This window comes from Streptomyces sp. WZ.A104 (assembly GCF_002382885.1).
GTDB lineage: Bacteria > Actinomycetota > Actinomycetes > Streptomycetales > Streptomycetaceae > Streptomyces.
Map to the genome: position 1 here is coordinate 57,672 of NZ_NWVL01000019.1, position 54,223 is coordinate 111,894.

Annotated in this window: 50 protein-coding genes and 1 pseudogene (1 of these 51 running past the window's edge); 35 read left to right on the forward strand and 16 right to left on the reverse strand. The window is 71.6% G+C overall.

Features of this window, described 5'->3' with window-relative positions; all coding sequences use genetic code 11:
* The 3 genes in view from CIB93_RS12985 to CIB93_RS12995 are tightly spaced (at most 11 nt apart) and all read left to right on the forward strand, a layout consistent with a single transcriptional unit that may run on beyond the window.
* Positions 1-709 carry the 3' portion of an ABC transporter permease gene (locus tag CIB93_RS12985; RefSeq protein WP_096626947.1) on the forward strand. Its footprint begins 248 nt before the window's first position, so 709 of the gene's 957 nt are visible here — the last part of the coding sequence; its start codon lies off the left edge, out of view; its stop codon occupies positions 707-709.
* 11 nt (positions 710-720) lie between these two features.
* Positions 721-1,779: an ABC transporter ATP-binding protein gene (locus tag CIB93_RS12990; protein ID WP_096626948.1), complete on the forward strand. Its 1,059-nt coding sequence runs from the start codon at positions 721-723 to the stop codon at positions 1,777-1,779.
* Positions 1,772-2,914, forward strand: coding sequence for an ABC transporter ATP-binding protein (locus CIB93_RS12995; RefSeq protein ID WP_096626949.1), 1,143 nt, complete (start codon positions 1,772-1,774; stop codon positions 2,912-2,914). Before CIB93_RS12990 ends, CIB93_RS12995 begins: the two co-directional genes overlap by 8 nt.
* 120 nt (positions 2,915-3,034) lie before the next feature.
* Here CIB93_RS12995 and CIB93_RS37445 read toward each other — a convergent pair whose 3' ends face one another.
* Positions 3,035-3,718, reverse strand: a complete 684-nt coding sequence (locus CIB93_RS37445; protein WP_143660032.1) for a hypothetical protein — start codon at positions 3,716-3,718, stop codon at positions 3,035-3,037.
* Positions 3,719-3,872: 154 nt separating this feature from the next.
* Positions 3,873-4,319, reverse strand: coding sequence for a hypothetical protein (locus CIB93_RS37450; protein ID WP_143660033.1), 447 nt, complete (start codon positions 4,317-4,319; stop codon positions 3,873-3,875).
* 1,268 nt (positions 4,320-5,587) lie between these two features.
* On the opposite strand from CIB93_RS37450, the gene CIB93_RS13005 reads away from it, so the two are divergent.
* The 6 genes from CIB93_RS13005 to CIB93_RS13030 all read left to right on the forward strand — a co-directional run bounded on the left by CIB93_RS13005 (position 5,588) and on the right by CIB93_RS13030 (position 12,704).
* Positions 5,588-7,219 carry an ABC transporter substrate-binding protein gene (locus CIB93_RS13005; RefSeq protein ID WP_096626951.1) on the forward strand — a complete coding sequence of 544 codons (1,632 nt, stop codon included), beginning with the start codon at positions 5,588-5,590 and terminating at the stop codon, positions 7,217-7,219.
* 92 nt (positions 7,220-7,311) lie between these two features.
* A complete protein-coding gene (locus tag CIB93_RS13010; RefSeq protein ID WP_096626952.1) occupies positions 7,312-8,235 on the forward strand; it encodes an ABC transporter permease in 924 nt (307 codons plus the stop codon).
* Positions 8,228-9,205 (forward strand): ABC transporter permease, encoded by a 978-nt coding sequence (locus CIB93_RS13015; protein WP_096626953.1) that lies wholly within the window; start codon positions 8,228-8,230, stop codon positions 9,203-9,205. The genes CIB93_RS13010 and CIB93_RS13015 overlap by 8 nt, the downstream gene beginning before the upstream one ends.
* A gap of 13 nt (positions 9,206-9,218) precedes the next feature.
* Positions 9,219-10,196, forward strand: coding sequence for an ABC transporter ATP-binding protein (locus tag CIB93_RS13020; protein WP_096626954.1), 978 nt, complete (start codon positions 9,219-9,221; stop codon positions 10,194-10,196).
* Positions 10,186-11,406 carry an ABC transporter ATP-binding protein gene (locus tag CIB93_RS13025; RefSeq protein ID WP_096626955.1) on the forward strand — a complete coding sequence of 407 codons (1,221 nt, stop codon included), beginning with the start codon at positions 10,186-10,188 and terminating at the stop codon, positions 11,404-11,406. Before CIB93_RS13020 ends, CIB93_RS13025 begins: the two co-directional genes overlap by 11 nt.
* A 209-nt stretch (positions 11,407-11,615) precedes the next feature.
* Complete coding sequence (locus CIB93_RS13030; RefSeq protein ID WP_257002163.1) at positions 11,616-12,704, forward strand: hypothetical protein; 1,089 nt, start codon at positions 11,616-11,618, stop codon at positions 12,702-12,704.
* A gap of 43 nt (positions 12,705-12,747) precedes the next feature.
* Here CIB93_RS13030 and CIB93_RS13035 read toward each other — a convergent pair whose 3' ends face one another.
* Positions 12,748-14,874 (reverse strand): prolyl oligopeptidase family serine peptidase, encoded by a 2,127-nt coding sequence (locus tag CIB93_RS13035; RefSeq protein ID WP_096626957.1) that lies wholly within the window; start codon positions 14,872-14,874, stop codon positions 12,748-12,750.
* Positions 14,875-15,051: 177 nt separating this feature from the next.
* Between CIB93_RS13035 and CIB93_RS13040 the strand changes: the two genes are divergently transcribed.
* The 10 genes and pseudogenes from CIB93_RS13040 to CIB93_RS13090 all read left to right on the forward strand — a co-directional run bounded on the left by CIB93_RS13040 (position 15,052) and on the right by CIB93_RS13090 (position 27,610).
* Positions 15,052-15,246 (forward strand): hypothetical protein, encoded by a 195-nt coding sequence (locus tag CIB93_RS13040; protein WP_010063247.1) that lies wholly within the window; start codon positions 15,052-15,054, stop codon positions 15,244-15,246.
* Between the two features lie 66 nt (positions 15,247-15,312).
* Positions 15,313-16,215 carry an N-acetyl-1-D-myo-inositol-2-amino-2-deoxy-alpha-D-glucopyranoside deacetylase gene (mshB, locus tag CIB93_RS13045; protein ID WP_096626958.1) on the forward strand — a complete coding sequence of 301 codons (903 nt, stop codon included), beginning with the start codon at positions 15,313-15,315 and terminating at the stop codon, positions 16,213-16,215.
* Positions 16,212-16,745: a DUF6113 family protein gene (locus CIB93_RS13050; RefSeq protein WP_257002164.1), complete on the forward strand. Its 534-nt coding sequence runs from the start codon at positions 16,212-16,214 to the stop codon at positions 16,743-16,745. Before mshB ends, CIB93_RS13050 begins: the two co-directional genes overlap by 4 nt.
* A gap of 175 nt (positions 16,746-16,920) precedes the next feature.
* A complete protein-coding gene (locus CIB93_RS13060; protein ID WP_179500084.1) occupies positions 16,921-19,131 on the forward strand; it encodes a hypothetical protein in 2,211 nt (736 codons plus the stop codon).
* A 301-nt stretch (positions 19,132-19,432) separates the two neighbouring features.
* Positions 19,433-19,936, forward strand: a complete 504-nt coding sequence (locus CIB93_RS13065; RefSeq protein WP_096626961.1) for a DUF4265 domain-containing protein — start codon at positions 19,433-19,435, stop codon at positions 19,934-19,936.
* A 191-nt stretch (positions 19,937-20,127) separates the two neighbouring features.
* Positions 20,128-20,788 (forward strand): annotated as a pseudogene (locus tag CIB93_RS13070) (ArsR/SmtB family transcription factor); the annotation flags it as partial.
* A gap of 210 nt (positions 20,789-20,998) precedes the next feature.
* Positions 20,999-23,623: a class III lanthionine synthetase LanKC gene (gene lanKC, locus CIB93_RS13075; protein ID WP_096626962.1), complete on the forward strand. Its 2,625-nt coding sequence runs from the start codon at positions 20,999-21,001 to the stop codon at positions 23,621-23,623.
* A 69-nt stretch (positions 23,624-23,692) separates the two neighbouring features.
* Positions 23,693-23,824: a SapB/AmfS family lanthipeptide gene (locus tag CIB93_RS13080; protein ID WP_096626963.1), complete on the forward strand. Its 132-nt coding sequence runs from the start codon at positions 23,693-23,695 to the stop codon at positions 23,822-23,824.
* Positions 23,825-24,002: 178 nt separating this feature from the next.
* On the forward strand, positions 24,003-25,763 hold the full coding sequence (locus CIB93_RS13085; RefSeq protein ID WP_096626964.1) for an ABC transporter ATP-binding protein: 1,761 nt from the start codon (positions 24,003-24,005) through the stop codon (positions 25,761-25,763).
* Positions 25,760-27,610 (forward strand): ABC transporter ATP-binding protein, encoded by a 1,851-nt coding sequence (locus CIB93_RS13090; protein WP_096626965.1) that lies wholly within the window; start codon positions 25,760-25,762, stop codon positions 27,608-27,610. The genes CIB93_RS13085 and CIB93_RS13090 overlap by 4 nt, the downstream gene beginning before the upstream one ends.
* Here the strand turns inward: CIB93_RS13090 and CIB93_RS13095 are convergent.
* The 3 genes from CIB93_RS13095 to CIB93_RS13105 form a co-directional block, all read right to left on the reverse strand.
* On the reverse strand, positions 27,579-28,196 hold the full coding sequence (locus CIB93_RS13095) for a response regulator transcription factor (RefSeq protein WP_096626966.1): 618 nt from the start codon (positions 28,194-28,196) through the stop codon (positions 27,579-27,581). The genes CIB93_RS13090 and CIB93_RS13095 overlap by 32 nt on opposite strands.
* A gap of 212 nt (positions 28,197-28,408) precedes the next feature.
* Entirely contained in the window at positions 28,409-29,290 is an 882-nt protein-coding gene (locus tag CIB93_RS13100) for a transglutaminase-like domain-containing protein (RefSeq protein WP_096626967.1), read from the reverse strand.
* 68 nt (positions 29,291-29,358) lie between these two features.
* Positions 29,359-30,354 (reverse strand): GNAT family N-acetyltransferase, encoded by a 996-nt coding sequence (locus CIB93_RS13105; protein WP_096626968.1) that lies wholly within the window; start codon positions 30,352-30,354, stop codon positions 29,359-29,361.
* 117 nt (positions 30,355-30,471) lie between these two features.
* Between CIB93_RS13105 and fdxA the strand changes: the two genes are divergently transcribed.
* Positions 30,472-30,792: a ferredoxin gene (fdxA, locus tag CIB93_RS13110; RefSeq protein WP_003966501.1), complete on the forward strand. Its 321-nt coding sequence runs from the start codon at positions 30,472-30,474 to the stop codon at positions 30,790-30,792.
* Between the two features lie 130 nt (positions 30,793-30,922).
* The gene (gene dapC / locus CIB93_RS13115; RefSeq protein ID WP_096626969.1) at positions 30,923-32,017 is read left to right on the forward strand and encodes a succinyldiaminopimelate transaminase; all 1,095 of its coding nucleotides are present in this window, start codon (positions 30,923-30,925) and stop codon (positions 32,015-32,017) included.
* 86 nt (positions 32,018-32,103) lie between these two features.
* Here the strand turns inward: dapC and CIB93_RS13120 are convergent, their stop codons facing one another.
* Together CIB93_RS13120 and CIB93_RS13125 are read right to left on the reverse strand one after the other, a co-directional pair.
* Entirely contained in the window at positions 32,104-32,565 is a 462-nt protein-coding gene (locus tag CIB93_RS13120; protein ID WP_096626970.1) for an ATP-binding protein, read from the reverse strand.
* 290 nt (positions 32,566-32,855) lie between these two features.
* Positions 32,856-33,785, reverse strand: coding sequence for a hypothetical protein (locus CIB93_RS13125; RefSeq protein WP_179500086.1), 930 nt, complete (start codon positions 33,783-33,785; stop codon positions 32,856-32,858).
* Between the two features lie 61 nt (positions 33,786-33,846).
* On the opposite strand from CIB93_RS13125, the gene dapE reads away from it, so the two are divergent.
* Positions 33,847-34,926, forward strand: a complete 1,080-nt coding sequence (dapE, locus tag CIB93_RS13130) for a succinyl-diaminopimelate desuccinylase (RefSeq protein WP_096626972.1) — start codon at positions 33,847-33,849, stop codon at positions 34,924-34,926.
* 111 nt (positions 34,927-35,037) lie between these two features.
* Positions 35,038-35,823 (forward strand): TIGR00730 family Rossman fold protein, encoded by a 786-nt coding sequence (locus CIB93_RS13135; RefSeq protein ID WP_096626973.1) that lies wholly within the window; start codon positions 35,038-35,040, stop codon positions 35,821-35,823.
* A 232-nt stretch (positions 35,824-36,055) separates the two neighbouring features.
* Here the strand turns inward: CIB93_RS13135 and folP are convergent, their stop codons facing one another.
* A complete protein-coding gene (gene folP, locus CIB93_RS13140; RefSeq protein ID WP_096626974.1) occupies positions 36,056-36,928 on the reverse strand; it encodes a dihydropteroate synthase in 873 nt (290 codons plus the stop codon).
* A 127-nt stretch (positions 36,929-37,055) separates the two neighbouring features.
* On the opposite strand from folP, the gene CIB93_RS13145 reads away from it, so the two are divergent.
* Both CIB93_RS13145 and CIB93_RS13150 read left to right on the forward strand, forming a co-directional pair.
* On the forward strand, positions 37,056-37,463 hold the full coding sequence (locus tag CIB93_RS13145; protein ID WP_096626975.1) for a cell division protein DivIVA: 408 nt from the start codon (positions 37,056-37,058) through the stop codon (positions 37,461-37,463).
* Positions 37,460-38,056, forward strand: a complete 597-nt coding sequence (locus CIB93_RS13150) for a DNA-3-methyladenine glycosylase I (RefSeq protein ID WP_096626976.1) — start codon at positions 37,460-37,462, stop codon at positions 38,054-38,056. Before CIB93_RS13145 ends, CIB93_RS13150 begins: the two co-directional genes overlap by 4 nt.
* Before the next feature lie 29 nt (positions 38,057-38,085).
* Here the strand turns inward: CIB93_RS13150 and CIB93_RS13155 are convergent, their stop codons facing one another.
* Positions 38,086-38,898, reverse strand: a complete 813-nt coding sequence (locus tag CIB93_RS13155) for an enoyl-CoA hydratase/isomerase family protein (protein ID WP_096626977.1) — start codon at positions 38,896-38,898, stop codon at positions 38,086-38,088.
* Between the two features lie 315 nt (positions 38,899-39,213).
* On the opposite strand from CIB93_RS13155, the gene CIB93_RS13160 reads away from it, so the two are divergent.
* Complete coding sequence (locus CIB93_RS13160) at positions 39,214-39,381, forward strand: DUF3117 domain-containing protein (protein ID WP_003966491.1); 168 nt, start codon at positions 39,214-39,216, stop codon at positions 39,379-39,381.
* 128 nt (positions 39,382-39,509) lie between these two features.
* Here the strand turns inward: CIB93_RS13160 and CIB93_RS13165 are convergent, their stop codons facing one another.
* On the reverse strand, positions 39,510-40,175 hold the full coding sequence (locus tag CIB93_RS13165; RefSeq protein WP_096626978.1) for an O-methyltransferase: 666 nt from the start codon (positions 40,173-40,175) through the stop codon (positions 39,510-39,512).
* A gap of 177 nt (positions 40,176-40,352) precedes the next feature.
* On the opposite strand from CIB93_RS13165, the gene sigE reads away from it, so the two are divergent.
* The 5 genes from sigE to CIB93_RS13190 all read left to right on the forward strand — a co-directional run bounded on the left by sigE (position 40,353) and on the right by CIB93_RS13190 (position 45,600).
* Positions 40,353-41,114, forward strand: coding sequence for an RNA polymerase sigma factor SigE (gene sigE / locus CIB93_RS13170; protein ID WP_179500089.1), 762 nt, complete (start codon positions 40,353-40,355; stop codon positions 41,112-41,114).
* The gene (locus CIB93_RS13175; RefSeq protein WP_096626979.1) at positions 41,111-42,175 is read left to right on the forward strand and encodes an anti-sigma factor; all 1,065 of its coding nucleotides are present in this window, start codon (positions 41,111-41,113) and stop codon (positions 42,173-42,175) included. The genes sigE and CIB93_RS13175 overlap by 4 nt, the downstream gene beginning before the upstream one ends.
* An 89-nt stretch (positions 42,176-42,264) precedes the next feature.
* A complete protein-coding gene (locus tag CIB93_RS13180) occupies positions 42,265-44,193 on the forward strand; it encodes a S1C family serine protease (protein ID WP_096626980.1) in 1,929 nt (642 codons plus the stop codon).
* Between the two features lie 118 nt (positions 44,194-44,311).
* Positions 44,312-44,812, forward strand: coding sequence for a sec-independent translocase (locus tag CIB93_RS13185; protein ID WP_096626981.1), 501 nt, complete (start codon positions 44,312-44,314; stop codon positions 44,810-44,812).
* A 125-nt stretch (positions 44,813-44,937) separates the two neighbouring features.
* The gene (locus CIB93_RS13190; protein WP_096626982.1) at positions 44,938-45,600 is read left to right on the forward strand and encodes a hypothetical protein; all 663 of its coding nucleotides are present in this window, start codon (positions 44,938-44,940) and stop codon (positions 45,598-45,600) included.
* Positions 45,601-45,687: 87 nt separating this feature from the next.
* On the opposite strand, the gene CIB93_RS13195 is transcribed toward CIB93_RS13190, so the two are convergent.
* Genes CIB93_RS13195 through CIB93_RS13205 form a run of 3 tightly spaced genes read right to left on the reverse strand, consistent with a single transcriptional unit; the run spans position 45,688 to position 48,689 of the window.
* On the reverse strand, positions 45,688-46,821 hold the full coding sequence (locus tag CIB93_RS13195; protein WP_096626983.1) for an Mrp/NBP35 family ATP-binding protein: 1,134 nt from the start codon (positions 46,819-46,821) through the stop codon (positions 45,688-45,690).
* A gap of 43 nt (positions 46,822-46,864) precedes the next feature.
* Positions 46,865-47,425 (reverse strand): DUF1003 domain-containing protein, encoded by a 561-nt coding sequence (locus CIB93_RS13200; protein ID WP_096626984.1) that lies wholly within the window; start codon positions 47,423-47,425, stop codon positions 46,865-46,867.
* Positions 47,412-48,689 carry a magnesium transporter MgtE N-terminal domain-containing protein gene (locus CIB93_RS13205; protein WP_096626985.1) on the reverse strand — a complete coding sequence of 426 codons (1,278 nt, stop codon included), beginning with the start codon at positions 48,687-48,689 and terminating at the stop codon, positions 47,412-47,414. The genes CIB93_RS13200 and CIB93_RS13205 overlap by 14 nt, the downstream gene beginning before the upstream one ends.
* 256 nt (positions 48,690-48,945) lie before the next feature.
* On the opposite strand from CIB93_RS13205, the gene CIB93_RS13210 reads away from it, so the two are divergent.
* Entirely contained in the window at positions 48,946-49,713 is a 768-nt protein-coding gene (locus CIB93_RS13210) for a hypothetical protein (RefSeq protein ID WP_096626986.1), read from the forward strand.
* A 19-nt stretch (positions 49,714-49,732) separates the two neighbouring features.
* Here CIB93_RS13210 and CIB93_RS13215 read toward each other — a convergent pair whose 3' ends face one another.
* Together CIB93_RS13215 and CIB93_RS13220 are read right to left on the reverse strand one after the other, a co-directional pair.
* Positions 49,733-50,269, reverse strand: coding sequence for a hypothetical protein (locus CIB93_RS13215; protein WP_096626987.1), 537 nt, complete (start codon positions 50,267-50,269; stop codon positions 49,733-49,735).
* A gap of 58 nt (positions 50,270-50,327) precedes the next feature.
* On the reverse strand, positions 50,328-51,455 hold the full coding sequence (locus tag CIB93_RS13220) for a magnesium and cobalt transport protein CorA (RefSeq protein ID WP_096626988.1): 1,128 nt from the start codon (positions 51,453-51,455) through the stop codon (positions 50,328-50,330).
* Between the two features lie 485 nt (positions 51,456-51,940).
* Between CIB93_RS13220 and CIB93_RS13225 the strand changes: the two genes are divergently transcribed.
* The 3 genes from CIB93_RS13225 to CIB93_RS13235 form a co-directional block, all read left to right on the forward strand.
* Positions 51,941-52,525 (forward strand): suppressor of fused domain protein, encoded by a 585-nt coding sequence (locus CIB93_RS13225; protein ID WP_096626989.1) that lies wholly within the window; start codon positions 51,941-51,943, stop codon positions 52,523-52,525.
* Positions 52,526-52,633: 108 nt separating this feature from the next.
* On the forward strand, positions 52,634-53,308 hold the full coding sequence (locus CIB93_RS13230; RefSeq protein WP_096626990.1) for a DUF6758 family protein: 675 nt from the start codon (positions 52,634-52,636) through the stop codon (positions 53,306-53,308).
* Between the two features lie 131 nt (positions 53,309-53,439).
* A partial coding sequence (locus CIB93_RS13235) for a PHP domain-containing protein (protein ID WP_096626991.1) occupies positions 53,440-54,223 on the forward strand: 784 nt, incomplete at its 3' end.

Consider the following 54,223-nt stretch of genomic DNA (forward strand, 5'->3'; position numbering starts at 1 on the left):
CTACCTGCAGAGGCCTAACTGGGGACACTTCTTCGCTCCCGACTGGCTCGGGTACGACGTCCAGGGCCGTTCCATCTACGCGCGTCTTATCTACGGAGCCCGTGCGTCCATCATGGTCGGGGTGATCGTGACCATCGCGGTCACGATTACCGGTCTGGTGATCGGGATGCTCGCCGGATACTTCGGAGGCTGGATCGACACGGTCCTCTCCCGTATCACCGACGTTTTCTTCGGCGTCCCCTTCATCGTGGGCGCCATGGTCATCCTGACCACCTTTGAGGAGCGCTCCGTCTGGGTCGTCATCCTCTCCCTGGCCTTCCTCGGCTGGACGTCTATCGCCCGCGTCGCCCGTGGCTCGGTCATCACGATCAAGCAGTCCGACTACGTGGTCGCCGCCAAGGCGCTCGGCGCCTCCACCACTCGGATCCTGACGCGCCACATCCTGCCGAACGCCATCGCTCCGGTGATCGTGGTCGCCACCATCGCGCTCGGCGGATACATCGCCGCAGAGGCCACCCTGTCGTTCCTCGGCATCGGCCTCGCCGAGCCGACGGTCTCGTGGGGCATCGATGTGTCCGCTGCGAAGGACCAGCTCCGCAACGTTCCGTCGGTCCTGATCATCCCCTCGGTGATGGTCTCGATCACGGTGCTGTCCTTCCTGATGTTCGGCGATGCGGTCCGCAACGCCCTCGACCCCAAGATGCGCTGAGGGAGGCGTTCGTGACCACCATCGACAAGACGGCTCACGTCCCCGCACCGCGGGAGTCCGTGAGTGGCGACGGTCCACTGCTCGACGTCCGTGACCTGCACGTGGAGTTCCACACCCGCGACGGTGTGGCCAAGGCGGTCAACGGTGTGAACTACACCGTCAGCGCCGGCGAGACTCTCGCGGTGCTGGGTGAGTCCGGCTCCGGCAAGTCCGTGACCGCGCAGACCATCATGGGCATCCTCGACATGCCGCCGGGGAAGATCACGCAGGGCGAGATCCTCTTCCGCGGCCAGGACATGCTGAAGATGTCCAACGAGGAGCGTCGGCAGATCCGCGGCCAGAAGATCGCGATGATCTTCCAGGACGCGCTGTCCTCGCTGAACCCGGTCCTCAGCGTCGGCTACCAGCTTGGTGAGATGTTCCGGGTGCACCAGGGCCTGTCCCGCAAGGAGGCCAAGGCCAGGTCCATTGAGCTGATGGACCAGGTCAAGATCCCGGCGGCGGCGGCCCGTATCTCGGACTACCCGCACCAGTTCTCCGGCGGTATGCGCCAGCGCATCATGATCGCCATGGCGCTGGCCCTGGAGCCGGACCTGATCATCGCGGACGAGCCGACCACCGCGCTCGACGTGACGGTGCAGGCCCAGGTCATGGACCTGCTGGCCGAGCTCCAGCGCGAGTACAACATGGGCCTGATCCTGATCACCCACGACCTCGGCGTGGTCGCCGACGTCGCGGACAAGATCGCCGTGATGTACGCGGGCCGGATCGTGGAGACGGCCCCGGTGGGCGAGCTGTACAGCCGCCCGGCGCACCCGTACACCCGTGGTCTGCTGGACTCGATCCCGCGCCTGGACCAGAAGGGCCAGGAGCTCTACGCCATCAAGGGTCTGCCGCCCAACCTCACGCGCATCCCCGCCGGTTGTGCCTTCAGTCCGCGTTGCCCCAAGGCGCAGGACATCTGCCGTACGGACGTTCCGCCGCTCGCTCCGGTGACCGAGCAGGACGGCCTTGAGCTGGTCGGCCGCGGCAGCGCGTGCCACTTCTGGAAGGAGACGATCCATGGCTGAGCTCAAGAAGGAGCCCGTGGACGCCACCCCGAACGTCTCCGACGTGGAGACCGCGGACGCCGCGACCGAGGCGGAGGCCGTAGCCGCCGTCGACGCGCCCGCCGGCCAGGGGGAGCCGATTCTCCAGGTGCGCAACCTGGTCAAGCACTTCCCGCTGACCCAGGGCATTCTCTTCAAGAAGCAGATCGGCGCGGTCAAGGCCGTCGACGGGATCTCCTTCGACCTGTACGCCGGTGAGACCCTGGGCATCGTCGGGGAGTCCGGCTGCGGCAAGTCCACGGTCGCCAAGCTCCTGATGACGCTGGAGCGGGCCACCGCCGGTGAGGTCTTCTACAAGGGCCAGGACATCACCAAGCTGTCCGGCCGGGCGCTGAAGGCCGTGCGCCGCAACATCCAGATGGTGTTCCAGGACCCGTACACCTCGCTGAATCCGCGGATGACGGTCGGCGACATCATCGGAGAACCCTTCGACATCCACCCCGAGGTGGCCCCGAAGGGCGACCGCCGCCGCCGGGTCCAGGAGCTCCTGGACGTCGTCGGGCTGAACCCTGAGTACATCAACCGGTACCCGCACCAGTTCTCCGGCGGCCAGCGCCAGCGCATCGGCATCGCCCGGGGCCTGGCGCTCAACCCGGAGATCATCATCTGCGACGAGCCGGTCTCCGCGCTCGACGTGTCGGTGCAGGCACAGGTCATCAACCTGATGGCGCAGCTCCAGGACGAGTTCAACCTGTCCTACCTGTTCATCGCGCACGACCTGTCCATCGTCCGGCACATCTCTGACCGGGTCGGTGTCATGTATCTCGGCAAGATGGCCGAGATCGGTACGGACACGCAGATCTACGACCACCCGACGCACCCCTACACCCAGGCACTGCTGTCGGCGGTCCCGGTGCCGGACCCGGCGGTCCGTGAGGAACGCGAGCGGATCATCCTGACCGGTGACGTTCCGTCCCCGGCGAACCCGCCGTCCGGCTGCCGCTTCCGTACCCGGTGCTGGAAGGCCGAGGAGCGCTGCGCGACGGAGGAGCCGCTGCTGGCGATCCCCGAGCGCTTCGTGTCGGGGGCCACCCCGGCCGCGCACGAGTCGGCGTGCCACTTCGCCGAGGAGCGGGACGCCGTGTACTCAGCGTAGCGCTTAGGCCCCGAGCCTGCTGCAGGAGCACAGTAGAGGGCGGCACCACAGGCTTAGCCTGTGGTGCCGCCCTCTACTGTGCTCCTGCAGCACTGTGCCAGCCAGCGTTGGCGAGTGATTCTATTGGTCTGCCTGCTCTGAGTCATTGAGGACGGCTCTGGCCGGAGTGCCCTTAGGACACCGACTGGTGATCGCCATCTTGGAGAGTTCCGACTTGGAGTTCCCGTCCGGGCCGAGTAGGCAGTCGGCAAGCCCGGTAGTGGATGACTTGGTTTCCCAAGTGAAAACAGTCCCCTTGTTTTCTTTTGCCTTGTGAGGGCAGGTGAAGGTGTAGGTGCCTGAGATCTGTTTAACGCCGCGGAAGTAGACTCCTTGGCCTCTCTCGGGGAAATGTGCGCCCATGACGCGCTTCTCGCTCGCGGTGCTGGTTCCTGGCTCTGCCACCTTTTTCTTCAAGTGTTTCTCAAGCTCTTCGAATACGATCTCGGAACTCAACGTCCCTTGTGTGGAACGGGCTTCGGATTTCCTGGTTTTAAATGGAATGGAATCGGCCACCATTTCCGAGCCGGCTTCTACAATTTTCGCCTCATCCAGCACAGTGAGTCGCCAACTGGTGGAGATGTCCCACTCGAATTCTCCGCCCCTGCAGGTGGCGGTTGTTGTGTGTTTATTTTGCGGTTCACTGCTTGTTATGCAGCCGCTCATTGCCATAATGGTGGCGAATATGGCGACTGGGTAGGTTCTTGCGATTCTGCGGTGATGCGTTTGCTCTGCGCGCTGAGGCTTCCGCTGTGGATCGAACAAAGGGTGCTCCTTGACGTCACTGAAGGTGCGGCGCCTCCCCTACTCTTGAGGCCCGACGCGCTGGTGGAGGCGCTGGCCTACGGGCACGGCCAAGAAGCGCGCCAGCCGCGCTTCTTGGCCGCCGTTTTGACTGGCTTGCCGTTCTAGCTGAAACTCAGGTGCGACCACCATTGGTTCCGCAGTTGAAGCCGGGGACCGAGGGGTTTGCGTTGATGGCTACATTGTGCCCCTCGGGAAGGTCGAGGTTGTCGGTCTTGGTTTCTCCTGGTGACAGGTGCCAGTACCACTTCTTACCGGTCCCTTGAAAATAGGCCGTATAGTCGATTGAGTTGAACACTGACACGTTGACGACGCGCATGATCTCGCCGTCGGCTACGAACTCGATGCGGAAGAATCGAGTGCTGTTGTTCTTGTTGCGGGACGTCGCGATTGCGTCCCGGCCGCCGGAGTCGGTGGGGCTGGCCGAGCTGGACGCCTTGCAGACATAATCGCGCGCGTCTTCTGCATGAGCAGTTCCGGCTGTGGTGGCGACAGATATGGCTGCCATCGCGAGCGTCAGGGCGGCTCCGCGTACCATGGTGGCCTTTCTCGCGGTGTGCATCTTTTTCCTCCTCGGCGCATTGCCGCATCGCTTGTGTGATTGGTCGGAACATTCAAACACTCGAGCTTCCTTCGCACCAGAGTTGTCAGGTCGACCGGTCGATTTTGGCTGGAATCTAATCCAGGAGACCCAATGTTGGTTCGGGCTTTACGCGTCATGAGATCGTGTGACTGCTAAAAGTTGATCTTTGTGTTAATGTTACGTTTTGATCTGATTGAATTTTTATGCCTGGCTGCGTTTTGCGCTGTATGCCGATGGTGCTGTGTGCGTGGCGGCCAGGTGCGGGTGAGTAGGAGGTTTTCTCACGTGGTGCGTTTTGCGAGCTGCCTGTAGCAGATCAGGGCAGCTGTGAGGCCTAAGGAAGGCAAGGAAGTGGGAGTCCTTTCACTCGAATCGCACGATGAGGCGGCGGTAGCCGAACAGTCAGGCGATCGACCGTTCGATCTTCCAGCGGTGCCGCCCGAGCTGCTCGGCGGACTCGATTGGGTCCACTGCGAACGGCAGAGAGTCTGCGGCGAGGCTCCCCCCGGGTATCACCGAGCAGATTCATCAGGTCGTGCTCAAGGTCCCGGCCGCGGCTTGGACTGCGGCCGTCGACCCGACGGTGCCTGGGTCGCCGGACTTGCCGGAGGCTGCCTGTCCGGTGGCTGGAGGAGGTGCGGCTGATCGTCCGCGAAGAGCGGCCGCCCCCCGGTGCTCAGTTGCGGATCATCGACTCTGGCTGAAGGTCGACCCGATCGCACTCGACCTGCTGGCCTGGGTGCCCATGCGCGCCCTGGCTGGACCGGCTTGTTACTGAGGGGCACATGCCTGCGCCTTTCTCCGCCTCTGCCCCGTACGTGACCGCCGGCCGCCGCATCCTCCGCTGCGCCCCTCGCTGGCCATGGACCGACGTGATCGTTAACGCGTTCGAACGGCTGAGGACCCTGATGAACCCTGGCTGACCAGCCGCCCTCGCCTGTCTATACGAGAGAACATGCCAGTCCGGAGCATTGGGACCCGGCGTCCACCCGAGACGACACCCGGGCCCTCGGCCTGCCCGCGCCAATCACTCACAACGAAGCGGGACGCCGACTTCGTCGGCGACCAATCACGAAAGCTGGAGGCTAACCCCACCCCACCGAAACTCGCGTCCCCGCCGCCGCGTCCTTGACGGAGGGCGACAGAGGCACCCTCTGGTGCCCGTACGGGGTAAGCCCGCATGCGATGAGTGGCGTTATGGGGTGATATGAGGCATTGAGCTACTCGATGACTCTAGGAGGCACTCCATGCGCGGAGCCAGACACGTCAGGTGGGCCGCATGTGCGGTGGCCGTCGCCCTGGCCGCGACAGCCTGCGGTGGCGGGGACGACAGCGGCGGCGGCAGCGGCGCCGACGGGATCGTCAGCTCCTCCTGGGGCGACCCGCAGAACCCGCTGGAACCGGCCAACACCAACGAGGTGCAGGGCGGCAAGGTCCTCGACATGGTCTTCCGCGGGCTGATCCGCTACGACCCGAGGACCGGCGAGGCCCAGAACATGATCGCCGAGTCCATCGACACGACGGACTCCCAGACCTTCACGATCAAGCTGAAGGACGGCTGGACGTTCTCCAACGGCGAGAAGGTCACCGCCAACTCCTTCGTCGACGCCTGGAACTACGGCGCCGCGCTGAAGAACAACCAGAAGAACGCCTACTTCTTCCAGTACATCGAGGGCTACGACAAGGTCCACCCGGAGTCCGGCACCGCCTCCGCCGAGACCATGTCCGGACTGAAGGTCGTCGACGACCTGACCTTCACCGCCAAGCTCACCCAGAAGTTCTCCCTGTGGCCCGACACTCTCGGCTACTCCGCCTTCGTCCCGCTGCCCAAGGCGTTCTACGACGACCACGACGCCTGGCTCGCCAAGCCCATCGGCAACGGCCCGTACACCATCGAGTCCTACGCCAAGGGCTCCTCGATGAACCTGCGCCGCTGGGACGACTACCCGGGCGACGACAAGGCGCAGAACGGCGGCGTGGACCTCAAGGTCTTCACCGACAACAACACCGCCTACACCTCGCTGACCTCCGGCAACCTCGACCTCGTCGACGACGTGCCCGCCTCCCAGCTCCGGAACGTCGAGCAGGACCTGGGCGACCGGTACATCAACACCCCCGCCGGCATCATCCAGACCCTCTCCTTCCCGTTCTACGACGACGAATGGAACACCGACGACGCCCGCAAGGTCCGCCAGGGCCTGTCGATGGCGATCAACCGGCCGCAGATCACCGACCAGATCTTCCAGAAGACCCGCACCCCGGCCTCCGACTGGACCTCCCCGGTCCTCGGCGAGGAGGGCGGCTACAAGGAAGGCCTCTGCGGCAAGGAGTGCACCTACGACAAGGACGAGGCCAAGAGGCTGATCGACGAGGGCGGCGGCATCCCCGGCGGCCAGCTGAAGATCTCGTACAACGCGGACACCGGCTCCCACAAGGAGTGGGTCGACGCCGTCTGCAACAGCATCAACAACGTCATGGGCAACAACCAGGCCTGCGTCGGCGGCCCGGTCGGTACCTTCGCCGACTTCCGCAACCAGGTCTCCACCCAGAAGATGACGGGGCCCTGGCGCGCGGGCTGGCAGATGGACTACCCGCTCATCCAGAACTTCCTCCAGCCGCTCTACTACACCAACGCCCCCTCCAACGACGGCAAGTGGACCAACGAGGAGTTCGACGACCTGGTCGACCGGGCCAACGCCGAGAGCGACAAGGCGGCGGCCGTCACCACCTTCCAGGAGGCGGAGCAGGTGCTCGTCGAGCAGATGCCCTCCATCCCGCTCTGGTACCAGAACGGCAGCGCCGGCTACTCGGACCGGATCGACAACGTCGCACTGAACCCCTTCAGCGTCCCGGTCTACGAAGAGATCACCGTCAAGTGACCTGCTGATACCGGACGGCCGGGACGCCCGACGCGCGTCCCGGCCGTCCGCGCACCCCTCCGCCGAGCCCGCCCCGACCCCCGGAGCCCCTCATGGGACGTTATGTGATCCGGCGGCTGCTGCAGATGATCCCCGTCTTCTTCGGCACCACGCTGCTGATCTTCCTCATGGTGAACGTGATGGGTGACCCCATCGCGGGTCTCTGCGGCGACCGCCAGTGCGATCCGGCCACCGCCGCCCAGCTGCGCGCCGAGTTCGGCCTCGACAAGCCGGTCTGGCAGCAATACCTGACGTACATGGGCAACGTCTTCACCGGCGACTTCGGCACCGCGTTCAACGGGCAGAAGGTCACCGAGCTGATGGCCACGGCCTTCCCGATCACGATCCGGCTCACCGTCGTCGCGATCGCCTTCGAGATCGTCATCGGCATCAGCCTCGGCGTCGTCACCGGCCTGCGGCGCGGCCGCCCCGTCGACACCGCCGTCCTCATCCTCACGCTGGTCGTCATCGCCGTCCCGACCTTCGTCACCGGCCTGCTGCTCCAGCTCCTCCTCGGCGTCAAGTGGGGCATCATCAAACCCTCGGTCTCCCCGGACCCCACCATCGACGAACTGCTCGTCCCCGGCCTCGTCCTCGCCTCGGTCTCGCTCGCCTACGTCACCCGGCTCACCCGGACCTCGATCGCCGAGAACGCCCGCGCCGACTACGTACGCACCGCCGTCGCCAAGGGGCTGCCCCGCCGCCGGGTCGTCGTCCGGCACCTGCTGCGCAACTCGCTGATCCCCGTCGTCACCTTCATCGGTACGGACGTGGGAGCCCTGATGGGCGGGGCCATCGTCACCGAGCGGATCTTCAACATCCACGGGGTCGGTTACCAGCTCTACCAGGGAATCCTGCGCCAGAACTCCCAGACCGTCGTCGGGTTCGTCACGATCCTCGTCCTCGTCTTCCTGGCCGCCAACCTGATCGTCGACCTCCTGTACGCCGTACTCGACCCGAGGATCCGCTATGCCTGAGCCGCAGTCATCGGACGGAGCGATCTCCCCGGCAGGAGCCGGCGGCGCGATGGACCTCGCCCTGGAGGAGGGCGCCAGCCTGGAGAAGACCCCGGGCGGACCCGAGGGCACCGGCCCGGCCGGAAAGCCCCGCAGCCTGTGGTCCGACGCCTGGCGCGACCTGCGGCGCAACCCGGTCTTCATCATCTCCGCGCTGGTCATCCTCTTCCTGGTGATCATCTCGATCTGGCCCTCGCTCATCGCGAGCGGCGACCCCCTCCAGGCCGATCTGGACGACGCCCAGAAGGGCTCGGAGCCCGGCCACCCCTTCGGCTTCGACCCGCAGGGCCGCGACGTCTACACCCGCGTCGTCTACGGCACCCGGACCTCGGTCACCGTCGGCGTCTGCGCCACCCTCGGCGTCGCGATCCTCGGCAGCGTGCTGGGCGGGCTCGCGGGCTTCTTCGGCGGCTGGTGGGACTCGGTCCTCTCCCGCCTCACCGACGTCTTCTTCGGCATCCCCGTCGTCCTCGGCGGCCTGGTCTTCCTCTCCGTCGTCACCAGCTCCACCGTCTGGCCCGTCGTCGGCTTCATCGTCCTGCTCGGCTGGCCCCAGATCGCCCGTATCGCCCGCGGCTCGGTGATCACCGCCAAGCAGAACGACTACGTCCAGGCGGCCCGCGCACTCGGCGCCTCCAACTCGCGGATGCTGCTGCGCCACATCACCCCGAACGCCATCGCCCCCGTCATCGTCGTGGCGACCATCGCGCTCGGCACCTACATCTCCCTGGAGGCGACCCTGTCCTTCCTCGGCGTCGGCCTGAAGGACCCGGCGGTCTCGTGGGGCATCGACATCTCCGCGGCCGCCAACTACGTCCGCAACGCCCCGCACATGCTGCTCTGGCCCGCCGGGGCGCTGGCGATCACCGTGCTCGCCTTCATCATGCTCGGCGACGCGGTGCGCGACGCCCTCGACCCCAAGCTGCGCTGAGGAGCCGGTTGCCATGTTGCTCGAAGTGCGCGATCTGCATGTGGAGTTCCACACCCGCGACGGGATCGCCAAGGCCGTCAACGGGGTCAACTACTCGGTGGCCGAGGGCGAGACGCTCGCCGTCCTCGGCGAGTCCGGCTCCGGCAAGTCCGTCACCGCGCAGGCGATCATGGGCATCCTCGACATGCCCCCCGGGAAGATCGCGGGCGGCGAGATCCTCTTCAAGGACCAGGACCTGCTGAAGCTCAAGCCGGAGGAGCGGCGCAGGATCCGGGGCCAGGAGATGGCCATGATCTTCCAGGACGCCCTGTCGTCCCTCAACCCGGTCCTCACCGTCGGCCAGCAGCTCGGCGAGATGTTCGTCGTCCACCGCGGGATGTCCCGCAAGGACGCGAAGGCCAAGTCGGTCGAGCTGATGGACCGGGTCCGCATCCCGGCCGCCAAGGAACGGGTCGGCAACTACCCGCACCAGTTCTCCGGCGGGATGCGCCAGCGCATCATGATCGCCATGGCGATGGCCCTCGAACCGTCCCTGATCATCGCGGACGAGCCGACCACCGCCCTCGACGTCACCGTCCAGGCCCAGGTCATGGACCTGCTCGCCGAGCTCCAGCGCGAGCTGAACATGGGCCTGATCCTGATCACCCACGACCTCGGTGTGGTCGCCGACGTCGCGGACAAGATCGCCGTGATGTACGCGGGCCGGATCGTGGAGACCGCCCCCGTCCACGAGATCTACAAGGCGCCCGCCCACCCGTACACCAAGGGCCTCCTACGGTCGATCCCGCGACTGGACCAGAAGGGCCAGGAGCTCTACGCGATCAAGGGCCTGCCGCCCAACCTGCTCCGCATCCCGCCGGGCTGCGCGTTCAACCCACGCTGCCCGATGGCCCAGGACGTGTGCCGCACCGATGTGCCACCCCTCTACGAGGTGGACGAACAGCGCAGGAGCGCCTGCCACTTCTGGAAGGAGACGCTCGATGCACGCTGACGGCGACCGGAACGAGGGGAGCGGGGGCGGCGCGGCGGGATCCACCCTGCTGTCCAAGGCGGGGGAGGGCGGCAAGCCGTACGCCGACGGTGACCCGATCCTCGAAGTGCGCGGCCTCGCCAAGCACTACCCGCTCACCCAGGGCATCCTCTTCAAGCGGCAGATCGGCGCGGTCCGGGCCGTCGACGGCGTCGACTTCGACCTCCACGCGGGCGAGACGCTGGGCATCGTGGGGGAGTCCGGCTGCGGCAAGTCGACCGTCGCCAAGATGCTCGTGCATCTGGAACGCCCCACCGCGGGCGCGATCCGATACAAGGGCGAGGACGTCTCGCGGCTCTCCGGCCGGGCGCTGAAGGCCGTGCGCCGCAACATCCAGATGGTGTTCCAGGACCCGTACACCTCGCTGAACCCGCGCATGACGGTCGGCGACATCATCGGGGAGCCGTACGAGATCCACCCCGAGGTCGCCCCCAAGGGCAGCCGCCGCCAGAAGGTCCAGGACCTGCTGGACGTCGTCGGGCTCAACCCGGAGTACATCAACCGCTATCCGCACCAGTTCTCCGGCGGCCAGCGCCAGCGCATCGGCATCGCCCGGGGACTCGCCCTCAACCCGGAGATCATCGTCGCCGACGAACCGGTCTCCGCGCTCGACGTCTCCGTACAGGCCCAGGTCGTCAACCTGCTGGACCGGCTCCAGGCCGAATTCAGCCTGAGCTTCATCTTCATCGCGCACGACCTCTCCATCGTCCGGCACATCTCCGACCGGGTCGGCGTGATGTACCTCGGCCGGATCGTGGAGATCGGCACGGACGCGGAGATCTACGACCACCCCACCCACCCGTACACGCAGGCGCTGCTCTCCGCCGTGCCCGTACCGGACCCGGAGGCCCGCGCCCACCGGGAGCGGATCATCCTGCACGGCGATGTCCCCTCGCCCGCCAACATCCCCTCCGGCTGCCGCTTCCGCACCCGGTGCTGGAAGGCGCAGGAGCGGTGCGAACTGGAGGTGCCGCTGCTGGCGGTCCCCGCGGAGTTCCGGTTCTCCGACACCCCTGCCCGGCACGACTCGGCCTGCCACTTCGCGGAGGAGAAGCATGTGGTGCCGCAGGAGGGGGAGTTGGGGATCCCGGGGCGGCGACCGGTCGAGGACGTGCCCGAGCCGGGGGACGACGGGTCCCAGCCGGGGCCCACGAAGGACGAAGCACCGTAAAACGGCATCAGATTCGTTAACAAGTCAGCAACTCGCCCGTCGCCACACCGATATACGAACGCTCCATGCTGTACAGCGTACGGCCGTGCGGGTGCCGTGAACCGGCCGGAGCGTCGTCCTGTCGCCCCGGCCGGTTTCCCGTCGCCCCCGTCGCCCTGCTGATTCGTTGTCACCTTGTTCATTCGTTCGGGGCGGTGGAGTATCGCCGGGTGACACTTACACGGGGAGCGAGAATCACCGGCGCCGTTCTGTGCGCGGTGCTGGCACTGATGGCCCTGGCCTGGATCGTGCGGGACGTGCGGGCCGCCGACGGGCCCGTGGCCGTGTGGGAGTACTGGTCGGGCACCGCCAACCTGCGGACAGGTCTGCGGCCCGCCACCACGTCGACCACCTTCGTCCTGCTGGTGGCCTACATCGCGGCCGCCGTGGCGGCGCTGCGTTCCACCGCCGCCGCTTCGGTCCTGGTCGTCACCGGGATCGTCACCTTCGCGCTGCGGCTGCCAGGTGTCTGGACGGTCGGCGACGCCCTGGCCCCGGAGGACCTGCGCGACCGGGCTCTGCTCACCACGTACGCGGCGCTCGCCGCCTCCGTCGGCCTGATCGTCGCCGGGGCCGCCGGCCGCCGCCCCGCCCCCGGGGGCGGGGCGCGTCCCCTGGGCCCCGGGCGCGGGGCGGGGGTGGCCGCTCTCCTGCTCCTCGGTTTCCAGGCCGTGGTCTTCGCCGGCTGGGAGATCCGGCAGCCGTTCGTCTATCCGTCCAACCTCTATCCCGCGTGGTTCATCGGCGGGAGGCCCCTGCACACCCCGCTGACCGAGGGGCCGCCCGGGTGGGTCAACGCGGTGCTCGTCCTGATGTTCCTGGTGGCGGCCGTCGGCGCGGTCGCGGGAGCGGTCAACGCGCGACCGCTCGGCCTGATCGCGGGCGGGTTCGTGCTCTGCTCCGGCGTGCTGGGCGTGGCGCGCGCGATCCACTTCGACATGTTCGACGGGTTCGCCGGCATGGACATCGAGGGGCAGCTGAACCTGCTGAGCTTCGTCACCTCGCTCCTCGTCGGCGTCGCCGTGATCATCGTCCTCGCCCGCAAGGGTGTCGAGCGGTCCCCCGGCGGAGCCACGGGCCCGTGGGGCGGCCCGAACTCCTGGGGCGGTGACTGGGGCCCGCCGGGGCCCTGGGGCGCTCAGGCCCCCGGCGGGCCGGGAGCGCAGGGCTACCCGCCCGCCCCCGGGCACCCGCCCGTCTCCGGACCTCCGCAGGGCGGTGGCTTCGGACCCCCGCCCTCCTCGCCGCCCCGCTGGTGAGCCGACGAGCCGGTGAGGGAGAGGCGGGCGGGGTGCCGAGGCCTCAGCTTCCGGTCAGCCCCAGCGAGCGCTTGAGGAAGTCCACCTGAAGCAGGAGCAGGTTCTCCGCGACCTGCTCCTGCGGCGTCATGTGCGTCACCCCGCTCAGCGGCAGCACCTCGTGCGGCCGCCCGGCCGACAGCAGCGCCGAGGACAGCCGCAGGGCGTGCGCGACGACCACGTTGTCGTCGGCGAGCCCGTGGACGATCATCATCGGGCGGAGCTGCTCGGCGGGCTCGGACAGCCCCTCGTCGGTGACCAGCGCATTGGACGCGTACACCTCGGGCTGCTTCGACGGGTCTCCGAGATAGCGCTCGGTGTAGTGGGTGTCGTACAGCCGCCAGTCCGTCACCGGAGCGCCCACCACGGCCGCGTGGAAGACGTCGGGGCGGCGCAGCACCGCGAGGCCGGAGAGGTAGCCCCCGTACGACCAGCCCCGGATGGCGACCCGGGACAGATCGAGCGGGAACCGCTCGGCGAGCGCCCGGAGCGCCTCGATCTGGTCGTCCAGGGTGAGGGTGAAGTCGTCCCGCACCGCTTTCTCCCAGGCGGGCGAGCGGCCCGGCGCGCCCCGCCCGTCCGCGACGACCACCGCGAAGCCCTGGTCCGCGAACCACTGCGAGGTCAGGTGCGCGTTGTGGGCGGCGACCACCCGGCGGCCGTGCGGACCGCCGTACGGATCCATCAGGACCGGAAGCGGACCATCCGATTCCCGGTAGCCCGTGGGAAGTAGCACGGCGCACGGAATCCGCCGTGCGCCCCCCTCGGTGAGCGTCACGACGGCGGAGAGAACCGGCTCCTGGGCGAAGCTCGCGATCCGGGCCAGCCGCTTGCCGTCCCGCAGCACCCACGCGGCGGCTCCTGGCTCCTCGGGGACGGCCGAGACCATCACGGTCAGACCGCCCGAGCGGACGGCGGAGTGCACACCCACCCCTTCGGAAATCCGCTCGATTCCCAGCTCGTTGACCCGGTACACATGGATCTGCCCGACCTCCGGCTCGACCGCGTCCTCACCGGCCACCGCCGAGACCAGGATGTCGGACTCCCCGATGTCCAGCACCGACTGGACATGCAGCTGGGAGCCGGTCAGCGGCCGGTCGCCCACCGCGAGCACCCGCGCACCGCCCTCGTCCGCGATCCGTACCAGCCGCCCGTCCGGTGCCCACGCGGGTACCCCGGGGAAGAGATCCAGCCACACCGGGTCCTCGTCCACATGCACGATCCGGGTCGCGCCGGTCTCCGGGTCCACCGCCAGATATCGCTGAGCGCGCTGGTCGCGGGTCTGCACCAGCAGCAGCGGAGCACCCGCGGAGGACCAGTGCACCTGGGCCAGGTACGGGAACGCGGCCCGGTCCCAGACCACTTCCCTGCGGGCCCCCTCCAGGTCCATGACGAAGAGCCGCACCTCGGCATTGGGCGTCCCCGCCGCCGGATAGGCGACCTCCGCGGGCTTGCGCTCCGGGTGCGCCGGATCGGCGATCCACCACCGCTGTACGGGGCTGTCGTCGGCCCGCGCCACCAGCAGCCGGTCCGACTCCGGCGACCACCAGAAGCCCCGGTAGCGGTGCATCTCCTCGGCTGCGACGAACTCCGCCAGACCGTAGGTGACGTGGGAGTCCTCCGGATCGGCCAGTGCCCGGTCGCCTTCGCCCTGCGCCCCGACGACCCGCAGCGCGCCCTTCGCCACGTACGCGATGTGCCGCCCGTCGGGCGAGGGGCGCGGGTCGATCACCGGCCCCGGCACCGGCAGCGCCCGCGCGGTCCCGGCCCGCAGCTCGGCCACGTACACCTTTCCGGACAGGGCGAAGGCCGCCAACTCCGCAGCCCGGTCGACCGCGTAGGAGACGATGCCCGCCGAACCCTCCCGGGTCCGCTCGCGCCGGGCCCGCTCCTGCGGCGACAGCTTCTCCGTCGAACCGCCCAGCAGGACTTCGGGATCGGCGGCGATCCGCTCCTCACCGGTCGCCGGGTCGAGCACCCAGAGGCGGGTGGTCCGGTCGGTGCCGGAGGCGGACCGCAGGAAGATCACGCGTGTCTCGTCCGGTGAGACGGTGAAGGCGCGAGGTGCGCCGAGAGTGAACCGCTGGGTCCGTGCGTGCTGGCGGGGAAAGGACAGCTTCTGCGAGGTCATGGCTCCGAACTTAGCTCCGAACTCGGCCGCGTGGCGCGGTTCGTGCGCCCCTCGTGCTGCAATGCCCCGATCAATGCGTTGGCACGGATAGTTATGATCCGTAGCGCTCGGTGGGTATGAACCCGCTGGCTCCGCGTGTGCCGCCCGTCCCGACCGTACTGATGGAGGTGAACCGCCGTGGCGCTCTCGATTTCGGCGGTAGTGCTGCTGGCGATCATCGTCTTCCTGCTGATCCGGAAATCCGGGCTCAAGGGGGGGCACGCGGTGGTCTGCATGCTGCTCGGGTTCTACATCGCGAGCTCGTCCATCGCGCCGACCATCTCCGACCTGACGACCAACGTGGCGGGGATGATCAGCAGCATCAAGTTCTGACCCGGGCAGTGCACGGAGTACGGGCGCGGGGGCACGGGGGGTCTCCGGGCTCGTAGGGTGGTCCCCATGAAGGACCTTCCCGCCCGCCGTCTGCTGCTGGTGCACGCGCACCCGGACGACGAGTCGATCAACAACGGCGCCACCATGGCCAGGTATGCGGCCGAGGGTGCCCACGTCACCCTGGTCACGTGCACGCTCGGCGAGGAGGGCGAGGTCATCCCGCCCGCCCTCGCCCGCCTCGCCGCCGACCGGGACGACGTCCTCGGCCCCCACCGGGTCGGCGAGCTGGCCGCGGCGATGAAGGAGCTCGGCGTCACCGACCACCGCTTCCTCGGCGGCGCGGGCCGCTACCGGGACTCCGGAATGATGGGCGCCGAGCAGAACGGCCGCCCCGGCTCCTTCTGGTCCACCCCCGTGGACGAGGCGGCCGCCCACCTCGTCGAGGTGATCCGCGAGATCCGCCCCCAGGTCCTGGTCACCTACGACCCCGACGGCGGCTACGGCCACCCCGACCACATCCAGGCCCACCGGGTCGCGATGCGCGCCGCCGACCTGGCCGCCGACCCGGCGCACGGCACCGGCGCCCCGCACACCGTCGCGAAGATCTACTGGAACCGGGTGGAGCGCCCCGTGGTCGAGGCCGCCTTCGACCGGCTGCGCACCACGGCGCCGGACGCCTTCCCGGGCATCGCGGCCGTGGACGACGTCCCGGGAGTGGTCGCGGGCGACGAGATCACCGCGGAGATCGACGGATCGGCGTACGCCGGGGCGAAGTCGGCGGCGATGCGCGCCCATGCCACCCAGATCGTGGTGGACGGCCTCTTCTTCGCCCTCTCCAACGACCTGGGTCAGCCCCTGCTGACGACCGAGTGGTACCAGCTGGTGCGGGGAGTCCCGGGGGCGCCCCCGGGCGCCCGCGAGAGCGACCTGTTCGCGGGCCTGCCGGACGCCGCGGGGGGCACGGCATGAGCGGCAACCCGGGTAACGGCGGCGGCAAGGGCGCGAACCCCGGCAAGGGTGGCGGAACGGGCGGCAACCCGGGCAAGGGACGCGATCGGGCAGGCGCCTCCCGTGCCCCGCGGACCAGCGCGGCGCCGAGGGCCCCCGAGCCTTCCGCGTTCACCGCCCGGCCGAACCCGGCCCGGATCGCGGGCTACTTCGGCCTGGCCGTGCTCGGCGTCCTCGTCGCGCTCGCCGGAACGCTCGTCCAAGCCGCCTGGTTCCCGGCCGGGTTGATCATCGCGCTGGCGGGCTCCGGGGGCCTCTTCTACGGCGGCCGTATCCTGACCGGCACCCAGATCGGCGCACTCGCGCCCGCGGTCGGCTGGTTCATCACGGTGTTCCTTCTGCTGAGCGGGCGGCCGGAGGGCGACTACGTCTTCGGCGACGAACTCGGCCTGGTGCTCTTCATGCTCGGCGGCACCGCCGTCGCTGTGATGTGCGCCACCACGTCAAAAGTGCCGCAATCAGCCACCCGCAACGCCCGGTCCGGCATCTGAAGTGCCAAGTCCGGGACCGGGGCAACCCCCACAGGTGTGATGCACGGGTGGAGGTTTCCCCCGGTCGCGGAGTGTCCGACGGCGGCGGCCAGTATGGTGGTGCGCGCGCCGAGCCGTCCCCTGGCCTGCGGCATGGGGGAAGTACGGGCGGCGGAGCCAATCGGGAGAACCTGCTTTGAGTCGTGAAACTGACAGTTCGTCGTCCGGGCCCCAGGGGCGCGGTGGGGCCGCGTACCCATCGGGTACGCCGCCGTACGGATCCCGCCAGTATCCGTCGCTGCACCCGTCGCAGGACGGCTCGGACGACACCCCGGAATCCGTGGATCCGCCCCGGCCCGAGGAACCGAAGACCGAGACGACGCTGACGACGCGCATCCGGATCAACATCCCCGGGTCGCGCCCCATCCCACCGGTCGTGATGCGTACGCCGATGGCCGAGAGCGACATCGCCACGGGCGGCCCCGACGCGGAGCGCACCGGCAGCACACCGCGCCCCGGCACGTCGTCGGCGGCACCCGCACCGGCGGACCGCGCGGGCGGTGCGGACCGTTCGTACGGCCCGTCCACTCCGGGCGGCGGCGCGACGGCCGACCGGTCCCGGGACGGCGGCGCGACGGCCGACCCGGCGCCCGCGGAGAAGCCGGCCCGGGAGAAGGGCGGCAGCGACTGGTTCGCCCCGCGCAAGGCCCCGACCCCGCCGCAGGGCGTGGCCACGCAGGGCCCCGGCACTGGCGGTGACGCCTCTTCCGCCACGGGGGGCGCTTCGGGCGGTCAGGGCGGTTCCGGCCCGGGTGGCCCGGGAGCGGGTGGCCTCGGCTCCGGTCCGGATGCGGGCGGTCCTGGCGGGCCCGGCACGTCCGGTCCCGGCGGCGGCCCGGGCCCCTCGCGCCCCGACCTGCCGTATTTCTCGGACGCCCCGCAGCCCGGCGGCGGCCCGGGTGCCCCCGGCGCACCCCACCGCAGCGCGCTCGACGGGTACGGCGCGGAGCCCCCCGGCGGCGGTCCGCTGTCCACCCCCGACCTCGGTGTGCGGACGCCCGGCCCGTCCGGCCCCACCACGGGCCCGGTCACCGGCACCTCATCGCTGACCCCGAACCTCAGCGGCATCCCGGGCCTCGGCGGCCCAGGCCCGATGGTCCCGGGCCATTCCGGCGGCGTACCGCCCCGGATGTCCGACGACACCGCGATCCTCACGCCGCAGGCCCCGGCGCCCGAGCCCGGCCCCGGCGGCCATGTCTCGGGCGACACGCTGACCAGCGGCATCCCGGTCGTACCCAGCGAGCCCCGCTCGCCGTTCCCGGACCGGCCGGACGGCCTCGGCGGCCCGGCGGCGGGCGGGCCCGGCGGGCCGGGGGGACCCGGTGTCCCCGCACCCGGGCCCGCCGCACCCCGTCCGGCGACGCAGTCCGCCCCCGCCCCCGCTCCCGCCCCCGCGAAGAAGGGCCGCTCGAAGCTGGTCCTTCTCGGTGTGGCCGCGGTCGTGCTGCTCGGGATCGCCTACGGGGCGGGCCTCCTGCTGAACCACTCCGAGGTCCCCAAGGGCACCACGGTGCTCGGAGTCGACATCGGCGGCGGCACCAAGGAGGAGGCGGTCACCAAGCTCGAAGCCGCACTCGGCGAGCGGGCCCGGACGCCGCTCCAGCTGTCGGTGGACGGCAAGGAGGAGAAGCTCGACCCCGCAAAGGCCGGTCTCACCCTGGACAGCCAGGAGACCGTGCGCGGCGCGGCGGGCAGCGACTACAACCCGGTCTCGGTGATCGGTTCGCTGTTCGGCGGGGAGCGCCCCGCCGCCCCGGTGATCCCGGTCGACGAGGAGAAGCTGGGCGTGGCCCTGTCCGACCTGGCGGGCGCCTCCGGGTCCGGCGCCGACGCCACGATCCGCTTCGAGCCGAACAGGGCCGTGGCGGTGCCGGGCAAGCCGGGCAAGACGCTGGACGTCGGCCAGTCGCTGATCTCGGTCCGTGACGCCTTCCGCGCCCAGGTGCAGACCGGGCAGGCCAAGCTGGTCGAACTGCCCGTCACCACCAGCGAACCCACCATCACCCAGGCCGAACTGAACCGGGCGATGAAGGAGTTCGCGGAGCCCGCGATGTCCGGCCTGATCACGATCAAGGCCGGACCCAAGCAGATCCAGTTCGGCCCGGCCAGGAGCCTGCCGCAGATCCTCTCGATGAAGCCCGTCGAGGGGCGGCTGGTCGACGTCTACGACAAGAAGGCGATCGACACCCTCCTGGAGGGCGTCTTCGACGGCATCATGGCGGTCAAGGCCGACGGCAAGGAGCGCCAGGTCGGCGCGGACGACGTGGCCCAGGCCATGAAGACGGCCCTGACCGGGAAGACCCCGGCCGAGCGCACGGTCACCATCGACCTGACGGGCCAGGGCTGACGTCCTACGGGTACGCCGCCGAGGGCACCATCGGCCGCCCCCGCCCGGACCGCTCCGGGCGGGGGCGGCGTGCGCTTGTCCAGATCGGCTGTACACGTCAAGAGGTGTGCGCGAGGAGCCTCATGGGGCGCTGGTGAATCTGACAACTGGTTTCGTGTGCCGGGGAATTGACGGTTCTGGTGAGGCCGGGGCGCCCCCGGCCTCAGAACCTGATGTCCTGCCTGCTCGCGGGTGCGGTTCCGGCCGGTCGCCGGGCGGGCCCGGACAGGCGGGGGCGGGGCGTACGGGGGACGATGGGGCCATGAGTTCCCCTGCCGGACCGGAACGCCCGCCCCGTGAAACCGACCAGATCAAGATCTGGTTCCGCTTCGCGCCTCGCGAGGGCTGGTTGCCGTACGACACGGAGGGGTTGTGGGCGACACGGCTGGGTCCGGACACCGCACGGGTGGACAATGTGCCCTTCCTCCAGGACGGGGTCGCCGAGGGCGAGACCGTACGGTTCCGGACGGACGAGCACGGCGTGCACTGGGCCATGGGCCGGGTGGTGGACTCGGGCAACTGCACCGTACGGGTGCTCCCCGTGCCGGAGGGTCCGCTCGGGCGGGACGCACGCGCTGTGCACGAGCGGCTCGCGGGGTTCGGGCTGCGGGGTGAGGTGTTCAGCGCCGAGTTCCCGCTGGTCGCGCTGACCGTGCCGGGCGGGGCGGACCTGCGGGGGGTCAAGGCGCTGCTCGCCCGGGGCCGGGACGAGGGCTGGTGGCACTTCGAGGTCTCGTGCGTCACGGACGCGTGGCGGGCGGCGTGACACCTCCGGCCGCGTGATCCTTTCGTACGGGTGGCGGGGAAGGGACGTGCCCGTACGGTGATCTTTCCCCCCCCCGCGACGGGTGTGGCGGCGGTCGCGGCGCTCTCGGTGGCGGTGACCCTGGCGCTGGCGCCGGGGCTGCGCACCGCGGCGGGTGAGGACGGGGGCGGACCGCTCGGCGGCGACGGCCGCCGGGCACCTTCGCCCAGGAGCTGGAGCGGGTCCGGGCGACACCGCCGGAGAAGGCCCGCGCCGATCTCGCCGCGACCCTGCGCGGACCGCTGCCCGCCCCACTGGACCGGGACGGCCTGGCCCCCCCGCAGCGCCGACGTCCTGGAGTGGGTGTGGACACACGCGGTGCTGCCGGAGTGGCCCGCCCGGCGCCGGGTTCTGGAGGCCGACGTGATCGCCAGGGCCGCCCAGTTGAGCCGGGGCGGCTGGGCGCGGGCGATCGACGGGATGCGGCCCGGGATGCGCTGGCTGGGGAAGAGCCGGCTCCAGACCAACGCGTACGACAACCCGCCGCGTGAACTGGACGGGGCGCAAATGGTGTTCACGCCCGTCACCGCCGACGTGGGCTGGGTCTGCTGGGACATCCCGCACCGCTACGGCGTCGTCTACCCGTGCGAGGGCGCCCTCGCCGACACCGGGCGTACCCCCGTCCCGCAGGCGCTCGGAGCGCTGATCGGCCCCGCGCGGGCGGGAGTTCTCGTCCTGCTGGCCTCGCCGCTGTCCACGACCCAGCTCACCGCGCTGACCGGGCAGGGGCTGGGGTCCGTCGGGCGCCACCTGCGGGTCCTGCTGGACGCCGGGCTGGTGCGCCGCCGCCGGGCAGGACGGTCCGTGCTCTAGTTCCGTACGTCGGCGGGGGACGGGCTGGTGCGTGCGGGCGGCTGAACGCGCCCCGCGCGCGCCCCCGTCCGCAGCTGGGAAGTCACCGGAAGACGATGCGGTCCGCATGAATCGTGCGCATGTATGAGTCGTGACATCGGTGACTATTGGCGATGCTCATCGTTGTGACAATTTCTCTCTCGTCAGCAACGACCGAGCGAGGGGAATGTCGTGAATCCGGAGTACGCCGCGTACTGCCAGGCGGACCGCCGCTTCTACGACGCCCCCCACCGTTCCCTCGAATCCCTCGGAGAGGGGGACGAGGACCGCTCGTTCTACGCTCCGGTCCGGGGCGCGGCACCCCAGGGGTGGACCCGTTCCCGGCGCGGCGACTGGCTCTCCTTCAGCCCGGACGGGCTCCGGCTGCCGGCCCAGGGCTGGAAGATCCACGTATCGGCCGCCGCCGACAACGCCGCATCCGTGCTGGAGCGGGTCGCCGGACACTGTCTGGCCCACCGGCTGCCCTTCAAGTGCGTACCGTCGCCCGGCCTGTTGAACCTGCGGAACGCCAAGTACGCGGACCGGGCGGGGAGCGGCAAGTTCATCACCGTCTACCCGCACTCCGAGGACACGTTCCCCGAGGTGTGCGCCGCGCTGATGAAGCTGCTGGAGGGTGAGCACGGCCCGTACATCCTCAGCGATCTGCGGTGCGGGAACGGTCCGGTGCACACCCGGTACGGGTCGTTCGCCGCCCGCTTCTGTACGGGCCCCGACGGGCGGCCCGTGCCCGCCGTCGCCGACCCGCAGGGCCGCCTGGTCCCCGACGACCGGGGCCCTGCCTTCCGGGTACCCGCCTGGGTGACGCCGCCCGACTTCCTGCGCCCGCACCTCGAAGCCCGCGCCGCCGTCGGCCTCGGCGATGTGCCGTACACCGTCGAGAAGGCGCTCCACTTCTCCAACGGCGGCGGCGTCTACCTCGGCCGCGACACCCGCACCGGCGAGCAGGTCGTCCTGAAGGAGGCCCGCCCCTACGCCGGGCTCGCCGCCGACGGGGCGGACGCCGTCGCCCGGCTGGAGCGGGAGCGGACCGCGCTGGAGCAACTGGCCGGACTGGACTGCGCACCGGCCGTGCACGACGCGTTCGAGGTCGGTGGCCACCACTTCCTCGTCCTCCAGTACCTGCCGGGCACCACCCTCAACACCGTCTTCGCCCGCCGCTTCCCGCTCGCCCGGCAGAACCCGGGCCCGGAGCTGCTCGCCGAACACGCGGCGTGGGCCGAGGAGGTGTACGGGAAGGTCGAGCGCGCCGTCGAGGCCGTGCACGCCCGAGGCATCGTCATCAGCGACCTGCACATGAGCAACGTCATGGTCGACGAGGAGACCTCCAGGATCTTCCTCCTGGACTTCGAGGCCGCCTCCCCGGCCGGTGACCGGCGCCGCCAGATCGTGGCCAACCCGGCTTTCGTGGCCCCGCCCGACCGGCGTGGCACCGAGATCGACCGGTACGCGCTGGCCTGTCTGCGGCTCGCCCTGTATCTGCCGCTCACCACGCTCTTCGGCGTCGACCGCACGAAGGCCGCCGGTCTCGCCCGCGAGATCGCATGTGTATTCCCGGTGGCGGAGGAGAGCCTGCGGCCGGCGGTGGAGGAGATCCAGCGGGGTACGGAACCGGCTGCCGCGCTGCCCCCGGCCCCCGGTGACTGGCCCGAGAGCCGCGCCGCGATGGCCCGCGCCATCGCGGCCTCCTGTACGCCCGACCGCGAGGACCGGTGTTTCCCGGGCGACATCGCCCAGTTCGCCACGGCGACCGGCGGCCAGTCCTTCGCGTACGGGGCGGCCGGAGTGCTCTACGCCCTGCACGAGACCGGCGCCCCGCGCGTCGAGCCGGCCGAGGAATGGCTGCTGCGGCAGGCCAAGGACCCGGCCTCCGGCTCCCCCCTCGGCTTCTACGACGGTCTCACCGGCATCGCCTGGACCCTGAACCGGATCGGCCGCACCGCCGAGGCGTCCGACCTCATCCGGATCGTCCTGGATCAGCCCCTGGAAGGCCTGACGCCGGGCCTGCACAGCGGGTACGCCGGTATCGGCCTCGCCCTCGACGACCTGGCCCGTACCGCCTCCGCCGCCGAAGGCCCGGCGCTCGCGGCCGCTGCCGGCCGCTGCACCGCCCTCGCCGTACGCGCCCTGGCCGACGGTCCGCCTTCACCCCGGACCGGACTCCTGCACGGTGCGAGCGGGGTCGCCCTGCTGCTGGTCCGCCGGTACGGGACCACCGGGGACACCGCCCTCCTCGACCTGGCGGCCGCCGCGCTGCGGCGCGACCTGGACCGGTGCCGGGCTGGCGACGACGGCGAACTCCTCGTCGTCGAGGGCAAGCGGCTGATGCCCTACCTCGGAGCGGGCAGCGCCGGCATCGCGGCCGTCATCGACGCCTACCTGGCCCACCGCCCCGACCCGGAGCTGGAGGCCGCGGGCCGAGCCTTGGTCCCGGCCGCCCTCTCCGCCTTCTACATCCAGCCCGGACTGCTGCGCGGCTCGGCCGGACTCCTCCTGCACCTGGCGGCCACGCCCCTGTGCGACGAGGAGACCCGGCAGCGGGCGATCCGCCTCCACACCCGCCTCCTGGCCGGTCAGGCGCTCGCGTACGAGGGCGGAATCGCCTTCGCCGGCGAACAGTTGATGAGGATGTCGATGGACCTGGCCACCGGGACCGCCGGCTGCCTGCTCGCCCTGGGCAGTGCGCTGGACACCGCACCGGGCCCGCCCGCCACGCTTCCCTTCCTCGCCGCCGCTCCACAGGCGGCCCACCCCGGCCGCGCGAGCGGCCCCACGGACCGGCTCCTTCAGGGGTCGTAGCAACACCACCGCTCAACACCCAGCCGGAGCAACGGATTCCGGTTGCCGTCCCAGAAAGGAAACACCATCATGGCGCTTCTTGACCTTCAGGCGATGGAGACCCCGGCCGAGGACTCCTTCGGTGAGCTCGCGACGGGCAGCCAGGTCTCGCTCCTGGTCTGCGAGTACAGCTCGCTGAGCGTGACCCTCTGCACCCCGTGACGCCTCGCCGCCCGCTCCGCCGGTGAACGTAGCGGCGGACCGGGCGGCCCGTCCGCCGGTCCCGTGCGGTTCGTCCGCCCGGGACCGGCGGCGTCCTCACGTCCGTACGCGACCGACGCGGGTCCGGAAAGAGAGACCACGCGCCGACCGACCGCCGCGAGCCGGAAGGCAGGAATACGTGCGGCTGATACCCCGCCCCGCGACCGCGTCCGGCCCCCGGCTGCTCGCCCGCCGCCACCCCGCCGCCCTGCTGGCCCTGTTCCTCTGCTCCACCGGCGGCGCGCTCGCCGCCCTCGCCCTGCCCGCCGCCCTCGGCCACACGGTCGACGGGCTCATCGACGGCGGGCCCGTGCCCTGGTCCGGGCTGCTGCTCTGTGCCGCACTGACCCTCGCCGAGACCGGGTTCGACGCGGGCGCGGCCGTGCTCGGCACCAGCACCACGGCCCGGCTCACCGCCCACCTGCGCACCCGCACCACCGCCCGGGTCCTGGCCGCCGAACCGCGCGACGCCCTCGCCGTACCGACCGGCGACCTCACCGCCCGGCTCACCGCCCGCACCGCCGACGCGGCGGCCGCGCCCGTCACCGCCGCCGGAGCCGTCGCGGGCGTCCTGCTGCCCCTCGGCGCGGTCACCGGCCTCTTCCTCATCGACCCCTGGACGGCGGCCGCCTTCCTCCTCGGCGCACCCCTCCTCGTCGCCCTCCTGCACACCTTCACCCGCCGCACCGCCGACGCCGGGGCCGACTACCAGCGTGCTCAGTCCGTCATCGCCCACCGCCTCACCGAGGCCCTCGACGGCGCCGACACCATCCGCGCCGCCCGCACCGGGGCCCGCGAGTACCGCCGCATCCTCGAACCGCTCGGCGCCCTGGCCGACCACGGCCGCCGCACCTGGACCGTGTACGGGCGGGCCGCCGGCCAGAGCGCCCTCCTGCTGCCCCTCCTCATGCTGCTGGTCCTCGCGGTCGGCGGACTCCGCCTGGGCGCGGGCGCGATCGGCGTCGGCGACCTGGTCGCCGCCTCCCGGTACGCGGCTCTCGCCGTCGGCATCGGCGCCCTCACCGGAGCCCTCGGCGCTCTCGCCCGCAGCCGGGCCGCCGCCCGCACCCTGGACCCGCTCCTCACTCTGGACCCGCTGCCGCACGAGGGGCTGGGCCCGCTCCCCGGCGGCCCGGGCCACCTCGAACTCCGGGACGTCGGTGTCGTCCAGGACGGGCAGCCGCTGCTCACCGGCGTACACCTGAGCGTCCCCGGCGGCACGTCGCTGGCCGTCGTCGGCCGCTCGGGCTCGGGCAAGTCGGTGTTCGCGGCGGTCGCCGGACGGCTCCTGGACCCGGACACCGGGACCGTGCTCCTCGACGGCGTCCCGCTCACCGCCATGGACCCCGCCCTCCTGCGCCCCGAGGTCGCCTACGCCTTCGCGCGCCCCGCCCTGCCCGGCACCACGGTCGAGGACACGATCGCCCTCGGGCCGTGGACCGCGGACCCCGAGGCGGTACGGGCCGCCGCCCGGGCCGCCCGCGCCGACGGGTTCGTCGGGCTCCTCCCGTACGGCTACGCCACCCCGCTCTCCGACGCCCCGCTCTCCGGCGGCGAACGCCAACGGCTCGGCCTGGCACGCGCGTTCGCCCACCCCGGCCGGCTGCTGATCCTGGACGACGCTCTCTCCGGCCTCGACACCGTCACCGAGCACCACGTCCGCCGCGCCCTCGACGAGCGGGCCGGGCGCTGCACCCGCGTGATCGTGGCCCACCGGCTCTCCTCGGCCGCCCGCGCGGACCGGGTCCTCTGGCTGGAGGACGGCCGCGTCCGGGCGACGGGCCCGCACGAGGAGCTGTGGGCGGATCCGGGGTACCGGGCGGTCTTCCGTACGGAGCCGGCGGAGGTGCTGGCGAGCCCGCCGCGCTCCGAAGCGATGCAGGCAGCGGAGACCCGGTGAAGGCACCTCGGCCCCCCCGACGACCCCGACCGGCCCAGGGCAACGCTCGCCGCGACGGCGCCCTCACCCGCGTCACGCACGACGCCCGCCCCTTCCTCCGCGCCCGCACCGGAGTCGCCCTGCGACTGGCTGGCTGGTCCCTGCTGGAGTTCGTCCAGACCTTCCTCGGCGGGTACGGCGTCGCCAGGGCCCTCGACCACGGCTTCCTCGCCGGACGCGCGCTCACCGGCCTTCTCTGGCTGGCCGTCGCCGCCGCGGCCGTGCTCCCCGCCCAGCTGGCCACCCGCGGGGTCTTCGGACGCCTGGCGGACCTGGTGGAGCCGCTACGCGACGGACTCGTGCGGCGCGCGGTGTCCCGGGCGCTCTCCGGCGCGCTCGCGCACCCCGCCGGCACCACCGCCCGCTCCCTCTCCCAGGTCACTCATCAGAGTGAGATCGCCCGGGACGGCTGGGCCGGACTCGTCCTGACGCTGCGGTCGTTCGTGTTCACGGTGGCCGGGGCCGTGGCGGGGCTGCTGGCCCTGGAGCCGAGGCTCCTGCTGATCGTGGCGCCCCCGCTGATCCTGGGCGCCGCCCTCTTCCTGGCCACCCTGCTGCCGATGGCCGCCCGCCAGCGCGACTACCTCACCGCCGACGAGGCGTACGCGGCCCACGCGGGCCGGGTCGCCGGCGACCTGCGGGACATCGCCGCCGCCGGGGCCGCCGACCGCACGGTGGCGGAGTCCCGGGACCTGGCCGAGAACCAGGTCCGCGCGGCCCGTTCACTGGCCCGCTGGTCCGGTGTACGGGTGGTGGCGCTCGCGGTCTGCGGCCGCTTCCCACCCCTCCTGCTGCTTGTCGGCGCTCCTTGGCTGCTCCGCGACGGCCTTACGTCCGGCGAACTGGTGGGCGCGCTGACATACCTCACCCAGGCGCTGGCTCCGGCGGTCCAGGCGCTGATGACCATGCTCTCCACGGTCGGCGGCCGCCTGCTGGTGGTCCTGGACCGCTTCACGGACGCGCCGCCGCCCCCGGCCGAGGACGAGGCCGACACCCCTCGACCGCTTCCGGAGGGCCACGCCCCCGTGGCCGAACTCCGCGCCGCCACCTTCGCGTACGGGCCCGCCGCGCACCCCGTGCTGGACCGGCTCTCCCTCTCCGTCGCCCCCGGCGAGCACCTGGCCGTCGTCGGGCCGAGCGGCAGCGGCAAGTCGACGCTCGCCGCGGTCCTCGCCGGCGTGGAGGCGCCGACCGGAGGCGCGGTGCTGTGGCACGGGCGGCCGGTGCGAGGGGCCGACGCCACCTCCGTACGCGTCCTGCTGCCCCAGCACGCCTACGTGTTCACCGGCTCGCTGCGCGACAACCTCCGCTACCTCCGCCCGGGCGCGGATGACCGGTCCATGGCCGCCATGATCGACGCGCTCGGCCTGGACTGCCTGCTCTCCCGGCTCGGATCACTCGACGCGGACCTGGAACCGGACCGGCTCTCCCAGGGGGAGCGCCAGCTGGTAGCCCTCGGCCGGGCGTATCTGGCGGCCCCGCCCATGATCGTGCTCGACGAGGCGACCAGCCGCCTGGACCCGGCCGCCGAGACCCGCGCCGAGCTAGCCTTCGCCGCGCTGCCGGGCGCCCTTGTGGTCGTCGCCCACCGGCTCAGCTCGGCCCGCCGCGCCGACCGGATCCTCGTGATGGACGGCCCCCGCACCCGCTGCGGGACCTCCGCGGAACTGCTGCGGACCTCGGCCCTCTACCGGGACCTGGCAGGGCTCTGGGAACCGGACGAGGAGCCCCGCCGCAACAATGGCGAACCTGACAGTCGGCCCCACGGGAACGGGTTCATATCCACCCCGCCTCCTTCGCCCGTCTGATGGCGTCGATCCGATTGCGCGCCCCGGACTTCCGAATGGCGGCGGCGACGTAGTTGCGCACCGTGCCGGGGGTCAGATGCAGCCGCTGCGCGATACCGGAGACGGTTTCCCCGCCCTCGGCAAGAGCGAGCACACTCAATTCCCTGGGCGATAAGGGCATGTCGGCCACTTGCAACAGGCTGAACGCAAGTGACTCGTCGATATACCGTCCGCCGTCGGCCAGTTTGTGCATGACTTCGGAGAGGTCGTCCACCGGCCGGTACTTGTCGATATAGCCGCGGGCGCCCGCCTCGTAGGCCCGGCGCAGCCCCCGCGGCCGGTCACTGCCGGTGAGGACCGCCAGCGGACAGCCCCTGCCGTGCGGTTCGGCCAGCGATCTCACCTCCTCCAGGACGTCCAGCGCGTTCGGACAGTCGAGGTCGGTGAGCAGCACATCCGGTCCTGGTTCCGGCCCGGTGCCGGCGAGTGCCGAACGTATCGCGCCCCGGTCAGCCGTCGTCACGTCTATTCCCTGCCCCGCACCGAGCAGGGAGGCCAGCGAAGCGCGCCACAGCGGCACGGTGTGGACGAGCAGAACGGTTGTCATCAAGCTGCCCTCGGCATTTCTCTCCTGGCGCGCACTACAGGCGTATCGCAGAATGCGATGGCGTGTGCGCGTCGAGTGACGGGTCTCCAGTGGAGCGCATGAGCATTCGGGTACGCCGACGAATTGGCGGATTCCCGTGCCTGATGGGCGCGGACGGGGGCGTTCGGATGTACAGCGGGAGCGCACGGCGTGGTGGAACGGCTGGAACCGGCTCAGTTCAGCAGGGCCCGGGCCGCCTGGGCCTTGTGCCGGATCGCCTCGGCCGTGGTCGGCTCGATGGCGTCGAGCACCTCCGCGTACTCCTCCATCTCCGCCGCCCCGCGCCGGAACTCCCCGCGCTGGACCAGGAGCTGGGCCCGCTCGTAGCGCAGCCGCGCCGGGTGCGAGGGCAGCAGCAGCGAGAGCTCCACCGCCCAGAGGGCCACATCCGTGCGCTCGGGGCGGGCGGCGGCCCAGGCCCTGATGTTGTTCAGGATCCGCAGCACGATCTCCAGCGGCCGGGCGGGCGTCAGCATGGACGGCTCCAGCGGGGCCCCCGTCGCCGCGGTGACCAGGAGGTCCGCGTCCTGGCCGGTCAGCGGCGCGCCCCCGGTGAACGGATCGACGAGCACCGGCTGTGCCGGGTCCCCGAAGCCGACCACGAAGTGGCCGGGCAGAGCCACCCCGAACACCGGGGCACCGGCCCGCCGGGCGACCTCGATCCAGACCACCGAGAGCAGGATCGGCAGCCCCCGGCGGCGTCGCAGCACCTGCTGGAGGAGCGAGGACTCCAGCCGCTGGTAGTCCGCCGGCGACCCGCCGAACTCGTGCCGTTCGCCCAGCAGTTCGGCCAGTGCCGAGGCCCAGGCGACGGGGGAGCGGGCACCGTGGGGCAACAGCCCGGCCAGCCGGTCCAGTTCGATCTGCGCCGCGTCGATCCCGTACGGGTCCAAGGAGGTCTCCCCCGGGTCGACCGGGCGCGGTTCCTCGGGGCCGACCGGGCCCGCCTCCGCGCCCACCAGCAGACAGAGCAGCGCCAGATCCGGCCGCTCGGACCGGGCCTCATCGGCGAACTGCCGCCGGCGGTCGGCCGTACCGGAATCCTGCGCGCTCATATGCGACCCATGCCCCTGCTCGTCCCTGTTGCTGGCTCCCCCACCCCGGCCAGGGGGTCCGGTCTCCGCTACGCGGGCCGGAAGTGGTGATAGCGGTGGTGCGCCGTGAAGCCCATGCCGTCGTACAGCGCCCGTGCCCCTTCATTGTCCTCCTCCACCTGGAGCCAGGCCGCCGAGGCGCCCTCGTCCAGGGCGCGGCGCGCGAGCGCGGTCATCACCGTGGTGGCCAGCCCCCGCCGCCGTTGCTCCGGGGCGACCTCGACGGCCATGAAGCCCGCCCACCGCCCGTCCACGACGCACCGGCCGATCGCGTCCGGTGCGCCGGCGTCGCCCGGGACCGTGGCGAACCAGACCGAGGGGCCGCTGCCCAGGACCCGCAGCACATGCGGGCCGGGGGTCGAGAAGCGCTGGTAGCGGGCGAGCCAGGCCGCGTCCGGCGCACGCGTCAGCCGCACCGCCGAGACGTCCGCGTCCAGATCGCCGACCGGTGCCAGCGCGGCGATCCGCACCTCGGCCGAGACCTCGCCCCGCCAGCCGTGCCGCTCCAGCTCCGCGCACAGCGCCTCCTGCGTGCCCTCGGCCCCGGTCGCCGTCTGGATGTACGCGGGCAGGCCCCGTTCCTCGTACCAGCTTCCGACCCGCCCGAACGCCTCGCCGAGCGGCAGACCCGGATCGCCGAGCGGCAGCGCGGAGTTGGCGCGCCGGGTGAAGCCCCCGGCGGCGCGCAGCCGCCAGTCGCCCAGGGCCTCGCTCTCCACCGGCTGCCAGGCGCGCGCGGTGACGTCCGCCAGCTCCTCGAAGGAGGCGGCGGGGCCCCGTCGGCGGGCCGGTGCGGCGGGTACCACCTTGCCCGCGACCAGGGACGATTCCGCGATGTGGACGGACTCCCCGCTCTTGCGTGTGATCGACAGCACACTGCCGTTCCACGATGTGAGAACCCCGATCGTGTCGGTGAACTCCAGGCCCGTGCCGGCGCTGTCCGTCCGGCGCCGCACGGACACGCGTTTGCCCACGTCAGCCGGTGTGATGCGGACTTCCAGCCGTCCGCCGATGGTGAATTCCACAGCTCTGTCCGCCCCTCCTGTTCGGATCGTGCCCGAGAACGGAGATACTAGGGGCGGGCATCGACGACGCCGCGCTCCCGCGCGAGAGCCAACGCCCTACCGAGGAGGAACGACAGCGTGACCTACGTCATCGCGCAGCCTTGTGTCGACGTGAAGGACAAGGCCTGCATCGAAGAGTGCCCCGTCGACTGCATTTACGAGGGCCAGCGGTCCTTGTACATCCACCCGGACGAATGCGTCGACTGCGGAGCCTGTGAGCCGGTCTGCCCGGTCGAGGCCATCTTCTACGAGGACGACACTCCGGAGGAGTGGAAGGACTACTACAAGGCGAACGTCGAGTTCTTCGACGACCTCGGTTCGCCGGGCGGTGCTTCCAAGCTCGGTCTCATCGAGCGCGACCACGCGTTCGTCGCCGGACTGCCGCCGCAGAACCAGTAGAACGGCGGCACCACGTGCGCAGCCCGGTCCCGTACGGTCAGTCACCGTGCGGGACCGAGGCGTATCCCCGTACGGCCGCCGCCGCGCACGCAGCCGCCGGTACATGAACAGCCCGAGAAAGCAGAGCCCTGTGTCCGCAGTCTCCTCCCGCCTCCCGGCATTCCCCTGGGACAAGCTCGCGCCGTACAAGTCGACGGCGCAGGCCCACCCCGACGGTCTGGTGGACCTGTCCGTCGGCACCCCGGTGGACCCGGTGCCCGAGCTGATCCAGCAGGCGCTCGTCGCCGCGTCGGACAGCCCCGGCTATCCGACGGTCTGGGGCACCGAGGCCCTGCGTGACGCGCTCACCGGCTGGGTGGAGCGCCGCCTCGGGGCGGTCGGGGTGACCCACGCGAACGTGCTGCCGGTCGTCGGCTCCAAGGAGCTGGTGGCCTGGCTGCCGACGCAGCTCGGCCTCGGCGCGGGAGACCGGGTCGCCTACCCGCGGCTCGCCTACCCGACGTACGAGGTCGGCGCCCGGCTCTGCGGTGCCGAGCCCGTCGTCTACGACGACCCGACCGAGCTGGACCCGGCGGGGCTGAAGCTGCTCTGGCTCAACTCGCCCTCCAACCCGACCGGGCGGGTGCTGGCCAAGGGCGAGCTGACCCGGATCGTCGCCTGGGCGCGCGAGCACGGCGTCCTGGTCTTCAGCGACGAGTGCTACCTGGAGCTGGGCTGGGACGCCGAGCCGGTCTCGGTGCTCCACCCGGACGTCTGCGGCGGCGACTGCACGGGACTGGTCGCCGTCCACTCCCTCTCCAAGCGCTCCAACCTCGCCGGATACCGGGCCGCGTTCATCGCGGGCGACGCGGCCGTCCTCGGTGAGCTGCTGCTGATCCGCAAGCACGGCGGGATGATGACTCCCGCCCCCGTCCAGGCCGCCACCGTCGCCGCTCTCGGCGACGACGTGCACGTGTCCGAGCAGCGCGCCCGCTACGCGGACCGCCGCCTCGCCCTGCGGTCCGCCCTGGAGGCGCACGGCTTCCGGATCGAGCACAGCGAGGCGAGCCTCTACCTGTGGGCCACCCGCGACGAGCCGTGCTGGCAGACCGTGGCGTACCTCGCGGAGCTGGGCATCCTGGTGGCGCCCGGGGACTTCTACGGGGCGGCGGGCGAGAACTTCGTCCGGGTGGCCTTCACGGCGACCGACGAGCGGGTGGCGGCGGCGGTCAAGCGGCTGTCCTGACGCACCTGGGCGTACCTACGCGTACGCGGGAGGGCCTGAGGGGTGCGCACTCCTCAGGCCCTCCCGCGCGTTCACGGAGTGGTGAATCAGCCGACCGGCAGACCGCCCGTCAGGCCGTCGGTGGGCAGGCCGCCGCCGAGGGCGTCGGTGGGCAGGCCGCCGCCCAGAGCGTCGGTGGGCAGGCCACCCCCGGCGGCGTCGGTCACACCGCCGACGGCCTCGCCCGCGTTGCCCGCGGCCTGGCCCGCGGTCTCCTGGGCCGCGGGGGCGGCGACCCTGGCGGTCTTGCCCGCGGTCTGGCCCGCGGCCGGCAGGGCGGTGCCGACGAGACGGCCGCCGGTGTCACCGGCGGCCTGGGTGCCCTGCTGGGCGGCGCTGTCCACGGTGTTGCCGAGGCCGGCGCCGTCCAGTGCGGTCAGACCGCCCAGGTTCGGGGTCTGCGGGAGCTCTGCGGCGCCCGCGGCGCCGGCCGCACCGACCACGGGGGCTGCACCTGCGGCGATCAGCAGCGCGGTACGAGCGATCCGACGGGCCAGGGGGAGAGACATGATGCTCCTTCGACGGGATGTGCACGAATGTGTCTGTCCGTTGATCGGACGCACTGACAACCGCCTTGGGGGAGGGGAAAGTTGCGGTGGCCGAAGGTAAAGACTGAGTAATGCGTCCGATAATCCGCAGCGGAGGAATCCGGGCAAACAATGCATTCCGCGGTGGTCCGGCGAACCGTCACTTCCCTTGCGGCGCAAGGGGATCACGGCAGGGCGAGCGCATCGTCGGAAGGTGCGCGGGAGAGGTCCGGGGCGAAGTCCCTCAAGGCCCGTACGGGTGATAGGTCGTACTACTGGGCGACCCGGATCGCGACCGCCGCGGTGCCCGGTTCCTCACCCTTCGGGCGTTCCGTCCGCCAGCCCGAAGAGGCGTCCCAGACCCGGTCCGCGTAGCTCACCCGCTCGATCCGCAGCGCCTCGGAGTGGGCCACGGCCCAGTGCGCCAGCTCCCACCCGCGGCGCGGTGCGGCCTTGCTCCCGGCCCGGTCCGTCGTCGCCGGGACGGGCACCGAAACGGTCGCCGAGGCGGACGCGCCCGCGGTCTTCGCGGTGGGCAGCACCTTCTTCCCGAAGGCGCGCACCAGTTCGGTCCGTACCTGCGCGGCGTCGCCCGGACCGTCCGCGGTGGCCGTCGAGGGGGTGCAGTTCAGCACGGCGGGCTTGCGCCCGGTCAGCGCGGCGGCCAGCAGCGCGGCGTCCGGCTCGTGCTTCGCGTACGCCTGCGGGAAACCGCTGCGCTGCACGCGCTGCGCGGCCACGGTCAGCGGGAGGCGCGAATAGCCCGGGACCTCGGCGAGATGCTCGTAGAACTTCCCGGCCGAGTAGACCGGGTCCATGATCTGCTCCACGGTGCCCCAGCCCTGCGAGGGCCGCTGCTGGAACAGGCCCACCGAGTCCCGGTCGCCGTAGTCGATGTTGCGGAGCGTGGACTCCTGGAGCGCGGTGGCCAGCGCGATCGTGACCGCCCGCTCCGGCATCCCCCGGGTGGTGCCGACCGCCGAGATCGTCGCCGCGTTCGCGGCCTGGGCGAGGCTCATCTCGTACCTGTGCGAGGTGCCCCCGTCCTCGTCCGTCGCCTCCACGACGCAGCGGGGCTGGTTCTTCGAGCCGGAGGAGTCGTACTGCACGGCCAGATACCCGCCCAGCGCCGCGAGCACGGCGAAGGCGGCCGCGTATCGGAGGAGGCGGCTGCGACGGCGAGGGCTGGCTGTCCTGGGCACGGGCCCACGGTACTGGAGGCCCCGGCCGGGGCCTCCACCCAAGTCCCTTAGGGTCGGGGCCATGGCCGACAGCACGCTTGACCTCACTCTGGACGGACCCGCGCTCACCGCCCGGCTCGTCGATCTCCCCTCGGTCAGCGGGGAGGAGAAGGCCCTCGCCGACGCGATCGAATCGGCTCTGCGCGCCCTGCCCCACCTGACCGTCGACCGGCACGGCAACAACGTCGTCGCCCGGACGAACCTGGGCCGCTCCGAGCGCGTCGTCCTCGCCGGGCACATCGACACCGTGCCGATCGCCGACAACGTCCCCTCGCGGCTCGACGCGGACGGCATCCTCTGGGGCTGCGGGACCTCCGACATGAAGTCCGGCGTGGCCGTCCAGCTGCGGATCGCCGCGACGGTCCCCGAGCCCAACCGCGATCTGACCTTCATCTTCTACGACAACGAAGAGGTCGCCGCCCACCTCAACGGCCTCGGCCACATCGCCGAAGCCCACCCCGACTGGCTCGCCGGAGACTTCGCGGTCCTCCTGGAGCCCTCCGACGGCGAGGTCGAGGGCGGCTGCCAGGGCACGCTCCGGGTTCACCTGCGTACGACGGGGGAGCGGGCGCACTCCGCGCGCAGCTGGATGGGTTCCAACGCCGTCCACGCCGCCGCCCCGATCCTGGCGGCCCTCGCCGCGTACGAGCCCCGCCGCCCGGTCATCGACGGCCTCGAATACCACGAGGGCCTCAACGCCGTCGGCATCGAGGGCGGCGTAGCCACCAACGTCATCCCGGACGCCTGCACCGTCGTCGTCAACTACCGCTACGCCCCCGACCGCAGTGAGGAGGAGGCGATCGCCCACGTCCGCGAGGTCTTCGCGGACTGCGGCGTGGCCGAGTTCGTCATCGACGACCACTCCGGCGCGGCCATGCCCGGACTCTCCCACCCCGCCGCCCAGGCGTTCATGACCGCGGTCGGCGGCACCGCGCGGCCCAAGTTCGGCTGGACCGACGTCTCCCGCTTCGGCGCCCTCGGCGTCCCCGCGGTGAACTACGGCCCCGGCGACCCGATGTACGCCCACAAGCGCGACGAGCACGTGGCGGTCGAGAAGATCACCCACTGCGAGGACCGCCTCCGCTCCTGGCTGACCGGCTGACCGCCGGACGCACGGCATTCCCCCGCGCGTAACCTCCCTGGATCTACGCTGGCCGGACGCAGCACGACACGTACGACCCAGCACGACGCAGGTCGGTGGAGGGAGCGGAACATGGGCAACGCCGAGGACGCACGGATTCCCGAAGGTGCGGAGGTCCCCGAGGGCGCGGTGGCCCCCGAGGAGCAGTGGCTGGGTCCGGTACTGCGCCGCAGGGAGCAGGTCCAGCCCGGCACGACCGATCAGCGGCTGCTGGACTCCGAGGGCGATTCCGAGTGGGTGCACACCGACCCCTGGCGGGTGATGCGCATCCAGTCGGAGTTCGTCGAGGGCTTCGGCGCGCTCGCCGAACTGCCGAGCGCGATCAGCGTCTTCGGCTCGGCCCGCACGCCCGCCGGGTCGCCGGACTACGAGGCCGGGGTGGCGATCGGGAAGGCCCTGGTCGACGCGGGCTTCGCGGTGATCACCGGCGGCGGCCCGGGCGCGATGGAAGCCGCCAACAAGGGCGCCCGGGAGGCCAAGGGCGTCTCGGTCGGCCTCGGCATCGAGCTGCCCTTCGAGTCGGGGCTGAACCCCCACGTCGACATCGGCGTCAACTTCCGCTACTTCTTCGTCCGCAAGACGATGTTCGTGAAGTACGCCCAGGGCTTCGTTGTCCTCCCCGGCGGCCTCGGCACTCTGGACGAGCTCTTCGAGGCGCTGACCCTCGTCCAGACCGGCAAGGTCACCCGCTTCCCGATCGTCCTCTTCGGCACCGAGTACTGGGGCGGCCTGATCGACTGGCTCCGCGACACGGTGGTCGCCCAGGGCAAGGCATCGGACAAGGACCTGATGCTCTTCCACGTGACGGACGACGTGGAGGAGGCGGTCATGCTGGTGACGAAGGAGGTCGGGCGGTGAACGGCTGAGCCCGCCCGGCAGAACCGAGCCCGTCCGGCAGAACCGAGCCCGTCCGGTAGAACCAAGCGCGTTCGGCAGAACCGTGCTTGTACCGGCAGAACCGAGCCCCTCCGGCGAAACCAAGCCCGTCCGGCGATTGAGGACATCTTTTCAGCCCTCCGGCGCTTGAGGCGCGGGGCCCAGGGGCAGCGCCCCGGGCCCCGCCCATCGGGCAGGCGCCCGGCGCCAGGCCCTACGCCAGCCCCCTCCGCGCCACGGCCGGAGGCCGGTGCCCGGCAATCGACGCCACCATGTCCAGCACCTGCCGCGTCTCCGCCACCTCATGCACCCGGTACACCTGCGCCCCCAGCCACGCCGAGACCGCCGTCGTCGCCAGCGTGCCGATGACCCGCTCCTTCACCGGCCGGTCCAGCGTCTCGCCGACGAAGTCCTTGTTGGACAGGGACACCAGCACCGGCCACCCCGTCTCCGCCATCTCCCCGAGCCGCCGCGTCGCCTCCAGCGAGTGCCGGGTGTTCTTCCCGAAGTCGTGACCCGGGTCGATCATGATCCCGTCCGGCCGCACCCCGAGCTCCACCGCCCGCTCGGCAAGCCCCACGGTCACCCGCAGGATGTCCGCCATCACATCGTCGTACGCGATCCGGTGCGGCCGGGTCCGCGGCTCCGCGCCGCCCGCGTGCGTGCACACCAGCCCCGCCCCGTACCGCGCCGCGACCTCCGCGAGCTTCGGGTCCACCCCGCCCCACGCGTCGTTCAGCACGTCCGCCCCGGCCTCGCAGACCGCCTCGCCCACCTCGTGCCGCCAGGTGTCGACGCTGATCACCACGTCCGGGTGGCGGCGGCGGACCTCGGCGACGAACCCCACCGTGCGGCGCGCCTCCTCCTCCGCGTTCACCTCCTCGCCGGGACCCGCCTTCACCCCGCCGATGTCGATGATCGCGGCACCCTCGGCCACCGCCTGCTCGACCCGGGCGAGCGCGGGCTCGTCCTGGAACGTGGCGCCCTGGTCGTAGAAGGAGTCCGGGGTCCGGTTCACGATCGCCATGATCACCGGCTCGTGCGGACCGAATTCCCGCCGCCCCAGCCTGAGTGCACCGCTTCGCATCCCCTGTCTCCTCCTCAGTAGCCCGCCTGCGACCCTAACGGTCGGCCCGACCGGTCAGTGCCGCATGCTGTCAGTGCCTCGTGGCACGATCGGTGCCGGACGAGGTTTCCGCCCCGGGGAGATACGCGTGTTCTGGTTCTTGCTGCTCACGATGGTCGTGGTCGTCACGGCGGTCACCCTCGCGGTGGTCGGCGGCGGCGGGAGCCCGGTGCTCCAGGACGTGGAGCCCGAGCGGTTCACCGATCCGCTGCCCACGACCCGCCCGGTCGGCCGGGCCGACATCGAGGGGCTGCGCCTCCCGATGGCCGCGCGCGGCTATCGCATGGCGGACGTCGACGAGGCGCTGTCCCGGCTCGGCGCCGAGCTGGCCGAGCGGGACGCCCGGATCGCGGAGCTGGAATCCGCCCTGGCCGGTGTGCAGGCGGCCGCGGTGTCGACGGGCACCGACCTGTTCAAGCGGCCGGGGGACCGGCCCGCCGAGCCGCGCGGCCGGGAGAACGGCGGCGCGGAACCGGCCGAGAGGGACGAGCGATGAGCGGCGGAGCCGTGGCGGCCCCCGACGGAGGCCTGCGCTGCCCGTGGGGCCTGTCCGCCGAGGACTACCTCGACTACCACGACACCGAGTGGGGCCGCCCGGTCCACGGCGACGACGCCCTGTTCGAGCGGCTCTGCCTGGAGGCCTTCCAGTCCGGGCTGTCCTGGATCACGATCCTGCGCCGCCGCGAGACCTTCCGTGCCGCCTTCGAGGGATTCCGGATCGGGGCGGTCGCGAAGTTCACCGACGCCGACCGGGAGCGGCTTCTCGCCGACCCGGGGATCATCCGCAACCGGGCCAAGGTCGACGCGACCCTCGCCAATGCGAAGGTGCTCGCCGACTGGCCGGCCGGGGAGCTGGACGAGCTGATCTGGTCCTACGCCCCCGACCCGGCCGGCCGGCCCGCCCCGCGCACGCTGTCGGACGTGCCAGCCGTCACCCCCGAGTCCACCGCGCTGGCCAAGGCGCTGAAGAAGCGCTCGATCCGCTTCGTCGGCCCCACCACCGCCTACGCCCTGATGCAGGCCTGCGGACTGGTCGACGACCACCTCGCGGACTGCGTGGCGCGCGGCGGCGGCAGCACGGCTCGCTGAAGGGTTACCGACTCCCGGGGCGGAAGGGGCTACTTCCCGAGGTAGACCGGCTTCTCCTTGGCGAGGAACGCCTCGACCGCGATGGTGTGGTCCGCCGACGCGCCCGCCCGGGTCTGGAGTACGTCCTCCTTCTCCAGCGCCTCGGCGAGCGTGTGCCCCGCGCCGTAGGCCATCGACTCCTTCAGCGCCGCGTACGCCACCGTGGGCCCGTCGGCCAGGGTTCGGGCCACCGAGGCGGCCTGCTCGGCCAGCTCGGCTGCCGGGACAACGCGGTTGACGATGCCCAGCTCGTACGCGTCCTGGGCGGAGATCGAACGCGGGAAGAACAGCAGATCGGCGGCGCGGCTCTGCCCGATCAGCCGGGGCAGCGTCCAGGACACGCCGGAGTCGGCGGTCAGCGCGACGCCCGCGAACGAGGTGTTGAAGGAGGCGGTGTCGGCCACCACCCGGTAGTCGGCCGCCAGGGCGAAACCGAACCCGGCCCCGGCCGCGACGCCGTTCACCCCGGCGACGACCGGCTTCGGCATCTCGGTGATCGCCCGCACGATCGGGTTGTAGTGCTCCCGTACCGTGCTCAGCGCATTCCCGCTGCCCGACTCACGGGTCGCCGCGAGCGAGGCGACGTGCTCCTTGAGGTCCTGGCCGACGCAGAAGGCGCGCCCGGTGGCCGTGAGCAGAACGGCCCGGACGTCCGCGTCCGCCGACGCCTCCACCAGCGCGTCCCGGAGCGCGACCTTCGCCGCGGTGTTCATCGCGTTCATCGCGTCGGGTCGGTTGATCGTGATTGTCGCGAGCCCCTCGCTCACGTCGTACAGAACGGTGTTCGCCTGCTCGTCGGCCATTCCGGTATCCCCTCGCTGCTCGGGCATCGTTGCCACTGGAGGCAAGCATGGCCGACGCCGACCGGGGCAGAGATGTGACCTGCGTCTAACAATTGGCTCTCACCTGGGAGGCCGGGGTGGCGCAGTATCGCAGCCGGATCGCCGAATTGGGGGGTTTTGCGAGAGCGCGTTGCGCAAGCGATGCGGACCGATGTTGGTCATCGGGGTCCCTGATGCGGGATAATGGCGAAGAAGCAATGTGTTCGATGCCGGTGAGGCAGCGCCTGTCATGGGGCCGCCGGTTGCGATGAGCTGGTTTCAGGAAGGGGAACGAGCATGGCGGCCATGAAGCCGCGGACGGGCGACGGCCCGCTCGAGGTGACAAAGGAGGGGCGGGGCATCGTCATGCGCGTTCCGCTCGAAGGCGGCGGTCGGCTTGTTGTCGAGCTGACTCCGGACGAGGCCGATGCCCTCGGCGACGCGCTGAAGAAGGTCGTCGGCTGACGCGGAACGCCCATCACCTTCACCGCTGCCCCGGTACGGCATCCACGGATGCCGTACCGGGGCAGCGGTGCGTTCCGGGGCCGTACGGGAACATCGGGGAGCGACAGGGAACACCCGGGCGTACGGGGTCAGCCGCGCCGGACCGCGCAGAGCAGGCCGTCGCCGACCGGCAGCAGGGTCGACATCAGCTCCTGGCTTTCCCGCACCGCCCGCAGCAGGTCCCGCAGCCGCAGTACTTCGGCGGGCTGGGCGGCGGAGTCGACCGTGCGGCCGTCCGCGAAGACGCCCTCGAAACAGACCAGGCCGCCGGGCCGCAGCAGGCGCAACGATTCAGCGAGCACGTCGAGGCTCTCCAGCCGGTCGCCGTCGCAGAAGACGAGGTCGTAACCGCCGTCCGCGAGCCGGGGCAGGACGTCCAGGGCGCGGCCGGGGATGAACCGGGCCCGGTTGGTGGCGAAGCCCGCCTCGCGGAACGCCTCCCGGGCGAACTGCTGGCGCTCGGGCTCGGGGTCCACCGTGGTCAGGACGCCGTCCGGCCGCATGCCGTGCAGCAGATAGATGCCGGACACACCCGTGCCCGTGCCGATCTCCGCCACCGCCTTGGCGTCCGCGGCGGCGGCCAGCAGGCGCAGCGCGGCGCCGGTGCCCGGTGACACCGAGCGGAGCCCCAGCTCGCGGGCCCGTTCCCGGGCCCGGTGCAGGGCTTCGTCCTCGGCGACAAAGGCGTCGGCGAACGCCCAGCTCGTCTGCCGGTTGGCGGTAATGACCCTCTCCTGTCCCCGTAGTTGGCGCAACGGTGACTGTATCCGCTGGACCCGGGAACCCGCAGATGGGACCGGGCGTTGTGCAAGGAGTGGGGGAAGCGCAGTGACCCGGCCCGCGGATCGGACCGGTGAGCTGCGAGGAAGTTCCGGGCCCTGCCCGGCCCCAACAGCGAAAAGGCTTATCCGGAGCTAACGGGCGAGGTGGCTATGGTAGGGGCTCCACTGGACACCACCAGAGCCGATAGGGGAGGTGCGGCTGCGCCTGTGGATCGGGGAGGGGTGCTGAGGCGCCTTCTCAGGTCGGCCGGTGAGCCGAAATCCGTGACCAACATTGCTGACCGTTCTTCCGAAGACTCCGCACCGACCGCGACCTTCGCCTCTGATGCGGATTCTCAGGCGTGGACCCCGCCCTCATGGGAAGAGATCGTCAGCACGCACAGCGGTCGCGTGTACCGCCTCGCCTACCGGCTGACAGGAAACCAGCACGACGCCGAGGACCTCACCCAGGAGGTCTTCGTCCGTGTGTTCCGCTCGCTGTCGACGTACACCCCGGGCACCTTCGAGGGCTGGCTGCACCGCATCACGACCAATCTCTTCCTCGACATGGTCCGCCGCAAGCAGCGCATCCGGTTCGACTCGCTGGGCGACGACGCGGCCGAGCGGCTGCCGAGCCGTGAGCCGTCCCCCCAGCAGGTCTTCAACGACACCCACTTCGACGCCGATGTGCAGCAGGCGCTGGACACCCTCGCGCCCGAATTCCGTGCGGCCGTGGTCCTCTGCGACATCGAGGGCCTCAGCTACGAGGAGATCGCCGCGACCCTCGGGGTGAAGCTCGGCACCGTCCGCAGCCGCATCCACCGGGGCCGCTCGCATCTGCGCAAGGCCCTCAAGCACCGTTCGCCCGAGGCCCGCGCCGAGCAGCGCTCCCTGGCGGACGCGGTCCTGGCGGGGGAGGGCGGAACGGCGTGAGTGGTACAGGTCCGACCCCTGCCGAAGCGCACCTGGGGGACCGGCTCGCCGCGCTGGTCGACGGCGAGCTGAATCATGACGCCCGCGAGCGGGTCCTGGCACACCTGGCGACCTGCGCCAAGTGCAAGGCCGAGGCCGACGCCCAGCGCCGCCTCAAGAGCGCCTTCGCCATGTCCGCCTCACCTTCGCCCTCCGAGGGGTTCCTGGCCCGCTTGCAGGGCCTTCCCGGGGGTCCCGGCGGCGACGGCACCGGCTCCGGTTCACCGTTCGGTGGCCGGGGGCCCTTCGCCGACGAGTTCCACCCCGGGCTGCGGCCCTCCACCGGCGGCACCCGCACCGACACCGCGCGCTCCCCCCTGGACGGCTTCGGCTACCTCCCCGCCGCGCACGGCTCCACCGCTGTGCTGCCCGGCGCCTCCGGTTCCGGTTCGGTCTTCCGCATACACGAGGTGTCCCGCGACGCGGACCGTTCGCCGTGGCGCGGGCGGCGATTCGCGTTCGCCGCGGCCAGTGCCGTCTCCCTCGCGGCCATCGCTCTCGGCGGCACCCTGCCGCTGGAGTCCGGCGCCGAGTCCCCGCTTCGCGCCGAGGGCAGCGGGAACAACGTGACTCCGCTCGACGCCGAGACCCGCGCCGAGAACGGCACCGACGCGGTCAGCCGCCGGGGCGGCGGCGCCCTCGCGGTGACCGGCGACGACGCGGCGACGGGACAGCCCCCGAGCGGCACGACGGCCTCCGGGACGAACGGGCTGCCCCCGTCGCTCACGGGCACGGCGACTCCGGCGGATCCGGCCGTGACGCCGCCGGTGAACCGGCAGGCGGCGACGGCCGCACCGCTGCTTTTCGGCCTTTCCGCGCCGACCGGACGCCCCTTCACGCTTCCCGCGCTGAACGTGTCCGTGCCGCCGCTGATACGCCCGACCGCCTCCGGTACCCCGCTGCTCGCGGCTGCCCTCGGCGGCGGTGCGCTGTCGAAGCCGCCCCCGGCGGCAGTCCCCTCAGGACCGTCCCCGTCCGTGCCCGCCAACGATCTGGCGAGCCCCCTTTCCCCGCGCCGTTGACCGGACCCTGCGCGGGGATTCGCGAACCTGGTTGAATTCCGGTGAGGGACGCCTCTGTGGGGCGTGCAGAGGCCAGTTGCGGGGAGAGCATGGACGACGGGAAGCACACCGGGCCGCAGGCGCAGTGGTGGAGTCGCCCCACGGGGCCGAAGAGCGAGTCGCAGGCCACTACGGCGTCCCCGGCCGTCACCGAGGACGCCTCGGCCGGTACGCAGGGCGCCCCGGAGGCGGCCGCCCCGGCCGTACCCGGCACCCCCGACCCGGTGGACACCCGCCGTACCCCGGACGCCCCGGCTCAGGATGGCCCGGACGCCCCGGCACCGGATGCCCCGGACACCTCGGCTCCGGATGCCCCGGCGCCCGGAGCGGTCGGCGGACGAGATACTTCCGGCTCCTCGTCGGACGCGTACGGCCACCCGGGCCCGGCCTCCCGCCCCGAAGGCCAACCGCTGCACCAGCCCGACGAGTACAGCACCCCGCCCTACGGCGGCCCCGGCCCCTGGGCGCCCGCGCCCCCGGTGCAGCGGCCGACGCCGCCGCACGGCACCGCCGTACCGCCGCAGGCCGGCGGCCCGTCCCCGCGGTACGCCGCGACGAACGGTGCGGGTATCCCGGCCCCGGCCCCCGCCCCCGTCCCCGGCCCGGCACCGCGGTCCGCGCCCGAGGACAGCTTCGTAGCCCCGCCCCCGCAGCCGAGCGACGGCTTCGCACCCCTGCAAGCCCAGCACCCGCAACCCCCGGCGAACCCCGTGCCCCCGGCGAACCCCGTGCACGCGACGCACTCCGGGCCCGACGCACACGCACCACAGCAGCACACGCAGTGGCTTCAGTACGACCCCTGGGGCGCCCCGGGGCAGCCGCTGACCCGGGGCGGGCCGCCCGAAGGCACCGAGCCGGGGCGGAAGAAGCGCCGCCGGGGTGGGGCGTTCGCGGGCGTGCTCCTGCTGACCCTGGTCGCGAGCGGCATCGGCGGCGGAGTCGGCGCGTACATCGAGCGCAACGGCGGGCTGACCACGGTGGAACTGCCGCAGGCCGGCCGGGACAGCGGCGACCGGGCGCCCGAGAGCGTCGCGGGCATCGCCGCCAGCGCCCTGCCCAGCGTGGTCACCCTGCACGTCAGCGGCACCGCCGAGTCCGGCACGGGCACCGGCTTCGTCCTCGACGGCCAGGGCCACATCCTCACCAACAACCACGTCGTCGCCCCGGCCGGATCCAGCGGGGACATCACCGTGACGTTCAGCAGCGGTGAGACGGCCTCCGCCGAGCTGGTCGGCAAGGACAGCGGCTACGACCTCGCGGTCGTCAAGGTCCGCGGGGTCTCCGGACTCAAGCCCCTGCCCCTCGGCAACTCCGACAATGTGCGGGTCGGCGACCCGGTGGTGGCGATCGGCGCCCCCTTCGACCTGTCCAACACGGTGACCTCGGGCATCATCAGCGCCAAGCAGCGGCCGATCACCGCGGGCGGCGAGAAGGGCGACGGCAGCGACATCAGCTACGTCGACGCCCTTCAGACCGACGCCCCCATCAACCCGGGCAATTCCGGTGGTCCCCTGGTCGACGCCAAGGCCCACGTCATCGGCATCAACAGCGCGATCCGTGCGGCCGACAGCGGCAAGGGCCCCGAGTCCGGCGGCCAGTCGGGTTCCATCGGCCTCGGCTTCGCGATACCCATCAACCAGGGCAAGCGCGTCGCCGAGGAGCTGATCAACACCGGGCGGGCGACCCACCCGGTCATCGGCGTGACGCTCGACATGAAGTTCACCGGCGACGGGGCCAAGGTCGGCACGAAGGGCGCCGACGGCGGACCGGCCGTCGCGAAGGACGGTCCGGCGGACAAGGCGGGCATCCGGTCCGGCGATGTCATCACCGAGGTCGAGGGCCAGCGGGTGCACAGCGGGGAGGAGCTGATCGTGAAGATCCGGGCCCACCGTCCGGGTGACGATCTGGACCTCGTCCTGACCCGGGGCGGCGAGGAGCGGACCGTGACGCTGACCCTCGGTTCGGCGGGCGGCACGTGACGGCCATCGCAAGGTACCGCCCGGACACGTTCGACAGGTACCGTTGAGCGGTCCGGAGGCCGGAGAGCCCCGGTCGGGGTCGCACGGAGAACACGCGGAGAACACGAGGAGCAGCTAGGTGTTCAATGACATAGGCGCACTGGAGCTGTTGACGCTCGGAGTGCTGGCCGTGCTGGTCTTCGGCCCCGACAAGCTCCCCAAGCTGATCCAGGACGTCACGCGCACCATCCGCAAGATCCGTGAGTTCTCGGACAGCGCGAAGGAAGACATCCGCTCGGAGCTGGGTCCGCAGTTCAAGGACTTCGAGTTCGAGGACCTCAACCCCAAGACGTTCGTCCGCAAGCAGCTGATGGACGGCAACGACGACCTGGGGCTGAAGGAGATCCGCGAGAGCTTCGACCTGCGCAAGGAGATGGCGGACGTCACCGACGCGGTCAACGGCCGCTCGGCCGCCCCGGCCGACTCCGCCAACAGCGCGGCGAACGGCTCCGTCGGCGCGAACGGGGCAGGCCCGTCGACCAGCCTCACCAAGACCGATGTCACCACACCTGACCTGCTGAAGAAGGCCCCGGCCGCCGACCGGCCCGAGCGCCCGCCGTTCGACGCAGACGCCACCTGACCCCGGTCAATCCCGACTCGTCCGGACGGTATGGCTATTCTCCATCTGTCCGGTTGCGAGGACGCCCACGCCCGCGGGGGGCGGGCCGCTCCGGATCTTGACTGATCGAGGAGGCGGCCGCTCAGATGGAGACGACGAGTCGGGTGGATACGGACGGTGCCCCGGGCACGGTCACGGCGGAGGGCGTGCCGGCGGCCCGGCGGACCGTCGACGGCTACCTGGAAGCGCCCTTCCCCTGGTACGGGCTGGACGAGGCCTTCACCGGCCCGCGCTGGCTGATGCAGGTCGGCACGGCGGCGGACGGCACGGTCCAGCACGGGTCGGTCGGGCACGGCCACGAGCCGTCGGTGAAGACCGACGGGGCCGCCGCCGAGAAGGAGCGGTTCGCGGTGGTCACCACCGTGGCGGCGAGCCCGGTGCGGCGCAGCGGTGACGGTACGGGTGTGCTGGACGCCACCACGGTGTCCTCGGCGGCCTGGCTCGCGGGCTCCGGCCTGCTGGCGTACACCTGGCCGCCGCTGATGGACCACTCGCTGCGCGACGACTGGCTGGACCAGCAGACCGAGACGGCGTTCACCCTCGCCGACGACCTCGGCAGCGCGCCCTGGTCGACCCTGTCACTGCCGGTGGACGGCGTGCCCGTGGAGTTCCACTACCGCGAGTCCGAGTTCGGCTGGGTGCTCGCCGGGTCGGCGCACACGGGCGTGCACATCGGGGCGTACGGGCGGGGGATGAGCGCGTACGGGCTGGGCTTCTCGGTCGTCAAGGACATCGAGACATACGCGTAGCAGCGTCACCGGGCGGGCCGGCCGACCACCGGCCCGCCCGGTCACCTCATGCGTGGCCGGGCACCGGCCCCGCCCCGTGAACGGGTGTCAGAACTTGTTGCGCGGCGTGATGCCCAGCGACATGCCCGACAGGCCGCGCTGACGGCCGCCCAGCTTCCCGGCGATCGAGCGCAGCGCGCTCCCGGCGGGGGAGTCCGGGTCGGACAGGACGACCGGCTTGCCCTCGTCGCCGCCCTCGCGCAGCCGTACGTCGATCGGGATCGAGCCGAGCACCGGCACCTCGGCGCCGACCGTCTTCGTCAGGCCCTCCGCGACCCGGGCGCCGCCGCCCGAGCCGAACACGTCGACCATCTCGTCGCAGTGCGGGCACGGCATGCCCGACATGTTCTCCACGACGCCGACGATCTTCTGGTGGGTCTGCACGGCGATCGAACCGGCGCGCTCGGCCACCTCGGCCGCCGCCTGCTGCGGGGTCGTGACCACCAGGATCTCCGCGTTCGGCACGAGCTGCGCCACCGAGATCGCGATGTCGCCGGTGCCCGGCGGCAGGTCGAGCAGCAGGACGTCCAGATCGCCCCAGTACACATCGGCGAGGAACTGCTGGAGCGCCCGGTGCAGCATCGGACCGCGCCACACCACGGGCGCGTTGCCCGGGGTGAACATGCCGATGGAGATGACCTTCACCCCGTGCGAGGACGGCGGCATGATCATGTTTTCGACCTGGGTGGGCTTGCCGTCGGCGCCGAGCATCCGGGGCACGCTGTGCCCGTAGATGTCCGCGTCCACGACGCCTACCTTCAGCCCGTCCGCCGCCATCGCCGCCGCGAGGTTCACCGTCACCGAGGACTTGCCGACGCCCCCCTTGCCGGAGGCGACCGCGTACACCCGGGTCAGCGAGCCGGGCTTGGCGAACGGCACCTCGCGCTCGGCGTTGTTGCCGCGCAGCGCGTTCGCCAGCTCCTTGCGCTGTTCGTCGCTCATGACGTCGAGGGTGACCTCGACCCGCGAGACGCCTTCGACCCGGGCGACCGCCTCGGTCACGTTGCGGGTGATCGTCTCGCGCATCGGGCAGCCGGAGACCGTGAGATACACCGTGACAGCGACTGCACCGTCAGGATCGATCTCGACCGATTTCACCATGCCCAGCTCGGTGATCGGGCGGTGGATCTCCGGGTCGTTCACTGTCGACAGTGCCTCAAGCACCGCGTCTTCCGTAGCCATACCGACGATGTTACGGCGCTGGACCCTACGCGCGGGTAGCCCCTCAGCGGTCGCCTTCGTCACTCTCGGCCGGGATCAGCATCTGCCGGTCCTCCATGTCCTTCACCATGTCCTGGAGCTCCGAGCGGATCCAGTCCCGGGTGGCGACCTCGCCGAGGCCCATCCGCAGCGCCGCGATCTCCCGTGTCAGGTACTCCGTGTCCGCGATGGAGCGCTCGTTCTGCTTGCGGTCCTGCTCGTGCGTGACCCGGTCGCGGTCGTCCTGCCGGTTCTGCGCGAGGAGGATCAGCGGCGCGGCGTAGGAGGCCTGGAGGGACAGGGCCAGGGTCAGGAAGATGAACGGGTACTCGTCGAAGCGCAGGTTCTCCGGCGCGAAGATGTTCCACACCACCCAGACGATGATGGTGAGCGTCATCCAGACGATGAACCGCCCCGTCCCCAGGAAGCGGGCGATCCGCTCCGAGAACCGGCCGAACGCCTCCGGGTCGTACTCCGGCAGCAGCCGCCGCCGGGGGGCCCTCGGCTGGTCGATCCGGGCCCGAGGGGGCCGCACCAGGCCCGAGGCGCCGGTCGACGCCGCCTTCGCCCGCTCATCGCCCGCCATGACCGATCCCCTCCTCCCCGTGCAGATCCGTCTCGCGCCAGTCGTCGGGGAGCAGGTGGTCCAGGACGTCGTCCACGGTCACCGCGCCCAGCAGCGAACCGCTCTCGTCCACGACGGGCGCCGAGACCATGTTGTAGGCGGCCAGGTAGGCGGTCACCGTCGGCAGCGGGGTGTCCGGCGACAGCGGCACCAGATCGCTGTCCACCAGCGAGCTGACCAGGGTGAACGGCGGGTCGCGCAGCAACCGCTGGAAGTGCACCGTGCCCAGGTACTTCCCGGTCGGCGTCTCGTCGGGCGAGCGGCACACGTAGACCTGCGCGGCCAGCGCCGGCGACAGGTCCGCCTGCCGGACCCGGGCGAGCGCGTCGGCCACCGTGGCGTCCGGCCGCAGCACGATCGGCTCGGTCGTCATCAGACCGCCCGCCGTCCGCTCCTCGTACGACAGCAGACGGCGCACGTCGGCCGCGTCGTCCGGCCGCATCAGCGTCAGCAGCCGTTCCTTGTCCTCCTCGGGCAGCTCGGAGAGCAGGTCGGCAGCGTCGTCCGGGTCCATCGCCTCCAGGACGTCGGCGGCCCGCTCCTCGGCGAGCTTGCCGATGATCTCCACCTGGTCGTCCTCGGGCAGCTCCTCCAGGACGTCGGCGAGCCGGTCGTCGTCCAGGGCCGCGGCGACCTCCACCCGGCGCTTGGGCGAGAGGTGGTGCAGGGCGTTGGCGACATCGGTGGGCCGCAGCCGTTCGAATGTGGCGACCAGGCGCTCCGCGCCCTGGCCGTGCTCCTCCAGCGAGAAACCGCTGACCGCCGACCACTCCACCGTCAACGTCTCGCCCTTGCGGCGCAGCGCCCCGCCGCGCCCCTTGCGGACGAAGTACTTGTCGATCTCCCAGTCGCGGCGCGCGGGCAGCTGCTGGATGGCCACGTCCAGGACGGTGACCTCCTCGTCGCTCTCCACCAGCCGCACCCGCCGGTCCAGGAACTCGCCGAGGACGAGGCGCTCGGTGGGCCGCTGCTCGAAGCGCCGCATGTTGACCACACCGGGGGTGATGACCTGGCCCGACTCGATCCCGGTCACCCGGGTCATCGGCAGGAAGATCCGGCGGCGGCTGATCACCTCGACCACCAGGCCCAGGATGCGTGGCGGCCGTCCGCCGACCCGCAGCATCGCCACCAGATCACGGACCCGGCCGACCTGGTCCCCGTTGGGGTCGAACACCGGCACCCCGGACAGATGCGAGACGAAGACCCGGGGGGCGCCTGCCGCCATGCTCCGCCTCCTTCCGTGTCCGTGCCCGTCCGGACCGGTGTCCGCCACCGGTGGCCGTCGTGAACCGCCGTACGTCCGGTCTGCCGGCCCGGCCACGCCGACCAGCGGATTTCGGCGGTACGCGGGATCAGGCTAGCCCGTACCGCCGTGCCGTGCCCTGGCGGACCCGTCCGTACGGCTGGTCGGCCGGGAGCGTGTGACTCCCGGGTACGCTGCCGTCTGCCACCCCCGATCGCCGTTGAGAGGCAGTGCGCCCGTGACCTCTTTCGCCCCGGCCGTGCGGAACCATCGCCGGACCGCCCTAGCTCTGGTGCTGTGCGGGGGGCTCGCTGTGGCTCTCACCGCCTGCGGCACGGACGAGGACCCGGACAAGGGGACCAACGGCATCGCGAAACTCACCGCGTCCGAGATCGACACGAAGGCCAGAGCGGCGGCCGACGCCGCGACCTCGGTACGCCTGTCGGGGACGCTCGTCAGCAAGGGCGGCACCTACCGGCTCGACATGAAGCTCAGCGCCAAGGGCGGCATGGGCTCGGTGAGCTCGAAGAAGCAGAGCTTCGCCCTGCTGCGGATCGAGGACGAGCTGTTCCTCAAGGCACCGGCCGCGTTCTGGACCCACGAGGACGGCAAGGGCGAGAGCGGGGCCGCCGACGCGGCGGCCGCCGACAAGCTGGGCGGCAAGTACGTGAAGGTCCCCGAGGGCGACCCCAGCTACGGGCAGCTGCGCGGCTTCACCGACAAGAAGGTCCTGCTCGACGGGCTGCTCGCGCTGCACGGAGAGCTCAACAAGGGCGGCCGCGACACGGTCGCCGGGCACCGCACCGTCCAGATCCTGGGCGGCAAGGGCGAGGGCGGGGCGTTCGACGTCTCGCTGGAGGACAAGCCGTACCCGGTACGGGTGGCCCGGGGCGGCGGCGGGGGCACGGTCTCGCTGGCCGACTGGGGGCGGTCCTTCCCCCTGGAGGCGCCGGACGAGGACGACACCGTCGACTACGGCGGTCAGCTCCCCAAGTCCTCCGGCTGAGCCCTCCCCGAACTCCGCGTCAGCGCTTGCGGCGGCGCTTGAGCAGCAGCCGGGGGAGCGCCGCGGGGACCGGCTGCCGCGTGGTGGCGGAGGTCGGCAGCGGGGCGGCCGCCAGCGAGCCGTCCGGAAGCTCGGTGCCGACGGTGTCGGGCGTCAGCCGCACCACCGTGCACTCCTTCGCCCAGCGCTCCGTCATCACCTCGGCGTCCGGTGCGTTCAGCCGCTTGCCCTTCAGCTCGGCGACCGCCGCCTCCCACTCCTCGGAGCGCGGGGAGAGCACACGTACGGTCGCGGTCCAGGCGACGATCCGGCCGCCCTTGTCCTTGCTGCGTACGGTCACCTCGGCGCGGCCGCCGTCGGCCAGGCCCTCGGGCAGCGGCTGCTCGCCGGGCCCGCCGCCGACCAGATGCGCCGCGCCCTCGTGCCAGACGTGCCAGACGGCCCGGGCCGGGCCGGTGCCCCGGACCCAGACGAGAGAGGACTTCTTCGTGGCCTCCTCGACGAGGGCCCTCTCCAGCAGGTCGGCGGCGGCATCGGGCGCGGCGGCGTCAGTCATGGGCGCGAGCTTAGACCCACCGGCAATCGGGGGCCCTGGAGACACCCACCGGCACGGCTCAGAGCCAGCCGTTGCGCTTGAGGATGCGGTGGATGGAGAAACACACCACCCCGATGACGCCCAGCACCATCGGATAGCCGTACTTCCACCCCACCTCGGGCATGTAGTCGAAGTTCATGCCGTAGACACCGCAGATCATCGTCGGCACGGCGATGATCGCCGCCCAGGACGTGATCTTGCGCATGTCCTCGTTCTGGGTGACGGTCGCCTGCGCCAGATTCGCCTGGAGGATCGAGTTCAGCAGTTCGTCAAAGCCCAGGACCTCTTCCTGGACCCGGGCGAGGTGGTCGGCGACATCGCGGAAGTACTTCTGGATGTCGGGGTCGATCAGCCGCATCGGACGCTCGCTCAGCAGCTGCATCGGGCGCAGCAGCGGGGACACGGCCCGCTTGAACTCCAGCACCTCGCGCTTGAGCTGGTAGATCCGGCCCGCGTCCGAACCGCGCGGGGAGCCCTTGGCCGGGGTGGAGAAGACATCGATCTCCACCTCGTCGATGTCGTCCTGCACGGCTTCGGCCACCGCGATGTACCCGTCGACGACGTGGTCGGCGATGGCGTGCAGTACGGCGGACGGGCCCTTGGCCAGCAGCTCGGGGTCGTCCTGGAGCCGGTGGCGCAGGGCGCGCAGGGAGCCCTGGCCACCGTGCCGGACGGTGATGACGAAGTCCCGGCCGGTGAAGCACATCACCTCACCGGTCTCCACGACCTCGCTGGTCGCGGTCAGTTCGGCGTGCTCCACGTAATGGATGGTCTTGAAGACGGTGAACAGCGTGTCGTCGTACCGCTCCAGCTTGGGCCGCTGGTGGGCGTGGACGGCGTCTTCGACGGCCAGCGGGTGCAGGCCGAACTCCCGCGCGATGCCCGCGAATTCGGCCTCCGTCGGCTCGTGCAGGCCGATCCACGCGAAGCCGCCCTCCTCCCGCACCTGAAGCATCGCCTCGTGCGGGGTCGGGATCGCGGGCGTCTCCAGCCGGCGCCCGTCGCGGTAGACCGCGCAGTCGACGACGGCGCTGGAGGCGGACGGGTCGCGGGTGGTGTCGTACCCGCTGTAAGGGGCGCTGTTCTTACGGAGGGACGGGCGCAGGGACGGGCGCACGGCGGCGCGCAGGTCACGGATCATCGACATGGCTGGCTCCTTCACGGAGGGCCGTCGGCGAGGGCGTGGAACAGCCCGGAATGGGGACGTGGGCTCACGTCCGCAAAGCGGGCGGCACCGCGCGGGCGCGATGACGGCGTTCGCTACAGACAGGCAAAAACGAAGGGCTCTTCCGTCACGCGAACCACTGGCGGGGTCGTGCGAACCGCTGGCGGGGTCGTACGAACCACTGACGGAGCGTCATCCGGGCGCGGCGGCGATGGCGGCCCGGACAGGCCGACGAGGTGTCGGATCAGCGGGAGAGACGAGGCGCGGAAGAGCGGTTGGTACTGCACGGTCGACTTGGATCCATGGCAGTCCCCACCTCCTCCGGCCGGTCCCCCGTGGGGGACGACGTGTCGTCGGGACAAAGAGAACAACGCTTCTGCGTGCTGTCCCGACCGGCGCCCACGCTATCAGCCGCCCAAGGGCCAATCCCGTACTTTGCCCATCCGTACGCGATCTATGCTCGCGGTATGGCAGAAATTCTCGCTCTGGTCGAGGCCCGGCTCCGTTCCGCCCTCGGGGAACCGGACGCCCGTGCCGATGTGACGTTCCTCGGCACGGACCGCATCGAGGTGCTGCGCTTCCTCGACGGCGATGTGGTGCGCTACGCGACGCTCGGCATGTCGGGGCAGCCGATGGCCGACCCCACCTCACCGCTCGCCGACCCGGTGAAGGGCCCCCGCGCCGAGCTGATCCTGTCGGTACGCGGCGGACTGGCCGACACCGACCAGGTGCTGCGCCCGCTCGCCGTACTGGCCGCCTCCCCGCAGGTCGAGGGGTTGATCGTGGCCGCGGGCGCCTCGCTGGACCTGGGCGAGCCGCTGTGGCCCGGGGCGCCGTTCACCTCGGTGCTCGTGGCGGAGTCCGGCGGCCTGGTGGAGGACCTGGAGCTGGACGAGCCGATGGACCCGGTGTGCTTCCTGCCGCTGCTGCCGATGACGCACAACGAGGCCGCCTGGAAGCGGGTGCGCGGTGCGCAGGAGCTCCAGGAGCGGTGGCTCGCGCACGGGACGGACCTGCGGGACCCGCTGCGTACGTCGGTGGCCTTGGACTAAGGGCCTGCCGTTTGCGCCCGGGGTGGGGATTGCGCGGTTCCCACTCCCCGCCTGCGATCGGGTGATCGTCCTTGACGCGAGGACCGGCGGAGAGGACCGTGGGTCCCTATGAGGGGCGAACCCAGTTGCCCGAAGTGCGGTGGCCGGGTCAGGGCGCCCGGTCTCTTCGCCGACGCCTGGCAGTGCTCCGTGCACGGCCAGGTCCATCCGATGCAGCCGGTCATCCCGCCGAGCGTCGAGGCGCTCGGCGTCGTGGTGCACCGGGCGCAGGTCCCCGTCTGGATGCCCTGGCCGCTCCCCGTGGGCTGGCTCTTCACCGGTGTGGCCAGCGTGGGCGACGACCGCAGCGGCGGCCGCGCCAGCGCCGTGGCCTGCTCGGGGCCCGGACCGCTCGGCGGAATGGGTGAGCTGCTGCTCGTCGCCGAGGAGCTGGGCGTCGGACTCGGCGCGCGGTACGCGGGCATCGACGGACCGGACCCCGGCCCCCATCTGAACGTCGACTCCGCCCCCGACGCCAAGGTGCACGCCGCGGGCCGCCCCACCCCCCTCTGGCACGTCAGGAACGCCCCGGAGGACCGCGCCGTCTTCGCGGGCGAGGCGCGGGGGCTGTGGCTGTGGGCGATCCTGTGGCCCGAGCAGTCGGGGCTGCTCATGTACGACGAGCTGGTGCTGACCGATCTGCGGGACGCCGGGGGAGAGGTGGACCTCGTCCCGTGCGGAGCACTCACCCCCCGACTGCTCAGCGCGCCCGAGATCCCGCCCCGGCAGACGGGCGAGCGGTAGGGGCGGGGCCCGGCGCGGCGCTCAGGTGCCCCTGCCCGGCCGAGGCGCGTTCCGCGCGGCCGGAGGGGAGGCGGGCGGCGGTTATCCTTGAGCGGTCCCCCGTCCGCCCACGAGCCCTGGAGCCAGCCGTCGTGCGTATCGACCTGCACACCCACTCCACCGCGTCGGACGGCACGGACACCCCCGCCGAGCTGGTCGCGAACGCGGCCGCCGCGGGCCTGGACGTCGTCGCGCTCACCGACCACGACACCGTCGGCGGCCACAAGCAGGCCATCGACGCGCTGCCCGGGGGCCTCACCCTCGTCACCGGCGCCGAGCTCTCCTGCCGCGTCGACGGCGTGGGCATGCACATGCTGGCGTACCTCTTCGACCCCGCCGAACCCGAGCTGGAGCGCGAGCGCGAGCTCGTCCGCGACGACCGGGTGCCGCGCGCCCAGGAGATGGTCCGCAAGCTCCGCGCCCTCGACGTCCCGGTCACCTGGGAGCAGGTCGCCCGGATCGCCGGGGACGGCTCGGTCGGCCGCCCGCACGTCGCCGCGGCCCTCGTCGAACTGGGCGTCGTGGATACCGTCTCCGACGCCTTCACGCCCGACTGGCTGGGCAACGGCGGACGGGCCTACGCCGAGAAGCACGAGCTCGACCCGTTCGAGGCCGTCCGTCTGGTGAAGGCGGCGGGCGGGGTCACCGTCTTCGCCCACCCGGCCGCCGTGAAACGGGGCGAGGTGGTCCCCGAGACCACGATCGCCGCGCTCGCCGCCGCGGGCCTCGACGGCATAGAGGTCGACCACATGGACCACGACGAGCCCACCCGGGCCCGGCTGCGCGGCCTCGCCCGCGAGCTGGGGCTGCTGGCGACCGGCTCCAGCGACTACCACGGCAGCCGCAAGTCCGTACGGCTCGGCGAATACACCACCG

Coding starts and splice junctions, on each gene's coding strand:
- CIB93_RS13095 (WP_096626966.1), bottom strand. CDS start 28,196: ATGACAACCGTTCTGCTCGTCCACACCGTGCCGCTGTGGCGCGCTTCG.
- CIB93_RS13180 (WP_096626980.1), top strand. CDS start 42,265: ATGGACGACGGGAAGCACACCGGGCCGCAGGCGCAGTGGTGGAGTCGC.
- dapE (WP_096626972.1), top strand. CDS start 33,847: ATGGCCGACAGCACGCTTGACCTCACTCTGGACGGACCCGCGCTCACC.
- mshB (WP_096626958.1), top strand. CDS start 15,313: ATGAAGGACCTTCCCGCCCGCCGTCTGCTGCTGGTGCACGCGCACCCG.
- sigE (WP_179500089.1), top strand. CDS start 40,353: ATGGTAGGGGCTCCACTGGACACCACCAGAGCCGATAGGGGAGGTGCG.
- CIB93_RS13005 (WP_096626951.1), top strand. CDS start 5,588: ATGCGCGGAGCCAGACACGTCAGGTGGGCCGCATGTGCGGTGGCCGTC.
- CIB93_RS13135 (WP_096626973.1), top strand. CDS start 35,038: ATGGGCAACGCCGAGGACGCACGGATTCCCGAAGGTGCGGAGGTCCCC.
- CIB93_RS13010 (WP_096626952.1), top strand. CDS start 7,312: ATGGGACGTTATGTGATCCGGCGGCTGCTGCAGATGATCCCCGTCTTC.
- CIB93_RS13200 (WP_096626984.1), bottom strand. CDS start 47,425: ATGGCGGGCGATGAGCGGGCGAAGGCGGCGTCGACCGGCGCCTCGGGC.
- CIB93_RS13150 (WP_096626976.1), top strand. CDS start 37,460: ATGAGCGGCGGAGCCGTGGCGGCCCCCGACGGAGGCCTGCGCTGCCCG.
- CIB93_RS13220 (WP_096626988.1), bottom strand. CDS start 51,455: ATGTCGATGATCCGTGACCTGCGCGCCGCCGTGCGCCCGTCCCTGCGC.
- CIB93_RS13100 (WP_096626967.1), bottom strand. CDS start 29,290: ATGAGCGCGCAGGATTCCGGTACGGCCGACCGCCGGCGGCAGTTCGCC.
- CIB93_RS13160 (WP_003966491.1), top strand. CDS start 39,214: ATGGCGGCCATGAAGCCGCGGACGGGCGACGGCCCGCTCGAGGTGACA.
- CIB93_RS13195 (WP_096626983.1), bottom strand. CDS start 46,821: ATGGCTACGGAAGACGCGGTGCTTGAGGCACTGTCGACAGTGAACGAC.
- CIB93_RS13190 (WP_096626982.1), top strand. CDS start 44,938: ATGGAGACGACGAGTCGGGTGGATACGGACGGTGCCCCGGGCACGGTC.
- CIB93_RS13080 (WP_096626963.1), top strand. CDS start 23,693: ATGGCGCTTCTTGACCTTCAGGCGATGGAGACCCCGGCCGAGGACTCC.
- CIB93_RS13205 (WP_096626985.1), bottom strand. CDS start 48,689: ATGGCGGCAGGCGCCCCCCGGGTCTTCGTCTCGCATCTGTCCGGGGTG.
- CIB93_RS13020 (WP_096626954.1), top strand. CDS start 9,219: ATGTTGCTCGAAGTGCGCGATCTGCATGTGGAGTTCCACACCCGCGAC.
- CIB93_RS13050 (WP_257002164.1), top strand. CDS start 16,212: ATGAGCGGCAACCCGGGTAACGGCGGCGGCAAGGGCGCGAACCCCGGC.
- CIB93_RS13230 (WP_096626990.1), top strand. CDS start 52,634: ATGAGGGGCGAACCCAGTTGCCCGAAGTGCGGTGGCCGGGTCAGGGCG.
- CIB93_RS13015 (WP_096626953.1), top strand. CDS start 8,228: ATGCCTGAGCCGCAGTCATCGGACGGAGCGATCTCCCCGGCAGGAGCC.
- CIB93_RS37450 (WP_143660033.1), bottom strand. CDS start 4,319: ATGCACACCGCGAGAAAGGCCACCATGGTACGCGGAGCCGCCCTGACG.
- CIB93_RS13155 (WP_096626977.1), bottom strand. CDS start 38,898: ATGGCCGACGAGCAGGCGAACACCGTTCTGTACGACGTGAGCGAGGGG.
- CIB93_RS13065 (WP_096626961.1), top strand. CDS start 19,433: ATGAGTTCCCCTGCCGGACCGGAACGCCCGCCCCGTGAAACCGACCAG.
- CIB93_RS13025 (WP_096626955.1), top strand. CDS start 10,186: ATGCACGCTGACGGCGACCGGAACGAGGGGAGCGGGGGCGGCGCGGCG.
- CIB93_RS13120 (WP_096626970.1), bottom strand. CDS start 32,565: ATGTCTCTCCCCCTGGCCCGTCGGATCGCTCGTACCGCGCTGCTGATC.
- CIB93_RS13035 (WP_096626957.1), bottom strand. CDS start 14,874: ATGACCTCGCAGAAGCTGTCCTTTCCCCGCCAGCACGCACGGACCCAG.
- CIB93_RS13225 (WP_096626989.1), top strand. CDS start 51,941: ATGGCAGAAATTCTCGCTCTGGTCGAGGCCCGGCTCCGTTCCGCCCTC.
- CIB93_RS12995 (WP_096626949.1), top strand. CDS start 1,772: ATGGCTGAGCTCAAGAAGGAGCCCGTGGACGCCACCCCGAACGTCTCC.
- CIB93_RS13215 (WP_096626987.1), bottom strand. CDS start 50,269: ATGACTGACGCCGCCGCGCCCGATGCCGCCGCCGACCTGCTGGAGAGG.
- folP (WP_096626974.1), bottom strand. CDS start 36,928: ATGCGAAGCGGTGCACTCAGGCTGGGGCGGCGGGAATTCGGTCCGCAC.